Annotated in this window: 39 protein-coding genes and 6 tRNA genes (1 of these 45 only partly in view); 26 read left to right on the top strand and 19 right to left on the bottom strand. The window is 35.3% G+C overall.

Features of this window, described 5'->3' with window-relative positions; genetic code table 11:
- The 5 genes from H510_RS0114570 to H510_RS0114550 all read left to right on the top strand — a co-directional run.
- Positions 1 to 1003, top strand: the 3' portion of a protein-coding gene (locus tag H510_RS0114570) for an SGNH/GDSL hydrolase family protein (RefSeq protein ID WP_026904983.1). Its footprint begins 71 nt before the window's first position; only the last 1003 of its 1074 coding nucleotides appear in the window; the start codon falls outside the window, past its left edge; the stop codon is at positions 1001 to 1003.
- A 215-nt stretch (positions 1004 to 1218) separates the two neighbouring features.
- Positions 1219 to 2241, top strand: coding sequence for a Holliday junction branch migration DNA helicase RuvB (gene ruvB, locus H510_RS0114565; protein ID WP_026904982.1), 1023 nt, complete (start codon positions 1219 to 1221; stop codon positions 2239 to 2241).
- 23 nt (positions 2242 to 2264) lie between these two features.
- The gene (locus H510_RS0114560) at positions 2265 to 2894 is read left to right on the top strand and encodes a hypothetical protein (RefSeq protein WP_026904981.1); all 630 of its coding nucleotides are present in this window, start codon (positions 2265 to 2267) and stop codon (positions 2892 to 2894) included.
- Positions 2895 to 3114: 220 nt separating this feature from the next.
- Positions 3115 to 5124 (top strand): HD family phosphohydrolase, encoded by a 2010-nt coding sequence (locus tag H510_RS0114555; protein ID WP_081659293.1) that lies wholly within the window; start codon positions 3115 to 3117, stop codon positions 5122 to 5124.
- A gap of 60 nt (positions 5125 to 5184) precedes the next feature.
- Positions 5185 to 5271, top strand: a tRNA-Ser gene (locus H510_RS0114550).
- Between the two features lie 245 nt (positions 5272 to 5516).
- Here the strand turns inward: H510_RS0114550 and H510_RS0114545 are convergent.
- The 5 genes from H510_RS0114545 to H510_RS0114525 form a co-directional block, all read right to left on the bottom strand.
- Positions 5517 to 5602: transfer RNA gene (locus tag H510_RS0114545), tRNA-Leu, on the bottom strand.
- 48 nt (positions 5603 to 5650) lie between these two features.
- Positions 5651 to 5726, bottom strand: a tRNA-Gly gene (locus tag H510_RS0114540).
- 60 nt (positions 5727 to 5786) lie between these two features.
- Positions 5787 to 5872: transfer RNA gene (locus H510_RS0114535), tRNA-Leu, on the bottom strand.
- A 35-nt stretch (positions 5873 to 5907) separates the two neighbouring features.
- A tRNA-Gly gene (locus H510_RS0114530) sits at positions 5908 to 5980 on the bottom strand.
- A 99-nt stretch (positions 5981 to 6079) separates the two neighbouring features.
- Positions 6080 to 6568 carry a regulatory protein RecX gene (locus H510_RS0114525; protein ID WP_026904979.1) on the bottom strand — a complete coding sequence of 163 codons (489 nt, stop codon included), beginning with the start codon at positions 6566 to 6568 and terminating at the stop codon, positions 6080 to 6082.
- A gap of 52 nt (positions 6569 to 6620) precedes the next feature.
- Between H510_RS0114525 and H510_RS0114520 the strand changes: the two genes are divergently transcribed.
- Positions 6621 to 9077 (top strand): bifunctional UDP-N-acetylmuramoyl-tripeptide:D-alanyl-D-alanine ligase/alanine racemase, encoded by a 2457-nt coding sequence (locus H510_RS0114520; RefSeq protein WP_026904978.1) that lies wholly within the window; start codon positions 6621 to 6623, stop codon positions 9075 to 9077.
- Between the two features lie 3 nt (positions 9078 to 9080).
- Positions 9081 to 9677: a DUF502 domain-containing protein gene (locus H510_RS0114515; RefSeq protein WP_026904977.1), complete on the top strand. Its 597-nt coding sequence runs from the start codon at positions 9081 to 9083 to the stop codon at positions 9675 to 9677.
- Here the strand turns inward: H510_RS0114515 and H510_RS0114510 are convergent.
- The 6 genes from H510_RS0114510 to H510_RS0114485 all read right to left on the bottom strand — a co-directional run bounded on the left by H510_RS0114510 (position 9674) and on the right by H510_RS0114485 (position 15082).
- Positions 9674 to 10096 carry a type II toxin-antitoxin system VapC family toxin gene (locus tag H510_RS0114510; RefSeq protein ID WP_026904976.1) on the bottom strand — a complete coding sequence of 141 codons (423 nt, stop codon included), beginning with the start codon at positions 10094 to 10096 and terminating at the stop codon, positions 9674 to 9676. The two genes, H510_RS0114515 and H510_RS0114510, sit on opposite strands and share 4 nt — an antisense overlap.
- The gene (locus H510_RS0114505; protein ID WP_026904975.1) at positions 10093 to 10350 is read right to left on the bottom strand and encodes a DUF6364 family protein; all 258 of its coding nucleotides are present in this window, start codon (positions 10348 to 10350) and stop codon (positions 10093 to 10095) included. The genes H510_RS0114510 and H510_RS0114505 overlap by 4 nt, the downstream gene beginning before the upstream one ends.
- 73 nt (positions 10351 to 10423) lie before the next feature.
- The gene (locus H510_RS0114500) at positions 10424 to 11302 is read right to left on the bottom strand and encodes a bifunctional 5,10-methylenetetrahydrofolate dehydrogenase/5,10-methenyltetrahydrofolate cyclohydrolase (RefSeq protein WP_026904974.1); all 879 of its coding nucleotides are present in this window, start codon (positions 11300 to 11302) and stop codon (positions 10424 to 10426) included.
- Between the two features lie 66 nt (positions 11303 to 11368).
- Positions 11369 to 13153, bottom strand: coding sequence for a translation elongation factor 4 (lepA, locus tag H510_RS0114495; protein WP_026904973.1), 1785 nt, complete (start codon positions 13151 to 13153; stop codon positions 11369 to 11371).
- Positions 13154 to 13219: 66 nt separating this feature from the next.
- Entirely contained in the window at positions 13220 to 14437 is a 1218-nt protein-coding gene (locus H510_RS19040; protein WP_051291261.1) for a DUF6807 domain-containing protein, read from the bottom strand.
- Positions 14438 to 14548: 111 nt separating this feature from the next.
- On the bottom strand, positions 14549 to 15082 hold the full coding sequence (locus tag H510_RS0114485; RefSeq protein WP_026904972.1) for a DUF3575 domain-containing protein: 534 nt from the start codon (positions 15080 to 15082) through the stop codon (positions 14549 to 14551).
- A gap of 222 nt (positions 15083 to 15304) precedes the next feature.
- On the opposite strand from H510_RS0114485, the gene H510_RS0114480 reads away from it, so the two are divergent.
- From H510_RS0114480 to H510_RS0114395, 18 genes are all read left to right on the top strand, one after another.
- Complete coding sequence (locus H510_RS0114480; RefSeq protein WP_026904971.1) at positions 15305 to 18067, top strand: alpha-L-rhamnosidase; 2763 nt, start codon at positions 15305 to 15307, stop codon at positions 18065 to 18067.
- Entirely contained in the window at positions 18064 to 19167 is a 1104-nt protein-coding gene (locus H510_RS0114475; protein WP_026904970.1) for a glycoside hydrolase family protein, read from the top strand. The genes H510_RS0114480 and H510_RS0114475 overlap by 4 nt, the downstream gene beginning before the upstream one ends.
- Positions 19168 to 19176: 9 nt before the next feature.
- Entirely contained in the window at positions 19177 to 21582 is a 2406-nt protein-coding gene (locus H510_RS0114470; protein WP_026904969.1) for a glycoside hydrolase family 2 TIM barrel-domain containing protein, read from the top strand.
- A gap of 1 nt (position 21583) precedes the next feature.
- Positions 21584 to 23509 carry a right-handed parallel beta-helix repeat-containing protein gene (locus H510_RS19035; RefSeq protein ID WP_051291259.1) on the top strand — a complete coding sequence of 642 codons (1926 nt, stop codon included), beginning with the start codon at positions 21584 to 21586 and terminating at the stop codon, positions 23507 to 23509.
- A gap of 37 nt (positions 23510 to 23546) precedes the next feature.
- A complete protein-coding gene (locus H510_RS19030) occupies positions 23547 to 24188 on the top strand; it encodes an L-rhamnose mutarotase (RefSeq protein WP_245584842.1) in 642 nt (213 codons plus the stop codon).
- Positions 24189 to 24290: 102 nt separating this feature from the next.
- The gene (locus tag H510_RS0114460) at positions 24291 to 25355 is read left to right on the top strand and encodes a Gfo/Idh/MocA family protein (protein ID WP_026904968.1); all 1065 of its coding nucleotides are present in this window, start codon (positions 24291 to 24293) and stop codon (positions 25353 to 25355) included.
- Between the two features lie 68 nt (positions 25356 to 25423).
- Positions 25424 to 27031, top strand: a complete 1608-nt coding sequence (locus tag H510_RS0114455) for a sodium:solute symporter family transporter (RefSeq protein ID WP_425413806.1) — start codon at positions 25424 to 25426, stop codon at positions 27029 to 27031.
- Positions 27032 to 27293: 262 nt separating this feature from the next.
- A complete protein-coding gene (locus H510_RS0114450; protein WP_026904966.1) occupies positions 27294 to 30722 on the top strand; it encodes a polysaccharide lyase family 8 super-sandwich domain-containing protein in 3429 nt (1142 codons plus the stop codon).
- A gap of 18 nt (positions 30723 to 30740) precedes the next feature.
- Positions 30741 to 32159 carry a T9SS type A sorting domain-containing protein gene (locus tag H510_RS19675; RefSeq protein ID WP_026904965.1) on the top strand — a complete coding sequence of 473 codons (1419 nt, stop codon included), beginning with the start codon at positions 30741 to 30743 and terminating at the stop codon, positions 32157 to 32159.
- Positions 32160 to 32379: 220 nt separating this feature from the next.
- On the top strand, positions 32380 to 35517 hold the full coding sequence (locus H510_RS0114435) for a SusC/RagA family TonB-linked outer membrane protein (protein ID WP_245584841.1): 3138 nt from the start codon (positions 32380 to 32382) through the stop codon (positions 35515 to 35517).
- 10 nt (positions 35518 to 35527) lie between these two features.
- A complete protein-coding gene (locus H510_RS0114430) occupies positions 35528 to 37168 on the top strand; it encodes a RagB/SusD family nutrient uptake outer membrane protein (protein WP_081659297.1) in 1641 nt (546 codons plus the stop codon).
- Between the two features lie 19 nt (positions 37169 to 37187).
- The gene (locus H510_RS0114425) at positions 37188 to 38117 is read left to right on the top strand and encodes a DUF5017 domain-containing protein (protein ID WP_245584840.1); all 930 of its coding nucleotides are present in this window, start codon (positions 37188 to 37190) and stop codon (positions 38115 to 38117) included.
- A gap of 121 nt (positions 38118 to 38238) precedes the next feature.
- Entirely contained in the window at positions 38239 to 39501 is a 1263-nt protein-coding gene (locus H510_RS0114420; protein ID WP_051291255.1) for a glycoside hydrolase family 88 protein, read from the top strand.
- Between the two features lie 55 nt (positions 39502 to 39556).
- Positions 39557 to 41938, top strand: coding sequence for a glycoside hydrolase family 3 N-terminal domain-containing protein (locus H510_RS0114415; protein WP_026904960.1), 2382 nt, complete (start codon positions 39557 to 39559; stop codon positions 41936 to 41938).
- 12 nt (positions 41939 to 41950) lie between these two features.
- Positions 41951 to 43606, top strand: coding sequence for a beta-N-acetylhexosaminidase (locus H510_RS19020; RefSeq protein WP_081659291.1), 1656 nt, complete (start codon positions 41951 to 41953; stop codon positions 43604 to 43606).
- Entirely contained in the window at positions 43606 to 44250 is a 645-nt protein-coding gene (locus tag H510_RS19015) for a carbohydrate-binding family 9-like protein (RefSeq protein ID WP_051291253.1), read from the top strand. Before H510_RS19020 ends, H510_RS19015 begins: the two co-directional genes overlap by 1 nt.
- A 176-nt stretch (positions 44251 to 44426) precedes the next feature.
- Positions 44427 to 45092 (top strand): LuxR C-terminal-related transcriptional regulator, encoded by a 666-nt coding sequence (locus H510_RS0114400; protein WP_026904959.1) that lies wholly within the window; start codon positions 44427 to 44429, stop codon positions 45090 to 45092.
- Positions 45093 to 45205: 113 nt separating this feature from the next.
- Positions 45206 to 45553, top strand: coding sequence for an MmcQ/YjbR family DNA-binding protein (locus tag H510_RS0114395; protein WP_026904958.1), 348 nt, complete (start codon positions 45206 to 45208; stop codon positions 45551 to 45553).
- A gap of 439 nt (positions 45554 to 45992) precedes the next feature.
- On the opposite strand, the gene H510_RS0114390 is transcribed toward H510_RS0114395, so the two are convergent.
- From H510_RS0114390 to H510_RS0114355, 8 genes are all read right to left on the bottom strand, one after another.
- The gene (locus tag H510_RS0114390; protein ID WP_026904957.1) at positions 45993 to 51782 is read right to left on the bottom strand and encodes a T9SS type A sorting domain-containing protein; all 5790 of its coding nucleotides are present in this window, start codon (positions 51780 to 51782) and stop codon (positions 45993 to 45995) included.
- Between the two features lie 304 nt (positions 51783 to 52086).
- Positions 52087 to 52171: transfer RNA gene (locus H510_RS0114385), tRNA-Ser, on the bottom strand.
- Positions 52172 to 52291: 120 nt separating this feature from the next.
- Positions 52292 to 52633, bottom strand: a complete 342-nt coding sequence (locus H510_RS0114380; RefSeq protein WP_026904956.1) for a cupin domain-containing protein — start codon at positions 52631 to 52633, stop codon at positions 52292 to 52294.
- 1 nt (position 52634) lies between these two features.
- Positions 52635 to 53621 carry a YihY/virulence factor BrkB family protein gene (locus tag H510_RS0114375; protein WP_026904955.1) on the bottom strand — a complete coding sequence of 329 codons (987 nt, stop codon included), beginning with the start codon at positions 53619 to 53621 and terminating at the stop codon, positions 52635 to 52637.
- A gap of 9 nt (positions 53622 to 53630) precedes the next feature.
- Complete coding sequence (locus H510_RS0114370) at positions 53631 to 54038, bottom strand: acyl-CoA thioesterase (protein WP_026904954.1); 408 nt, start codon at positions 54036 to 54038, stop codon at positions 53631 to 53633.
- 3 nt (positions 54039 to 54041) lie between these two features.
- Positions 54042 to 55091, bottom strand: coding sequence for an endolytic transglycosylase MltG (mltG, locus tag H510_RS0114365; protein ID WP_026904953.1), 1050 nt, complete (start codon positions 55089 to 55091; stop codon positions 54042 to 54044).
- A gap of 18 nt (positions 55092 to 55109) precedes the next feature.
- On the bottom strand, positions 55110 to 55418 hold the full coding sequence (locus H510_RS0114360; RefSeq protein WP_026904952.1) for a rhodanese-like domain-containing protein: 309 nt from the start codon (positions 55416 to 55418) through the stop codon (positions 55110 to 55112).
- Between the two features lie 8 nt (positions 55419 to 55426).
- A complete protein-coding gene (locus H510_RS0114355) occupies positions 55427 to 56191 on the bottom strand; it encodes a PASTA domain-containing protein (RefSeq protein WP_026904951.1) in 765 nt (254 codons plus the stop codon).
- A gap of 117 nt (positions 56192 to 56308) precedes the next feature.
- Here H510_RS0114355 and H510_RS0114350 point away from each other — a divergent pair, with 117 nt between their 5' ends.
- On the top strand, positions 56309 to 57301 hold the full coding sequence (locus H510_RS0114350; RefSeq protein ID WP_342662632.1) for a D-alanine--D-alanine ligase: 993 nt from the start codon (positions 56309 to 56311) through the stop codon (positions 57299 to 57301).
- Positions 57302 to 57671 lie beyond the last annotated feature (370 nt).

Genomic DNA, 57671 nt, shown 5'->3' with positions numbered 1-57671 from the left:
TCCACAGCATAAAGCTATTGCATATCAAGGGAGAATTAAAAAAGATAAAGCTATGGCAGAGTTGTATTGGTCGGCCACAAGTGTGAAGCTTAATTTCCAAGGAAGCGCTATTTCTGCAACCTTTCAAGACGAAACTGGGAAAAATTATTATAACATCATTATAGATGGTGATAGTAGCTATATTTTTAGACCAGAAAAAGTAAAGAAAACTTATATACTTGCCCAAAACTTAAAGCCTGGTAAACATCAAATAGAAGTTTTTAAAAGAACAGAATGGACAAGAGGTAAAACCTTGTTTTACGGGTTTGATTTACCGAAGAATGCTAAAGTTTTACCTGTTGATAAACCTAAAGCAAGAAAAATAGAGTTTTATGGAAATTCTATTACAGCAGGTTATGCGGTTGAAGATTTTTCTGGTAAAGATTCTCCTGATAGTACTTTTACCAATGCTTATTTGAGTTATGCTCATTTAACGGCAAAGCATTTTAATGCGCAATATCATAGCATTTGTAGAAGTGGCATAGGTATCATGATTAGCTGGTTCCCTTTGATTATGCCACAGATGTATGATCGTTTAGATCCTAACGATGCCTCAAGTAAATGGGATTTTAAGCAGTATACACCAGATGTAGTAGTTGTTAATTTATTCCAGAATGATTCTTGGTTGGTAAAGAGAACCAATACAGAGGGCTTTAAAGCTGCTTTTGGTAGCCAAGCACCAACAGAAGATTTTATCATTAAATCTTATCAGAATTTTGTGCAGTCTATCAGAAGTAAATATCCTAAAGCTAAGATAGTTTGTATTTTGGGTAATATGGATATCACCAGAGAAGGCTCGCCTTGGCCTGCTTATGTTAAAAAAGCGGTAGCCGGTTTAAAAGACGAAAAGATTTATACACATTTTATTCCTTACAAGAATTCGGGAGGACATCCTAGTATCAAAGAGCAGCAAGATTTAGCAAACAGCTTGATTGAATTTTTAGCGGAAAAGATGAACTGGTAAATATTTATGAAGAATTATTGAAAATAAAACTTTGATATTTCTACAGGCTTTGCCACCCTAAACCTGATATAAGCGGATACCGGCCTCGAGCTTAATGCCTTGTAGGCGTATGAGCGTTTAGCAGGACTAGCGGTAAATAACTGCATTTCATTTGCTTTCTAAAAAATCTTCTGCACTTATTCTAAACCAGAAGTGTTTTTATTAACTTCATCCCCATGAATGAAAATCTTGATCCCAATAAAGATCGATTAAATCCTACAGATAAAGAGGTTGAGAAAGTGTTACGTCCGCAGGAGTTTGAAGATTTTGCCGGACAAGATAAAATTCTAGAAAACCTTAAAATCTTCGTGAAGGCTGCTCGCTTAAGAGGCGAAGCTTTAGATCATGTTTTATTACATGGTCCTCCAGGATTGGGTAAAACTACACTTTCTCATATCATCGCTAATGAAATGGGTGTGGGCATTAAAATTACCAGTGGGCCCGTATTAGATAAACCTGGCGATTTAGCTGGTTTGCTGACCAATTTAGATACAGGTGATATTTTGTTTATTGATGAGATACATCGTTTAAGTCCACTAGTAGAAGAGTATTTATACTCGGCCATGGAGGATTTTAAGATAGATATTATGCTAGAAACTGGGCCCAATGCTCGGTCGGTACAAATATCTTTAAATCCTTTTACCTTGGTTGGCGCCACCACTAGGTCTGGCTTGTTAACATCGCCTTTAAGGGCAAGATTTGGTATAAACTCGAGACTGCAATATTACGATGCTAAATTATTAACTTCTATCGTAATGCGCTCTGCAGATATTTTAAAAACACCTATTACAGAAGAAGGTGCTTATGAAATTGCGAGAAGGAGTAGAGGTACGCCACGTATAGCCAATGCTTTGTTAAGACGTACTCGAGATTTTGCCCAGATAAAAGGAAATGGAGAAATTGAAACCGAAATAGCTCGTTATGCGTTAAACGCACTTAACGTGGATGAACATGGTTTAGATGAGATGGATAATAAAATCTTATCAACCATTATAGATAAGTTTAAGGGTGGGCCGGTAGGTTTAAAAACAATAGCAACTGCGGTAGGCGAAGATGAAGGTACGATAGAAGAGGTTTACGAGCCTTTTTTAATACAAGAGGGCTATTTAATGCGTACTGCAAGAGGAAGAGAAGCTACAGAAGCTGCTTATCATCATTTAGGTAAATTAAAATCCGGCAGCACCGGGACACTTTTTTAATTCATAATTATTATATTCGAGGCATGCAGCAACATAATTTTGACGTTGATATCGTCATCCCTTCATCGAAACAGAAAGTAAAAATCAATAAAGAATTTATTGAGGTTAACCAAAGCACTATAGCTTGTGCTGATGTTTCGGCAATACGTTACGGCGTTTCTTTAATTGGCTCGGCAAAGAAGCCCGAAAGGAAAGAATACACCATTGATGTGCAGGCTAAGGATGGAAAAAACATTAGTATAAAGTTTAGTAGTAGTAAGGTTGAGGAACTTTTAGAAGAAGATCATACTTATTATTATATCATGTCTGGCTTGTGGCAGTATGTTAAAAAGTATTTGGTAAGCCATTTTATTGAGGTTTTAAACGCCGGAGAAACTTTTGATATCGGGACTACAACCGTAAGTAATCAAGGTTTTATGATGACTTATAAAACGTGGTTTTGGGGTAAAATTAAAACAGAGCTTGTTCATTGGAACGATATTAAATATTATCTGGATAAAGGTATTTTGCATGTGGATAGCATCAGCGATAAGCGAAAAAAAGTAAAATTAAGCCTACACCATGATTGGAATGCTGTAGTTTTAAACACTTTGATGCATTACCTATGGCAAGACCACAGGAAAGAGAAATTAGCAAAAGGAGAAAAAATATAACCAGAAGCCCGCAAATGCGGGTTTTTTTATGCTCAAGAAAAACAGGCTTGGCCTTTGTTAGCATTTATACATTAAAAATGCAGATATTCTTCTGGCATGTAAATCGGTATTTTATAATTAATATCCTATTTTTGAACAAATTATACAAGTGGCTACTATCAACAGAGATTCGCACAAGATTATTTACAGGAAATATGCCTATGCCCTTAAATATGTTTTAATGGTGCTTAGCATCCTGTTTATTACTGCAATTTTACCTAAACAAGCTAGATTCAAATATGAATTTGAAAAAGGTGTGGTTTGGATGCATGACGACTTAATATCTCCCTATAATTTTGCTATCAGAAAAACTACACAAGAGATAAAATCTGATAAGGATAATATCTTAAAGTCTATTTTGCCTGTTTACCGTTTGGATGATAAAGTTTTGGAAGTACAGTTGAATGAGTATCAGGCAGATTTTGAAGCTAAATGGCGTTCGGCAGGATTACCCGATGATGATTACAAAGAAAGAACTTTTGAGTTTGGTTTTGAGTTGCTTAAAAATATTTACCAAAAAGGTATTATAGGCTTAAATAAGAGCTATCAGAAAGAAAAAGATAATGCTAACTACTTAATCATGTTGTTGAAAAACAATGTGAAAACAGAAGTAAGTACAGCAACTTTATTAACTACAACTTCTGCCTTTTCTTTGGCTAGCGAGCGTGTGGTTGAGAATAAAAAAGTAAGAACTGATATTCTAGTAAATATTCTGAAAGATAGGATTACGCCAAATATTTTATTAGATGAGCGCTTTACAGAGAGCTTACAAAAGCAAGCTATAGAAAATGTATCCTCCACAAGAGGAATGGTGCAAAAAGGTGAGGTAATTATTGAAAATGGTTCTACCATTAATGATGAGGCTTACCAGAAACTAGAATCTTTACGTTTAGCTTATGAGGAAAATGCAAGAGTAACAGGTGATAGAAATTTAGTTCTTTTAGGTCAGTTTTTACTAGTTGCACTCATAGTGTCTTTACTGATGGTTTTTCTTTACCTGTTTAGAAAAGATATTTTTCAGGATAACAGACAAATCTCTTTAATCTTATTGGTTGTAACTGGGATGTTGTTATTCTTATCCTGGTCTATCAGAATGAAATTGCCAAGTTTGTATTACATACCCTATTGTATAGTTCCTATCATCATCAGGATATTATTTGATACCCGTTTAGCTATGAATATCCATTTATTAGTGGTATTGATAGCAAGCTTTTTTGTGCCAAATAGTTTCGAGTTTGCCTTCTTGCAAATTTCGGCAGGTATGGTTTCTATTTATAGTATTAAAAATCTGGTACGTAGAGAGCAGTTTCTAATTAGTGCTTTATTGATATTACTTACCTATTTTATTTCTTATTTAGGAATCTCCTTAATCAGAGAAGGAGCTTTGGCATCTGTAGAATGGTTAAAGTTTCTGCCATTTATTTTTAGTGTATTACTTTCCTTATTGGCTTATCCTTTAATTTATTTGTTCGAGAAGATGTTTGGCATCACCTCAGATATTACTTTAATGGAGTTAACCAATACCAATTCTACTTTATTAAGAGAGTTGGCTTATAAAGTACCAGGCACCTTTCAGCACTCTTTACAGGTGGCTAATTTAGCAGAATCGGCCATTTTTAAAATAGGAGGGAATGCGTTGCTAGTGAGAGCCGGAGCACTTTATCATGATATTGGAAAGATGGAAAATCCACAATTTTTTATCGAGAACCAGAATAAAGGTTTAAATCCGCATGATAAATTACCTTATGAAGAAAGTGCTCAAATCATTATCAGGCATGTGGTAAATGGTGTTGAACTTGCTCGTAGGCATAACCTGCCAGAAGTGATTATAGATTTCATCAGAACGCATCATGGGAATACCAGAGTAGATTATTTTTACCAGTCGTTTTTAAAGAATTTCCCAGAAAAGATTGTTGATGAAAATACATTCCGTTATCCTGGACCAATTCCTTTTAGCAAAGAAACTGCGGTATTAATGCTGGCAGATTCTGTCGAAGCAGCCTCTAGAAGCTTAAAAGAACCCGATGCAGAGAGCATCAATAACCTGGTTGAGCGTATTATTGATTATAAACTAGAGCAAAATCAATTAAATGATAGTAATATTACATTGAAAGAAATTGAGACTATCAAGCTGATTTTCAAAACGATGCTGATGGGTATCTACCATGTAAGGATAGATTACCGACAATAGAATTAAAATTTCTTTTTGTAGATATATTCGTATTGTTATATTTGCACACCCAATAGGGAAGGAGAGGTGCCTGAGAGGCCGAAAGGAACAGTTTGCTAAACTGTCGTACTGGAAACGGTACCGCGGGTTCGAATCCCGCTCTCTCCGCAAAAAAGTGATAAAAGCAGCTATAAAGGCTGCTTTTTTTGTTTACCATTAAATATAAAATGTTTAAAGATTGTATTACAATTGCTTAGGATTCATTTAATAGTTCTTTAGATTTAAGCCTTTAGAATAGTTGTAAGGTCTTTATAAACTGTTCATGCCTCAAAGATTCTTGATTTCTTTAAGTTCTGATTGCTTGATATGATTATAAAAACAAAAAAGCCCGATATTTTCATATCAGGCTTTCGTACTGAAGGCGGGAATCGAACCCGCACTCGCTTTAGGGCGAACAGGATTTTAAGTCCTGCGTGTCTACCAGTTCCACCACTTCAGCAGCTTTAGAAGCTGTAAAATAAAAACCTTCCTGATAGGGAAGGTTTTATGGAGCGAAAGACGAGATTCGAACTCGCGACCCCAACCTTGGCAAGGTTGTGCTCTACCAACTGAGCTACTTTCGCATAATTTATATTCTTTACTTGCTAAAGAACAACAATCAAAGCCTTTTGATTGATTTTTTGTACTGAAGGCGGGAATCGAACCCGCACTCGCTTTAGGGCGAACAGGATTTTAAGTCCTGCGTGTCTACCAGTTCCACCACTTCAGCTTGTGTTTCCACAAATCAGGATTTTTATCCCTTAGAGCGAAAGACGAGATTCGAACTCGCGACCCCAACCTTGGCAAGGTTGTGCTCTACCAACTGAGCTACTTTCGCATAATTTATTTATTTATTAAAGAACGTTTTCCGTTTGAACGGAGTGCAAATATAGGCAGAAAAAAAGAGTTTGCAAGTCCTCTTTGCAAAAATTTTCAATTATTGCTTTAAGCCATTCTTATTCAGTACAAAAAAAATTAAATCATACTCGAAGCCTCTGCTTAAAGCATATTTTATCAGCTTATTTTTGGTGTTATAATCATCTTTAAATTGATATTCTTTATGTTTTTTCACAAGAACATCCTCAAGTTTAGCTACATACTCTTCTTTATTTATTTTTTGTAAGGCAGATTTGATAATCGGCACAGAAACACCTTTAGCTACCAAGCCCTGTTTAATTTTATTTCTTCCCCAGCCTTTCATTCTTAGCTTTCCTTGTGAATAAGCTTGAGCAAAACGAGCTTCATTCAAAAAATTATTTTCTATCAAAGCCGTAATTACTTCTTCTAGTTCTTGAAACTTTAAGCCCAGATTTAAAAGTTTTGTTCTCACTTCGTATTGACTTCTTTCCTGATAAGCGCAATATGCTTCTGCCTTTTGTAAAGCTGTTTTTTTATCAATGAATTTGGATGGTTTTTCTTTTTCCATGATGAAGCATAAAATTAGTGTTATTCACATATAATCGCCAAATTTGCTGCAAATGAATTCAGAAATATATTCAATTCAGGAAATAGCTAGTTTGATAGGAGAAGGTGATAACCATTTAGCTCAACCTCATCAAATTATTCATCATATTTTAACAGATAGCAGAAAGGTAACAGATGCCTCTTCTTCTGTTTTTTTTGTTTTAAAAGGAAGTAAAGATGCTCATCAATTCATCCCAACTTTATATCAAGCTGGTGTAAAAGCCTTTATTTATTATCAGAAAGATTTTAATATTAACGATTTTCCTGAAGCAAATTTTATTTATGTAAACGATACCTTACATGCGTTACAACAATTAGCAGCTCATCATAGAAGCAAATTTAATTACCCTGTAATAGGTATTACCGGGAGTAACGGAAAAACCATTGTTAAGGAGTGGCTTTTTCAGCTATTAGCCCCAGATTATCATGTGGTTAGAAGTCCTAAAAGTTATAACTCGCAAATAGGTGTTCCATTGGCTGTTTGGCAAATGGATAAACAGTATGATTTTGCTGTTTTTGAAGCAGGCTTATCATTACCTCATGAAATGGCTAAACTTCAAAACATCATCAAGCCTGATATTGGTATACTAACCAATATTGGAAGTCCGCATGATGAAGGCTTTAAAAACAGGACCGAAAAAATAAAAGAAAAATTTGAGCTTTTTAAAGAAGTAAAATTGCTTATTTGTAATCAACAATATGTTTCTTTTAAAGCTTCTCAGGTAAATGTCTTTACATGGAGTTTTAGTGAACATGCTGATTTAAGGATCAAACATCAAACTATCATTGATCAACATACATGCTTAAATTGTACTTATCAGCAAGAAGATTTTGACATTCAAATTCCATTTACAGACAAAGCATCTATAGAGAACGCTATTACTTGTTTGGCAACTTTATTGGCTTTAAAAGTATCAATACCTGTTATTTCTACAAGATTAGCGAGGCTGCATCAAGTTAAGATGAGGCTAGAGCTTAAAAGCGGTATTAACCAAACTTCTATTATTGATGACAGTTACAACTCTGATGTTTCTTCTTTAGAGATAGCTTTAGATTTTCTTAACCAGCAAAATCAGCATCCTGTAAAAACGCTTATTTTATCTGATATTCAACAATCGGGTTTAAAGAGTGAGGTGCTTTACAGTAAAGTTGCTAAGCTTTTAAAAGCTAAACATATAGATAAATTGATTGCTATTGGCCCTCAATTAACAAGTTTTAAAACACTTTTTAATACAAGTAGCCAATTTTTTTTAGATACCGATACCTTTATTGAACATTATAATCTGGATAGTTTTAACAATGAAACCATTTTATTAAAGGGAGCAAGGCAGTTTGAGTTTGAGAAGATTTCTAAGATTTTAACCCAAAAGGTTCATGAAACTATTTTAGAAATAAACCTCAACGCTCTGGAGCAGAACTTAAATTACTATAAATCTAAACTGCAGCAAGGTGTAAAACTAATGGCTATGGTTAAAGCTTTTGCTTATGGTAGCGGGAGTTATGAAATAGCCAATTTACTTCAATATAATAAAGTAGATTATTTAGCGGTTGCTTACGCTGATGAGGGTATAGCGCTTAGACAAGCCGGAATAACGTTACCAATTATGGTGATGAGCCCAGAAGTTTCTTCTTTTGAAGCCATAGTGAAATATAATCTGGAACCAGAGATTTTTAGTTTTACGGCTTTATCATCCTTACATCAATATCTTAAAACGCTTAATAAAATACAATACCCAATCCATCTGAAGCTAGACACAGGTATGCATCGTTTAGGTTTTGAGGAGAAAGATTTATCTGCTATTAAATCATTTTTATTAGACAACGATACTGTAAAAATTAAAACTGTTTTTTCTCATTTAGCAGCTAGCGAAGCACCACAGCATGATGATTATACAAAGTCTCAAATTCATAAATTTGATAGTTTTTGTAAAAACCTGGAAGCAGAAATTGGTTATACCTTTATCAAACATATTTGCAACACATCAGCCATAAGAAGATGGCCGAAAGCACAATTTGATATGGTACGTTTGGGAATTGGTTTATATGGAATTGATAATTTATCTAAAGACGATGCAAGTTTACATCAGGTAGCAACCTTAAAAACTACCGTATCACAAATAAAGGAATTAAAAAAAGGCGATACTATTGGTTACGGCAGAGTAGGTGTGATGCAGCAAGACGGTAAAATAGCTACTGTTAAAATTGGTTATGCCGATGGTTACCAGAGAGCTTTGGGTAAAGGTTTTGGTAGTATGTTTATCAATAACCAAGAAGTATTTACCATAGGAAATATTTGTATGGATATGTGTATGCTCGATATTACAGATAAAGATGTAAAAGAAGGAGATGAGGTTATTATTTTTGATTCGCAGCCACAGCTCTACAAAATGGCAGAACAGTTACATACCATTCCTTATGAAGTGCTTACCAATATATCACAAAGGGTTAAACGTGTTTATTATTACGAATAAGTTATGAAAAGATTAATTAATGCTTTACTGAGATATTTTATTAAAGGTTTATTGCTGATTTTACCTATGGGGGCTGCAATTTTAATCTTATTCTGGGCTTTTACCTCTTTAGATTCTATTTTAAATTTTAGTGATAGCTTTATAACCCACCCTAATACAGGTAAGCCACTTTACATACCAGGTCTGGGTATACTATCTGTCATCATCATTATTCTATTTTTTGGAATTATAGCTACTTATCTCATTACAGAGCCTATTTATAATTGGTTTGGGAAATGGCTTAACAAAATACCTGTTTTTAAATTCTTATACTCATCTGTAAAAGATATTACAGAAGCAATAGTTGGTGATGAAAAAAAATTAAATGAACCTGTTTTGGTAGAAGTTGCAGACGGGACAAAAAGAATTGGCTTTTTAACACAAAAGGATTTAAAGGTTTTAGGTTTAACCGATGAAGTAGCTGTTTATTTTCCGTGGTCTTATTCTTTTGCCGGCGAATTGGTTATTGTAAAAGCAGAAAAAGTTAAGCCATTACCTATATCGTCTTCACAAGCAATGAAATTTATAGTTTCTGGTGGGGTAAGCGCTTTACATGATTAATTTTTGAGCATATATTGATCAAAAAACTCTTTAGAAGATAAAACTTCTATCTCAGAAAAATAGAAATCTTCTTTATTTTCTGTAATGATGCATGAGCATTTTTTTTCTAAAGCTGCATAATATTCTAAGCCGTCTTCAAAATCATGTGATGCTTTGTTGATAAGTGCTTTCTGTACTGCTTCTGAAGTATTATCTGCAATTAAAATATACTCGCATAAAGTAGCTATCTTTTGTTTGGCTAAAGCAGATTTAGATTTTTTTTCAGCAAAGTAAAATGCTATTGCTAAGCAAACTGGAGATGTGTAAAGTTTGTATCTAGGCAGATTAGCCAAACTTAGAATCCGAGAAGAATAGGTAAATAAAGGATATTCTTTATTCAATACAGAAACTAGAATATTAGCATCAAGAAATATATTCATTTTCTTGATGCAAAAAAATCATCTTTAAGTTTTTTTGTGGAAGCTTTTTTTGTTTGATAGATAGCCTCACCTTCTGCAACGGCAGAAACCCAATCTGCAATGGGATAATCCTCTAATGATTTGTATTCTTTAGTGGTAATTTTGGTAAGTAAAAACTCTATTAGTCTTGATAAACTGATGTTGTTTTCAGCAGCATAAGCTTTAGCTTTTTTGATGATTTCTTCATCAAAAGAGAGTGTTATTTTTGTATCCATAACTTAGTAGAATGATAAACTCCCACAAAAGTAATACTTTATACGTGAAATAAAAATATCCTATACGTAAAATTTAATAAATCTCTCTTTTAGCTGCCGCTAAAGTATTTTTTAGTAAGCTTACGATTGTCATTAAGCCTACACCACCAGGTACAGGTGTAATATAAGAGCTCTTTGGCGCAACTCCATCAAAATCAACATCGCCAAATAATTTATATCCCGATTTAGTGGTTTCAGAGCTTTCTCTGTTCATGCCTACATCAATAATTACAGCACCTTCTTTAACCATATCGGCAGTAATAAAATTCTTCTTACCTATTGCAGCAATCAGAATATCAGCTTTTAAAGTAAAATCTTTAAGATTTTGTGTTCTGCTATGAGTTAAGGTAACCGTACAATTTCCAGGTTTAGCGTTTCTAGCCATCAAGATACTCATGGGGCTGCCTACGATATTACTTCTGCCAACAACAACACAATGTTTTCCAGCGGTTTCTATACCGTAATATTCCAACATCAGCATAATACCGTATGGTGTTGCAGGTAAAAAGCAAGGTAAATTACGCTGCATTCTGCCTAGGTTAATCGGATGAAAGCCATCCACATCTTTACGGTAATCAATAGCTTCTGTAATCACATCTGGGTTAATGTGTTTTGGCAAAGGAAGTTGAACGATAAAACCGTCTACTTCTTTGTCTTGATTTAATTCCTGTATTTTATTGAGTAACTCGGCTTCTGTTACTGTATTATCGTATCGGATTAAAGATGATTTAAACCCAACTTTTTCGCAGTTACGCATTTTGCTGGCTACATAAGTTTCACTTCCTCCATCATTACCAACTAAAACAGCTACTAAATGCGGTTTACGACCAGTTTTTTCTAAAAGTTCTGCTGCTTCTACAGCTATTTGTTTTTTAAGTTCTTCAGAAACTAATTTTCCGTCTAATAATATCATTTTAGTATTGGGTATTGAGTATTGAGTATTGAGTTCATCGCAATACTCAATACGCAAATCTATGTACTAATCTAGTTTTAAAACCGCCATAAACGCCGATTGTGGGATTTCTACGTTTCCAACCTGGCGCATACGTTTTTTACCTTTCTTCTGCTTTTCTAATAATTTACGTTTACGAGAAATATCACCACCATAACATTTTGCGGTAACATCTTTTCTTAACGCTCTAACGTTCTCACGAGCTATAATTTTAGCACCTATAGATGCTTGTATAGCAATTTCAAACTGTTGTCTTGGGATAAGTTCTCTTAATTTTTCGCATATTTTTTTACCAAAATCATAAGAATTACTTCTATGAATTAATGAAGATAAAGCATCAACATGCTCTCCGTTAAGCATAATATCTAGCTTTACTAAATCAGATTGTTTGTAGCCAATCTGGTGATAATCAAAAGAAGCGTAACCTTTAGAAATTGTTTTTAATCTATCATAAAAATCAAATACAATTTCACCCATTGGCATTTCAAAAACTAACTCAACACGGTCGGAAGTTAAATAGTGCTGGTTAACAATAACACCTCTTTTTTGGATACAAAGAGACATAACCGGGCCAACAAATTCTGCTTTTGTTATGATATTGGCTTTAATGTAAGGTTCTTCAACAAAATCAAGTTTTGAAGGGTCCGGTAATTCTGAAGGGTTATTTACTACGATAGGATCTCCTTTGGTCGAGTGTGCTATGTAAGAAACGTTAGGTACAGTTGTAATAACCGTCATATCAAATTCTCGCTCTAAACGCTCTTGGATAATTTCCATGTGTAGCATTCCTAAAAATCCGCAACGGAAACCGAATCCTAAAGCCGCAGAAGATTCTGGCTCGAAAACCAAAGAGGCATCATTCAATTGCAACTTGTGCATTGCCTCTCTAAGCTCTTCAAACTCATCCGTATCAACAGGGTAAATACCAGCAAAAACCATGGGTTTTACTTCCTCAAAACCTTGTATACCTTCAACAGGTTTATCTTTTAAAACAATGGTATCACCAACTTTAACTTCTCTTGCTTCTTTAATTCCAGAAATGATGTAACCTACATCACCAGTTTTGACAACATCTTTAGCTTGCGGGGTTAGTTTTAAAATACCAACTTCATCAGCAATATATTCTTTGCCAGTAGCCACAAACTTTACTTTATCGTTTTTCTTAATTTCGCCGTTTACAACTTTAAAATAAGCTATAATACCACGGAATGAATTAAAAACAGAATCGAAAATAAGCGCTTGAAGTGGTGCTTGAGGATCGCCTACAGGAGCAGGAACACGATTAATAACTGCTTCTAAAATAGCTTCGATACCTAATCCGGTTTTACCAGATGCAGGAATAATCTCATCTCTATCACAACCTATTAAATCAACAATCTGATCTTTTACTTCTTCTGGCATAGCACCAGGCAAATCCATCTTGTTTAAGATAGGGATGATATGTAAGTCTTGCTCTAAAGCTAAATAAAGGTTAGAAATGGTTTGTGCTTGAATACCTTGTGAGGCATCAACAATTAATAAAGCGCCTTCACAAGCAGCAATAGAACGGGAAACCTCGTAAGAAAAATCTACGTGACCTGGTGTATCAATCAGGTTTAAGATGTATTCTTGACCACCATACAAATAATTCATTTGTATAGCATGACTTTTAATGGTTATCCCACGTTCTCTTTCTAAATCCATATCATCTAGCAATTGGGCTTGCGCTTCACGCTGTGTAATGGTTTTAGTATATTCTAATAGTCTATCGGCCAGAGTACTCTTGCCATGATCTATATGTGCAATAATGCAAAAATTACGTATATGCTTCATATTGGAGAGCAAAGATAGATTTTTAGCTTCAAATAAATTATACAATTATGTTTAATAATCAATTAACTATTCTTGAGCTGTAAACTTTACAACCACGGGTAACTCAATATCTATATTTAAGCTTTCAATATGTTTTTCCTGAGGCAAATCATCATAACTTAAATACCTGTATTGTGAAATAAAAACTTCTTTAGGTTTTATAGTAAAGGCAGCATTTACCATGGGCGAGAAGCTAAAATAAGGCATGGTAGGGTGTAATCTAATAGGTTGCGGGTAAGCTAAATTCTGTGGAAAGCCAAACACCGTTAAACCAGCAGTTTTTCCATTCAATAATCCAAACGCCGATACATATTTAGCCGCTTTAGCATTAGCTGTAGCAACATCATCGCCGTTATTGGTTTTAATTTGCCACTTGTTTTGGTAATGCAGACTATCATCTATATTCCAGTGTTTAGACGCCCTGTAAGCCATTCCGCCGTAATGATATTTATTAACAAATAGCGTGTCTTTAGTTATGTTTTCTAATTCAGATACGATATCAAATAAGAACTTATTTTGAAAAGAATATATTCTAACGGTCCAAATTTCATCTAAAACAGCTCCATATTTTAAGCTATAATGTTGATGTTTTACTTTAAAACTGCTAAAAACCGGGCCTTCTTCAATAGCCAAAACTTCCGTATGTTTTACATTAGCCAATTTGCTGTGTTGATTCCAAAAATCATGTTTTTCACCTTTAAAAGTGGTATTGGTTAAAGCCATCATAATACCATGTTGGTGCATATGTCCTTTAGGAAAATCATCAGTTAAAACACTTCCATTAGGGCTGTAAAGCGGGTGAATAAAACCGCTTCTAGCATAATAATCAGGAAAGCCTTTAGGCGGATAAACCGTTTGTATATGATAATCAAAAAGTGTTTTATTAGCTATCTTAACTTGTACTTTTTTGGTGTCTTTTAAAATAGTAACAGTATTTTTAGCCTTAAGCTGATTTTTTATTACACTTATTTTATACGTCGCACTAGTTTGCGATTGCAATTCATCAGGTAAGATAAAAGTATAAGTATGATTTTCTTTTTGCTGTAAAATAGCTTTTTTACCTGTTTTTATATTTTCTAAATGATAAAGTTTTTGATTGTAAGATTTAGGTAATTCTAAGGTAATAATGCTTTGTTTTCTTGGGTACGAACCAGCATCAATTTTTATTTGTGATTCTTGAGCAAATACAGATGATGTAAAAAAGATAACTCCTAAAAACCCAAATAGCTTATTTTCAATTTTCATGATGATTTTTGTTAATCATCAAATTAAGTAGAAATTCTTGTAAAAAAAGAAAATGGATAGATAAGTCTGATCAAGGTCAGCTTAAATATCCATTTCTTATGCTTAGGGTACTTAAAAACCAAATCCTATAGCAATACCAGCTCTTAAACCAAAACCATCTATTGCACCATTAACTTCTGGTTCTCCGCTACCGTCATCTGCCTTAATTTTACCAGCATTGTAACTGGGGCCAAAGAATAAATCTAAAGTAAAACCACTTTTGTAAACCCACTGGCGACCCAAAACTGCTCCTCCGCCAAACGAAGTGTAAGAACCTTCGTTTATATCATCTTTAACTGTATAGTTTTGATAACGTAAAAAAGGACCAAAATACAGACCATTTAAAGCATTTGCTTTAGGATAATACCTAAGTTCGGGCGTAGTAGAAAAACCGGAAAATTTGGTTTCATCTAACTTTAAGCCTGTATAAGCAACACCCAATTGAAGCGATAAATTATCACTCATTTTGCGCTCATAAAATACAGATCCAATCCTGAAAAGAGCACTTAAAGGATTAATTTTAACAGTGTTGTTTACTTCCTGTGCAGAAAGTTTAGATGTTAGCATTCCGGTAAATACCAGTGCAACTAGTAAAGTTTTTTTCATTGTATAATTATTGATTCCTGTTAAGACGAAGTAACATCCTGAAACGTTACAAAAGAAATCAATTAAAGGCTATGTAGTTTTTCATATAAACAATTATACAGGCTAATATCCTACAAAAGCTGGAGAACTTGATACAAATAAGTGTGTCTTTTCGATTTTATTTTTGTACAAACCTGAAGCTTGTTTTTCTAGGCATTTAAGATATAAACCAAGTTCTGTAGTATGGGTAAATTACTAAGCCTTATCTTCGTATTCATAAGTTTAGAGATAGGTGCACAACCTTTATTACAAATTTATGGACTCAATGTTAATGATGCTAAACAGCCAGCAGGTATAAATCCTAAATATCTATTTTTTAGCTGGAAATTATTAGCTCAACAAAGAAATACCATTCAAACATCCTATCATATTTTAATTGCCGATGATTTGGCTCTTATAAATGAAAATAAAGCTAATGTTTGGGATTCTGGCGAGCAGTTAAGTTCAACATCTATCCAAATAAAATATAAAGGCAAAGCTTTACAAGCGGCAACAACTTATTACTGGAAAGTTTTAGTAAAAGATAATCATGGGAATATTGCAACAAGCAAAACCGCAAGTTTTCATACCGGATTATCCAATATAGAAGATTGGAAGGGTGCCAAATGGATTGCTTACGAACGTTTAACTGATTCTTTAGTAGATGTTTTACCCTTAGATAATAAAAAGGATAAGCATTTTGGAAGTAATGTTTTGCCTTTACTGAGGAAAGATTTTAAGGTTAAAAAGCAACTAGCGTCGGCGATGCTTTATATCAGCGGTTTAGGGCATTTTGAAGCAAGTATTAATGGTAACAAACAAGGCAATCATTTTTTAGATGCTGGTTGGGTAAAATACAATGAGGAAGCACTATACGTTACTTTTGATGTTAGCAAAGCCCTAAAAACTGGTAAAAATACCCTTGGTGTGATGTTGGGTAATGGTTTTTACTATGTACCACCAGTTAAAGGCCGATTTAGAAAGCTTAAAACAGCCTTCGGATACCCTAAAATGATGTGTCGTTTGGTACTAAAATATCAAGATGGTACAGAAGAAAATATTATTAGCGATGAAAAATGGCAAACCAGCCTAGGTCCAATCACTTTTTCAAGTATTTATGGTGGCGAAGATTATGATGCCCGTTTAGAACAAAAAGGCTGGGACAGTCCGCAGTTTAAAACTGATAAAAAGTGGAAAAATGTTTTAATTGTAGATGGCCCTCCGCAAGTAAAACCTCAGTTGGCAGAACCTTTACGTGTTTTTGAGAATTTTGATGCCAAACTCCTTCATCAATTAAACAATAAAGAATGGGTGTATGATTTAGGTCAGAATGCCTCAGGTATCATCAATATAAAAGTTCAAGGTAAGAGAGGTGATACGGTTAGAATTTACGCTTCAGAATTATTAAAAGATTTAAAAGCTAATCAAAAACCAACTGGCAGTCCTTTTTATTTCGAGTATGTCTTAAAAGGTGATGGTGTGGAAGAATGGCAACCTCGTTTTACCTATTACGGTTTTAGATATTTACAAGTTAAAGGTGCTGCACCCAAAGGTACTTACACAGCTTTACCTCAATTATTAGCATTAAAAGGTCTACATATTAGAAATTCGGCAGCTAGGGTCGGAAATTTTACATCATCAAATACTTTGTTTAATCAAACTAATACATTAATAGATTGGGCTATAAAGAGCAATATGATGAGCGTTTTTACTGATTGCCCACACCGCGAAAAATTAGGCTGGTTAGAGCAATCTCACCTCATGATTTCTTCTGTTATGTACAATTTTGATGTTGCTACTTTAGCCTCAAAAGTGGTTGATGATATCATTTCATCACAATTAGATGATGGTTTAATCCCAGAAATAGCTCCAGAATATGTGAAATTTACTTGGGGTGGCGATATGTTTAGAGACTCGCCAGAGTGGGGTAGTACAGGCATTATTTTACCGTGGTATTTATATAAATGGTACGGCAATAAACAAGTTTTAGAAAAGGCTTATCCAAGCATGCAACGTTACATTACTTACCTAAAAAGTAAAGCAGATGGTCATATTTTAAAGCAAGGTTTAGGAGATTGGTATGATATAGGTCCAGAGCGACCAGGCGTATCGCAGCAAACCCCAAAAGGCCTAACTGGTACAGCTATTTACTATTACGATTTAAATATCTTACAACAAATAGCCCTTTTATTGGGTAAACCCGATGATGCAAAGCAATATCAAGAGCTAGCTAAAGAAGTAAAAACAGCATTTAACAAAACCTTCTTTAATCCAGAAAATAAGCAGTATGCTACAGGTAGTCAGGCAGCAAATGCTATGGCTTTATACATGAATTTGGTAGATGAGTCCAACCGAGCAGCAGTTTTAGAAAATTTAATTCAGGATATCCGTAAAAGGCATAATGCTTTAACAGCCGGAGATATTGGCTACCGCTATGTCTTAAGAGTGCTTGAAGAAGCTGGCCGTTCTGATGTTATTTTTGATATGAACAGCCGTTCTGATGTGCCGGGTTATGGTTACCAGATAGCAAAGGGAGCTACAGCTTTAACAGAAAGCTGGCAAGCTTTGCCAGATGTTTCTAACAATCATTTTATGCTTGGCCATTTAATGGAATGGTTTTATAGTGGTTTGGCAGGCATAAGGCAAGAAGAAGAATCTGTTGCTTTTAATAAGATAAAGATTTATCCCGTTGTAGTTGGCGATGTCACATCAGCGGAAGCTGTGTATGAGTCTTCTTATGGTTTAATCAAATCATCGTGGAAAAAGAATTCTCAAAATTTCCAATTGCATATAGAAATTCCTGTAAATACAACAGCCCTCATTTATCTGCCGAAAGGCAAAACAAATAAAATTTTTGAAGCTAGAAAGGATATTTCAACCGATATAAATATTATTAATCAAGGTGTTGAGGGTGATCGTGTGGTTTTAAAAGTAGGTTCAGGAAGCTATCAATTTACTATCGAATGAGAAGAATAAGTCTGTTTATCACCACCATAATTTTTGCTATCAATGCGCTTAAAGCACAAGATAAAAGTGTTTCAAAGGCAGAAATGCAAGCCATTTATGAAGCAGTAAAAACCCCATACAAATATGGTTTGGTGCTTACTACGGCGTCTAAAGAGAAAAAAATAGATTGCCCAACCATTTACCGTAAAGCAGGTAAGTGGTACATAACTTATTTGGTTTTTGATGGTATAGGTTACGAAACTTGGTTGGCTAGCAGCACCAATCTTTTGCAGTGGGAAACTTTGGGTAAGCAGCTTTCTTTTAGTGATGATAACCGTTGGGATGCACACCAGAAAGCGGGTTATAATGCTTTAGTTGATACCAAATGGGGTGGTAATTATAAACTACACCGTTTCAAGGGTAAATATTGGATGTCTTATTTCGGAGGAAACAGCAAAGGCTACGAGCCTGAGCCTTTGTCTATCGGGATGGCTTATACTTCTAAAAACCCAAGCAAAGCACATGAATGGGAAAGATTAGCAAAGCCAGTTTTAAGCTCATCTGATGCCGATGTACGCTGGTGGGAAAACCGTAATAAGTTATTTAAAAGCTCTGTTATAGAAGATAAAAAGCGTTTAACCGGACATCGTTTTGTGATGTATTACAACGCAGTTGGAGATTCTTTAGTAAATAACAAGAAAACCCGTTGGTATGAGCGTATTGGGATGGCTGTTTCTGACGATATGGTAAGTTGGAAGCGTTTTCAGAAAAATCCAGTTGTTCATCATCCGGTAGGAATTACCGGAGATGGTGTTATTCAAAAAATGGGAGATACTTACGTGATGTTCTATTTCGGGGCATTTTGGCAAGATAGAAACGGTGCTTTTAACCGTTTTGCAGCCTCTAAAGATTTAGTGAACTGGACAGATTGGGAAGGCGAAAATCTCATACAATCATCAGAACCTTACGACGAATTATATGCTCATAAATCTTGGGTTTTAAAGTATAAAGGCATTGTTTATCATTTCTATTGTGCTGTTAATAAAGCTGGTGATAGGGGTATAGCTGTGGCCACATCCAAAGATTTAGGGAAAAGTAATATCAATTTTAAAGCCGATTAATCCATCATCATGAAGAAACTCTGGAGCCTTATTTTTATTCTTAGTTTATACACTCAGGTTTTTGCACAGCCTCGTACACAAATAAATTTCAATTACGATTGGAAGTTTAAGCTAGACGATGAGCCAGAAGCAAAAAATATAGCTTTTAATGATGATGCTTGGCGTAAATTAAATTTGCCTCATGATTGGAGCATCGAGGCTGATTTTGCTGAAGAGCACCCCGCAACCAATCAAGGCGGTGCTTTACCGGGCGGTATTGCTTGGTATCGTAAAACGTTTAAAACACCAGCTAATACCCAGAATAAAACAGTTTCTATACAATTTGATGGTGTTTATCAGCATAGCGAAGTTTGGATAAATGGCGTGTTTTTAGGAAAAAGACCAAACGGCTATATCTCTTTTCAATATGATATTACGCCGCATTTAAAACCAGCAAATCAAGAAAATATCATCGCCGTAAGGGTAAACAATAGCCAGCAGCCAAACTCTAGATGGTACAGTGGCTCGGGCATTTACAGAAATGTAAAATTGCTGATTACTAACCCAATAGCTATTGCGCAACATGGTGTTTTTGTAACCACACCACAAGTTTCTGCCAATGAAGCTACGCTAAAACATCAGCTACAGCTAGAAAATATCAGTACTTTAAAATCACCGCTAGAAGTAGAAGTAAAAGTTTTAAATGCAAAAGGCAAACTGGTTGCTCGTAACATTCAAACGGTACCGGTTAATCAATTAAGCGGAATCATCACACAAAATCTAAATGTTAAAAATCCTGCTTTATGGTCGCCACAAGAGCCTAATTTGTATCAGGTCATCACCAAAGTATATCAAAACAAAGTATTGGTAGACGAGCTAAAGACGACCACCGGAATTAGAAGTTTTAGGTTTGATGTTAAGAACGGTTTTTACTTAAATGATATGCCTACAAAAATTCTAGGAGTTTGTCTGCATCATGATTTAGGTGCTATAGGCGCTACTGTAAATGTTAGAGCTATGGAAAGGCAATTAGAAATACTGAAAGCCATGGGGACAAATGCTATAAGAACAGCGCACAACCCACCAGCACCAGAGTTTTTAGATTTATGCGATAAAATGGGCTTCTTGGTAATGGATGAAGCTTTTGATATGTGGAAGAAACGCAAAAATAAGTTTGATTATCACCGAGATTTTGAAGAGTGGCATGAACGTGATTTAGCCGATTTAGTAAAAAGAGACCGCAACCATCCATCGGTTTTTATGTGGAGCATTGGTAACGAGATTAGAGAACAATTTGATAGTACCGGAACTAAAATAGCAGCCAACTTGAGCAAAATTGTAAAACTGCATGACAATACCCGGCCAGTTACCACCGCTTTAACAGAGACAGAGCCTGCAAAAAACTTCATCTGGAAAAGCAATGCTTTAGATGTTTTAGGCTTCAACTATAAATATTTTGATTATGATAGCTTACCAAAACGTTTTGGCGATATTCCTTTAATTGCTGCAGAAACAACATCGGCATTACAAACCCGTGGGGTTTATGATTTAGCCGATACCTTACGTTTATGGCCAGCAAGCTCTAAAGATAAATTTGTGGTAAATGGCAACCCAGATTATACCGTAACCGCTTATGATAATGTTGCCGCTTATTGGGGTACCAGTCATGAAAAAGCTTGGAAAGCGGTAAAAGACAGAAATTTCATGTCGGGCATTTTTGTGTGGACAGGTTTTGATTATTTGGGCGAACCCGTTCCTTATGATTTCCCCGCCAGAAGCTCTTATTATGGCATTATAGATCTAGCAGGTTTTCCTAAAGATGTATATTACATGTACCAAAGCGAGTGGACAAACCAGCCTGTTTTACATCTTTTACCGCATTGGAATTGGCAAGCTGGAAAAGTGGTAGATGTTTGGGCTTATTATAACCAGGCTGATGAAGTTGAACTATTTTTGAATGGTAAATCTTTAGGTAAAAAAGCTAAAACTACTGATGAATTGCATGTTTCGTGGAAAGTTCCTTTTGAGGCAGGTACATTAAAAGCCATTTCTTATCTAAATGGTAAAGTTGTTTTAGAGAAAGAGATTCGTACTGCTGGCGCTCCACACCATATTGTTTTAAATGTAGATAGAAATAAGCTTAACGCTGATGGAAACGACTTGGCTTTTGTTACCGCAACATTGGTAGACGAGGCAGGTACAATCATCCCATATGCAGATAATCTTATCAAATTTACCCTTAGTGGAGCAGGGCAAATTGCAGGAACAGATAACGGTTATCAGGCCGATTTAAGCTCACTAAGTAAACCTAATCGTAAACTTTGGAAAGGTAAAGCTTTAGCCGTTGTAAAAGCTAGTCAGCATGCCGGTAAAATAGTTTTAACCGCTGAGGCGGATGGCTTTAAACCGGTAAGTATAAACATCAAAACTAAATAAGATGATCAAAACGAAATTTATAGCAGCTTTTGCGGTATTCATCCTTCATCATCATTTTATTGCTGCTACAGAAATTTTTGTATCCCCGAAAGGGAATAACCAAAATAAAGGAACAAAAGAGCAGCCTTTAGCTAGTTTAGATGCTGCTTTAAGACAAGCAAGAGAATTAAGACGATTAAAAAATCCGGCTATAAAAGATGGTATTACCATTTACCTAGAAGGTGGAGTTTACCAGTTAGAGCAGCCTGTTTTTATCAGACCAGAAGATTCTGGAACGGCACAATCGCCAACCATTATCAAATCTTTAGGTAAACAACAAGCTATTTTAAGTGGCGGTATCAACATCCAAAACTGGAAAAAAGTAACAAGTAAAATAGCAGGCTTGCCAGCAATAGCGCAAGGAAATGTTTATGTGGCTGATGTGCCTGTCATCGCTGATAATGCGATAGATTTTAGGCAGTTATGGGTAGGGGGCGAGAAAGCTACCAGGGCAAAAAGTACCCCAGATGTTAAAATGGATAGAATTTTAGCTTGGAATAAAGCCACAGAAAGCTGTACCATAGAAATTCCAAAATCGGGTTTAAAATATGCTCCTGGCATGGAAATGTTTATCCACCAATGGTGGGCAATAGCTGTTCTTAGAATTAAAAGTATACAAACAAAAGGCAATCAAGCCGAGTTGTTTTTTTACCAACCAGAAAGTAAAATACAATCAGAACACCCTTGGCCAGCCCCTTGGATTTCTAAAGAAACCGGAAACTCGGCTTATTACCTCAGTAATGCTTTAGCGTTTTTAGATGAACCCGGCGAATGGTTTTTAGATAAAGCCAACAGAAAAATTTATTACTGGCCAAAAGCAAATCAGCAGCTTAATAAAACCGAAGTTATAGCACCTGTTCTAGAAAATTTAGTGCAAATAAAAGGTACAGCTGAGCAGCCTGTAAGTCATGTAAAGTTTGATAATATTGCTTTCCAATACAGCAATTGGTTACGTCCGTCGCAGCAAGGGCATGTGCCTTTGCAAGCTGGCTTGTTTCTTTTGGATGCCTATAAATTAAAAATCCCTGGAACGCCAGATAAAGCAGGTCTAGAAAACCAAGCTTGGGTAGGCCGACCAAAAGCGGCTGTAGAAGCAGCTTATACAACAGCTACCAGCTTTCAAAATTGCCGTTTTCAATACCTTTCTTCTATCGGTTTAGACTACCAAAGAGGCAATTTGCAAGATACTATCAATGGCAATTTATTTAAAGATATTGGTGGCTCGGCCATTTTAGCCGGTGTTTTTTCTGATGAAGCTATGGAAGCCCATTTGCCTTATCAGCCTAAAGATGAAAGAGAGCTAACCCAAAATTTACAAATTACCAATAACCTCATTACCAATGTAACTCACGAGGATTGGGGTTGTGTAGGTATTGGAGCTGGTTTTGTGAAAGGAATTAACATCGCTTACAATGAAATTAATGAGGTTTCTTATACTGGAATCTCCGTAGGTTGGGGTTGGACAAAAACCATCAACACCATGAGCAATAATCGCATACATGCTAATAAAATACATCATTATGCTAAACATTTGTATGATGTTGCTGGGTTTTATACTTTATCGGCCCAGCCAGGTTCTAGCATCACAGAAAATGTGGTTGATAGTATTTACAAAGCACCTTATGCCCATTTACCAGAGCATTGGTTTTATTTCTATACCGATGAAGGAACGAGTTATTTTACCGTAAAAGACAATTGGTGTCCGGCAGAGAAATTCCTGCAAAACGCCAACGGTCCTAATAACATATGGATAAATAATGGCCCTATGGTTAAAACAGAAATTAAGCAGGCGGCTGGCTTACAAAAATCATATCAACACCTTTTAAAAGAGCAAGTTGCAGCAGATAAACGTTGGGAAATTAATTTTTATAATGATGCTAAAAAGTAGTTTTTTAAAGTACATAAGCCTTGTTTTTTCCTTTTGGATGATGGTACAGGTTTACGCTTGCCAATTTCCAAAGCAAAAGCCTGATATGCAAAAGCCAGCTATCATAGAAATGCTTTATCAGGATACTAGCGAGGCGACCATCAATCAGCTAAAAGCTTTATTGAAAGAAGATGAGCAGCTTTTTAGATGGAAAACGCATTTTGTAGTTTATGGAAAAGGCCTTAATTCCGCTTTAGGCGATAGCTTAAAAATGAGATTTCCCGAAGCAGAACTTAAACAACATGATGATTTGTTTTATGAGTTTAACCGTTCTTATTGTACCGATACGACTACAGCTAAGGATTGGGAACACATTCTGTTAACAGCCAATTTAGTAGCCGATACTAATTTGCAAAACGAATATTTAAAATATCATGCCACACAGTTTAAAGAGTGGCCAGAGGTTTCAAAAGGCTTTTGTAATGCCAGTTTCCAACAATTGCTTTTGTTTAAAAACGGCAGACAATTGATGTTGGTTATCAGCATCCCGAAAGGAAAAACTTTAGACGAGTTAAACCCAAAAACAACAGAAAATAACCCTAGGGTAAACGAGTGGAATAAAATTATGAGTAAATATCAAGAAGGAATAGCCGGAACCACCAAAGGAGAAACATGGGTGTTTTTTAATAGTATAAAGTAGAAAGTATAAAGTAAAAAGACCCTAAAATCCAATCAATAAATTAACCACCTAACTCCCGATAGCTATCGGGACTAACAAACTAACCAACCAACCAACTACACCATGTTAAAATTAGGAATATTAGGTTTAGGAGAAGGTAGAAGTACCATTGCGGCTGCCTTAAATAGCTCAAAAATTGAGTTAAAGATGATGTGCGATTTAAGCGAAGAGGCTTGCAAGCAAAGAGCTAAAGAGTTTGATTTTCATCATTACACTACCAGTTATCAGGAAATGTTAAATGATGCGGAGATAGATGCTATTGCTATTTATACGCCTGATAAATTACATGCAGAACATGTGAAAATGGCACTTAAGCATGGTAAGCATGTCATCTGTACCAAACCATTTATTGACGATTTGGCTGATGCTAAAGAGCTTTTAGAATTAAGTAAGCAAAGCGGCAAGAAAGTATTTGTTGGACAAAGTTCTCGTTTTTTCGAGCCTGCTAAAAGACAAAGAAAAGATTTTGAAGCAGGTTTAATTGGAGATTTAATTACCATAGAAGCGCAATACCATGCAGACCATAGGTGGTTTTTAGAAAAGCCTTGGGCTTTAGAATCATCTTTTAAATGGTTGTACGGAGGTTTAAGTCACCCGGTAGATTTTATACGTTGGTATTTACCCAACATAGAAGAAGTGATGGGTTATGGCATGTTAAGCGAAAACGGTAAAAAAGGTGGCTTAAAAAATGAAGACACCATGCACTTCATCTTTAAGGCTAGCGATGGCAGAATTGCCAGAGTAAGTGGTGCTTATACCGGCCCCACGCAACCTGCACAAAGAGATAGCGGTATGAGTACCATTTTAAGAGGGACAGAAGGTGCCAGCCAAGCAGATTACCACGAATTGCGTTATGCCGTAACCGATAAAACAGGAGAAGAAAAAATCATCATTTGGGGCGATAGCACCTTAAAATATTATTTCCGTTTTGAAGGGCAAAGTCACCATGCGGGCGAGTATCAAAACTATTTAGAATACTTTGCCGATAGCATTGAACAGAATTTTACCGCTTACCCCGATATGCAAGAGGGGATAGGAACCGTAGCTTTATTACAAGCCATGGATAAATCTTTAAAAACAGGTATGCCGGTAAAAATTAAAAATATTCTTAACAATTACGGATTGTAATTAAACAATAGAAACCAAATTATAAAATAAAATAATCAACCAACTCTCTCATCAAGAGGGATTTCGGGATGAAGCCCATAAAAGTTATGAAAGATATCCATCAATACCTTAATTTTCTGGATTACACTGTTATCATTGTTTATCTACTTAGTTTATTGGCTTTAGGCTATTGGGTAAGTTTTGTCAAAAAAAAGCCAGAAGGGGAGAACTTATTTCTTGCTGGAAACTCTTTAAAATGGTACAGTATAGGTTTGAACATGTGGGGAACAAACGTGGGTCCTTCTATGCTTATTGCATCGGCTAGTATAGGTTATACCACCGGTTTGGTAGCAGGTAATTTTGCATGGTATGCTTTTGTATTCATATTTTTATTAGCAGTTGTATTTGCACCACGTTATCTGAAAGCGCAAGTTTTAACTCTACCAGAATATATGGGAAAACGTTTTGGAAACTCAACTAGAAATATCCTAGCTTGGTATACACTCATCACAATTCTTATTTCATGGTTGGCATTAACACTATTTGCAGGTGGTATACTTATTAGACAACTGCTAGGTTTTCCTATGTGGGCGTCCGTTATTACTATGGTGATATTAGCTGCATTTTTCTCCATTGCCGGGGGCTTAAAAGCCATTGCCTATACCAATGTTTTCCAAATGTTGTTACTGATAGCTGTTTCTTTATTATTGGTGATCATAGGTTTTAATAAAGCTGGAGGTATGATGGCTGTTTATGAGCAAACACCTGCCTCATACTGGAACTTATTATTACCAGCTGATGATAAAAATTATCCTTGGTTGGCTATCGTTTTAGGTTATCCCATTATGGGAGTATGGTTTTGGTGTACAGATCAATCTATGGTACAGTCTGTTTTAGGAGCAAAAAACTTGGAAGAGGGGCAAAGAGGAGTAAATCTCATCGGTTGGTTAAAAATTTTAGATGTGCCGCTATTCATCATTCCAGGTATATTATGTTATGTATTATATCCAGATTTGAACAATCCAGATGAAGCATACATGACTATGGTAACACGTTTATTTCCTCCAGGTTTAACCGGGTTAATCATTGTTGTATTGATAGCTGCATTGGTGAGTACTATTGGATCGGCACTAAATTCTTTAAGTACCGTTTACACGATGGATATCTATGTCAAGAAATATTATCCAAACGCTACACAAAAGCAAATTGTTAAAACGGGCAGGTTGGTAAATGTAATAGGCGCTATCATAGCTATCTTTTTAACTTTAGCTATAGATAGTATTAAAGGCTTAAACTTGTTTGATGTATTTCAGTCTATTTTAGGTTTTATAGCTCCACCAATGTCAGTAGTGTTTCTATTTGGTGTATTATGGAAAAAGACCACTACAAAAGCAGCAAATTTTACTTTAATAGGAGGTACAATTATCAGTTTAGGTATAGGTGTTTTATACTTATGGATTTATCCGGTAGCAAAATTTGATTTTTGGCCACATTTTCTCTTACTCTCTTTTTATATTTTTATATTGCTATCGGCATTAGCTTTTATCATTACTTTGGCAGATAAAAAAGGTATAACCCATAGCAACAATACTTTAGATAGCCGTAATTTAGCTAAACCCTCTCAAACGGTTTGGTTACTATGGGCTTTACTCATAGCTGTAATGATTATTCTATACACCGTATTTAATGGACATTAAGGTCTGATAATTTTATCAGCTTTTTTATTCTTGTATTTGAAAATTAGTCAATGTTATGTTTAATTTTTAAACTGGCAGTGTCTCTTTTATAAATATTACCTTTCTCGTAAAAAACATCAGATAAATAAAAATACGCTTCAAACACGTTTTAAACTAATATTTACCCCTTAACAAACTAATTAATATCCCTTTTAAGAAGTAAAAGTTCTCCAAATTCGGTTAATGCTAACCAAGCATATTAAAACCAATAAATGAATTTTTTATGAGGATACTTTTACTGATTATTCTTACGGGTATACAAACAGTTTCATGGGCGCAACAACGCTTTGTTGATTTCAATTCTAGTATACCTAATAATTGGTCTACCAACAGTGGGCAAATTATATTGAGTGATGAGCATGTAAAAGGAGGGGCTAAATCTTTAAAGTGGTTACCTCAAAGTGGTTCAGTTTTAACTGCAAATAACCTTAATATTCCTTCCTCTGAAATAGGGAATTTTTCATCAAGCTGTGCACAGTTTTTGGTTTACAGCTCTAGAAATAGTACAGATACTTTATTATTTAGATTTTATGATACTGGTGGTGTTTTAAGAAGACAAGGCCGTATGTTACTAAATTATACCGGTTGGAGAGAGTATCATAGAAGTTATAGGTATGATTATAACAATGGTAACGAGTCTTTTTCTTTTACCTTAAACAGGATGGAAGTGGTGTATCGTCCGTCTTCTACTAGTCTAAATACACTTTACCTAGATGAAATGCTTTTTGTAGGAAATACAGAACAACGTATTCCGGGGCCACATTTAAGATTAGATGTGCAACATTTTGTTGTTACTTCGCCATATACTTCGGGTTTAGTAAATTGGTTAAACCAACCGCAGCAAAATATACCTAGTGCTACACAAGCAGAAATTTCTGCCATTCAAACCATCAGAAATACTTATAACAGAACACTTACTACACCCAATACAACAGTATTACAAGCGGCTAAAGATTATGTAAATAGTTTAGACATTACCACTAATCCTGATGGTTCTTTAAAAGGTGTAGGTGTAAACGTATTTGATGAAGCTACGCTACTAACTATTTCTATCCATTGTGGTGCTTTAGCCAGAGCGCATGCTGTAAATAATGATGCTACAGCCTATAATCTGCTACAAAAATTATTAGCTTATCTTGTTTTAGAGCAGGGTTTGGCAGAAGGAGCCAGAAATGTAATGCCTTATAATGATTACACTGCATCGCGTAATTTTCCAATAGGTTTCTTAGAAGCATACCCTTATATACAAGATGCGGCACTTCAAGCAGAAGTGTTAAAAATGTTGAAATGGTCTCATGAGTTTAATAAAATTTATGCAATAAATCCAACGCCAGGACAAAATACAGACTTCATACACGTAAAGTCTAATTTTTTGATAGAATTAGCTTTACTAGGAGCTAATCATGATGAAATAGCTCGAGATTTAAGAGAATTTTCTGCTTTTTTAGAATATGCGGTAGAGATAAGTCAAGGTGCACTGGATGGTATAAAACCAGATGGTACTTTTTTTCATCATAACTCGCAACATATTAGTTATGCTTATGCCTACGCTACTTGGATAACCAGAGCTTTCGAACTCAGAGGAACACCTTTTAGAATTACCCAAACAGCCTATGAAAAGATGTGTTTCTTTATGAAAAGTCTTTTCTTAGAAACCTCTAAAGGAGCAATTTATCCACATGCAGCATCAGGTAGAGGCCCTTTCCCATCTGGCGTTCCGGTTAATGTAACTGCTTTTGAAAGATTAATTACCGTTGGCGGAGATTTGCTTGGAAGCAGTTTTGAGCCAGAAATGGCAAAGTTTTATAATTACATTTTTCAAACCAATAGGTATAACGTTGCCAATATCAATCTAGATGGTTTCCATCAGTTTAATTACGGGCAAACTGGTATCATGCGGAAAGGCAGATGGATGGCAGCTATGCGAGGTTTTACTGATTATATGTTTGGAGCCGAAATTTATAGCGAAGCAAATAGATACGGACGTTACCAAAGCTATGGTTCTTTAGAAATATTGTACGACGGTAGTTTAGCATCATCTGGTTATATAGCAAATGGTGCCGGCTGGGATTGGAATATGATGCCAGGCACAACCAGTTTACGTTTAGCGTATGATAATTTAAAACCTTTAATTGCGGGTACTGCATCAGAATATCAGGCAGATAATTTTGTTGGAGCCTTAGCAGATGGTAATTATGGCGTATTTGGGATGAATTTTATAGAAGACGCAGGCTCTAAATACACCGCTAATAACTTAAAATTTAAAAAATCTGTATTTACTTTTGATTCTTTATTGGTTTGCTTAGGTAGTAATATTAGTGCTACCAATAACTCAAATCAAGTTATCACAACTCTTTTTCAGGGTGTTAATGCCAGTTCTAATCCGGCTATTTATTTAAACTCTTCAACACCAACAAGTACTACATATAGCGGCGAGATTTCTACAACAACTAATCCGGTATGGTTGGTAAACGCACAAACTACTGGTTATTATATCCCGGTAGGAAATGGAAACATACAAGTATTTAGAGGGCAGCAGTCTACCCCACAACATACTACTAATAATACCAGCACTACATCAACAGCAAATGCAAGTAAAGCTTGGTTATTACACGGTACCAGACCAACTTCGGCAAAATACCATTATACGGTGGTACCAAATATTTCTCCACAAAATATGAATGCATTAGCGCAGCGTATAACAAACGGAGAAATTTATCAAGTATTAAAACAAACAGATTCTGTACATGCTGTACGCTATATTCCGGCAAATATCATATCCTACACTTGCTTTTTACCACAACCCAATATCAATGTAGGTTACCTTAAAGGAATATCTGGACGAGCTTTGTTAACCTTGAGAGAGGCCGGAGATACTTTAATTGTTAAAATTGCTAATCCTGATTTAAATGCCGTAACCAACGCAACTAGTGGTTGGGTTTCATCTGCTAGCTTAATCACTGTAAACTTAACAGGTAAGTGGCGAGTGGTAAATAATACTAATAATGCAGCTTTAGCGCAAATCACCAATGGTTTAAATGCAAGTTTCACTTTAAAGGATGGTTTTTCTGCAAGTTTAGTACTGGTTAAGGATACAACCTTGCCCGTTGAGATGAATAGTTTTGAAGGGACTGTTAAACCAGAAGGTATAGCTTTAAAATGGCAAAGTATTACAGAGCGTAATACCAATTTTTACACCTTGTTCAGAAGTGTAAACGGTATTGATTTTGAACCTATCTACACTATTGATGCAGCAAAAAACACCAATGCTGTAACTGATTATACTTTTACTGATAAAAATTACCCTAGCTATTATCCTCAGTTGTATTATAAACTCCTTTTAACAGATCAAGATGGTACTATTAGTTATGAGTCAACTATTAGTGTAAAATTATTAACAGCAGGATCAGAATTGATCCTGTATCCTAACCCTAGCGACAAAGAAATTTTCTTACAGTATCCTGATGAATTTAGGAAACAAATACGAGTACGTATCCATGATACGCTTGGCAGAGAAGTATTTGATAAAACTTACAGCGTACAGGAACAAAAACTTATACAACTAGATATTTCTACTCTTAGTGCGGGTATGTATATGATAAGTGCATCAGAAAATCAAACCCTTATTACAAAAAAAATCATTAAAAAATAAAACCAAATAATTAAAATTATGAAAAGAAAACTACTTCTTGGCTTAGGCTTACTGTTAAGTTCTGGTATAGCAAAAGCACAATTTTTACCTTTTAACAAAATTATAAATGTTAATTTAAACAGAGGGGCCTCGCCAGCTAATGACACAACTGCAGCGGGTGTAAATAATAAATATTTTGAATCTCCTCTGCCAAGTTCTTTAACAAGTATTCAAGGAAGATTTTTTCCAAATATTACAGATGGTGCTTACAGATTAAGAGCACTATGCTATGGAACAAACGGAGAGTTTAAATTAGAAGGAGATGTTTTATCTATTAAAAACTCTACTACGAGCATAGCTAAAGCTGCTGTTTTTAATATTGCTAATGCTAACCCTTTAGTTAAATTTAAGTTTACATTAGATATGCCTGCTTTTGCAACTGCAAATAGTGCCTTAGTTATTGCATTTGGTAATACAGTTGGCGGCTCAGCTTTAATTAGCTCCAGTAGTCCTTTCAGTAGTGCAGGGGATATTTTTGGTACTTTTAGAGTTATTAGAAGCGGAAGCTTTATAACACAATATAGACCGCTTGATGGTTCTCCTGCTAATCAAGTTAATACAGCAACTCCCTACTTAATCAAAGCCAGTTTATCTCAAGTTGTTGAAATTTTTGCGAATAGCAATTCTACATCTTCAACTTATAGCTATGGTACAAATCCTTCTGTAAATATTCCAGCTAATACTTATCATGTTTATGTTGATGGTGTAAAATATGCCGAGGATTTTCCTAAAGCTTCATCAGCCTATACACAAACAAATATAAATGCAATTTCATTTACTCTTTCTTCAAATGCTACCCAAGAAACTGTTAAAATTTCTAATATTTCTGTAACCTATCCAGCAAGTACAGTACCAGTATCATTTACCTCTTTTACAGGAGAAAATACAGCTAGCGGTATTCTTTTAAACTGGAAAACAGCTTCAGAAAAAAGTAATTCTCATTTCGAAATTTTTAGAGCAGGAGAGGACAAAGACTTTAAATTTGTTTCACGCATAAATGGTAAAGGCAACTCAGACGCTATACAAAATTATAGCTATACGGATAATAATCCTTTAAATGGCAATAACTATTACCAATTGAAGCAAGTTGATTTTGATGGTACCGAAACTATTTATAACCAATTGGTGGCGGTTAAATCATCTTTAAGCAACCAAAACTTTAAAGTATATGTTAATGAAGAAGGTCTTTTAAATGCCTACATTAATGCTTCTTCTTCTACAGTAGCTAAAATTACCGTTTATGATATTAGTGGTAAAAAAGTTTTTGAAAGTAGCCAAAACCTACAAGCAGGTGATAATGCAATTAAGATAGCAATCCCTACCATTCAAGCAGGTGTTTACGTTGCCAGAATAACAGCTAATGGCTTAAACGCACAAACAAAATTTGTAAAAAAATAAAATGATAATCATCATTCATCATGATGAACCAATTGATGAAAATTTTTATATTAGAAATAGCTTTAATCATAAGCTATTTCTAATATTTAAAGAATTTGCACCCCTATTCACACTAAATTTTACCCCTTTTTTAATGTAATCAATACCCAAATTTGGATAAGCTTTTACATCAACCATATACATGGTGTAAAAAATTAAAACCACTATAAACTAAAAATATATGATTAGGAAGATTTCAATATTAATCTTATTCATGCTTCCGCTAGTAAGTTTACAAGCACAGCAAACAAGGCAAATAACGGGTAAGGTTACCGATGCTGCTCTAGGAGACCCCTTAATTGGTGTAAGTGTAGCTGTTAAAGGAAGTACACTAGGCGCTGTTACAGATATCAATGGTAAGTATACCATCAAAGTGCCTACAGCCGCCACCACTATTTTACAGTTTCGTTATCTAGGTTTTACCACACAAGAGGTTGTAATTGGTAATAAAACCACCATAGATGTAGCACTAAGATCTGATAATAAGGCTTTAAGTGAAGTCGTTGTTATTGGTTACGGTGAAGTGCAACGTAGAGATTTAACAGGTTCTGTAGGCTCTGTAAACATGGAAGAGTTACAAAAAGCCCCAGTTGGTTCTGCTATAGAAGCATTGGCAGGTAGAATAGCCGGTGTACAAGTAAGCTCAGAAAGTGGTAAACCAGGTTCTGGTGTTAACATTGTGGTTAGAGGGGCAAACTCTTTAACACAAGATAACTCACCATTATATGTTATTGATGGTTTTCCTACTGAGGATGCAAATGCTGGAGTATTAAATCCGGCAGAAATAGAGTCTATAGAAGTATTAAAAGATGCTTCTGCAACAGCTATTTATGGCGCAAGAGGAGCAAATGGTGTAATCCTAATTACCACAAAAAAAGGTAAAGAAGGTCCGCCGGTAATCAATTACCAAGGTTACGTAGGTGTTCAACAAATCATCAATACTATCGATGTTATGGGACCCTATGAGTTTGTAAAACTACAAGCAGAGCGTGATCCGGTTGGCATACAGCTTAATTATTTTAGAGATGGTAAAACATTAGAAGATTACAGAAATGCAGAAGGTACAGATTGGCAAGATAGATTATTCCAAAGCTCGCCTATGCAAGACCATTCTCTATCTATAAGAGGAGGTACAAAAAACACCAAATATTCATTATCTGGAAATATATTCGATCAAAAAGGAATCATCATAAACTCTGGTTTTAACCGTAAACAGGGTAGGTTTACTTTAGACCAGACTTTTAATGATAAACTTAAAGTAGGTACCAATGTATTGTACTCTGGTACCAAAACATTCGGATCTAATCCAGCCACACCAGACCAAAATTTCTCGGCTATGAATTATCTAATGTATAGCGTTTGGGGATATCGTCCGGTTACGGCCACAGGGGTAGAGCTAGACGATTTATTGTTAGATCCTGAAATTGATAACCCGTTAAACGATTATCGTATAAATCCTATTTTATCTGCAAGAAATGAGCTTAGAGAAACATTTACCAACCGTTTAGTAGCTAACGGGTTTTTAGAATATGCGCTTGCAAAAGATTTAAAAATTAAAATATCCGGAGGGGTTAATAATACTTCTACCAGACAAGATGTTTTCAATAACTCACAAACCAGATATGGCTACTTTGGTAGTACTGATAAAGTAAATGGTGCTGTTACCTATACTGATAACAATACATGGTTAAACGAAAACATCATTACTTACAATAAAAAAATAAATAAAGACCATACTATTAACCTAGTGGGTGGTGTTACATTTCAGGAAAATACTTTTAAAAGATATGGTTTAAGAGCAACACAATTGCCTAATGAAATATTGGGTTTAGCAGGCTTAAGCCAAGGTATACAACAACCAGTAACCTCTTTAAATACAGATTGGTCTTTGATGTCTTACCTTTCAAGAATTAACTATAATTACAAAAGCAAATATTTAATAACAGCATCATTTAGGGCTGATGGTTCTTCAAAATTTAGACAAAATAACCAATGGAGTTATTTCCCTTCTGCAGCATTTGCATGGCGAGTGATTAATGAAGATTTTATGAAAAACCAAAACATATTTTCTGATGCTAAATTTAGGTTAGGATATGGTGTTACAGGTAATAACCGTGTAAATGATTATCCCACTTTTGCCGAAATAAATTTTGATAACACTGGCCCAACAAGCAATGGTTTCTATTCTTTCAATAATAACTTAGTACAAGGTATGTATTTAAGTTCTATTGCAAATCCAGATTTGAAGTGGGAATCTACAGCCCAAACCAATATTGGATTTGATTTAGGCTTTTTAAAACAACGTATTACTTTTACTGCTGATTATTACAAAAAAGTAACATCAGATTTATTACTTAACGCTTTACTTCCTTACTCAACTGGATACAGTTCTGCATTTAAGAATATAGGTAAAACATCAAACGAAGGTTTAGAATTAAGTGTTATCAGTCAGAATATTGATACTAAAAACTTCTCATGGAGTACTTCTATCAATATCGCTTTTAATAAAAATAAAGTACTAGAGCTTAGCCAAAATCAAGAAAGCTTAATACGTACAGTGCCTTGGGATCAAAATTTCAGAGAAATACCAGCATATATTACCAAACTGGGTCAGCCTTTAGGTCAAATGTATGGTTACATCTGGGAAGGCGTATACAATTATGATGATTTTGATTTATTACCAAGTGGAGCTTATCAGTTAAAAGATAACGTTGCTACCAATGGTAATACAAGAGCATTAATAAAACCCGGTGATATCAAATACAGAGATTTAAATGCCGATGGTGTTGTAAACGATTTAGATAGAACGGTAATAGGAAGAGGTTACCCGATACATCAAGGAGGTTTTAGCAATAATTTCAGATATAAAAATTTTGATTTAAACCTGTTTTTCCAATGGTCTTATGGTAATGATATTTTAAATGCAAACAGACTTTTGTTTGAAGCAGGTAACAGACCAGGCTTAAACCAATATGCAACTTTTTCAAACAGATGGACTCCAGAAAACACCAATACCACTATGTTTAGAGTAAACGGGCAAGGTCCAAACGCTTACTCAAGTCGTATTGTAGAAGATGGTTCTTATTTAAGATTAAAAACCGTTGCTTTAGGTTATAACATTCCTCCAGCCGTATTAAAACGCTTAAAAGTTAAATCGGTAAAAGTTTATGCCTCGGCACAAAATTTATTAACCTTTACCAACTACACTGGTTTTGATCCTGAAGTTGCCGTTTACTACTCGGCCTTAACACCAGGGTTTGATTATTCTGCATATCCTCGCCCTAAAACAATTGTGTTTGGATTTAATGTTTCTTTATAAACTGATTGATATGAAAACTCAACATAAAAATTTTAAAATAAAAACTAAGTCTTTTTTCAGTCTACATCATCCGGTAGCTGCATTTAAGAAAACAGCCTTAATAAGCTTTAGTGCCATTTTATTGTTAACCCAAAGTGGCTGCGAAAAATTCTTAGATAAAGAACCCAAATTTATTGTTAAAGAGAACTATTATAACAATGAAACCGACGTTAATATAGGTCTTGCTGGTGTTTACGAAATATTAGGTAAAGAAGAGGTTTATGGTGGTGCTTTACTATTAGATTTAAATGTTGCCGATGACGGTTTTTACTCTAGAAGTGCTTTTACTATAGGTACTGCCGTTTACAATTTCGACGCATCAACCAATACAGTAACCAACTTATGGAGGTATTTATACGAAGGCATAGAAAGAGCCAATGTTTTTTTAAGTAGGATAGACCAAGTACAAATGTCTGAGGAGAATAAAGCAGTAGCCAAAGGTGAAGCTAAGTTTCTAAGAGCATATTACCACTTTTTATTGGTAAGTAATTGGGGTGATGTTCCTTTAAAAATACAACCTACTGCCTCAGTAAATGATGTAAATATTAAAAGAACGCCACAAAGAGAAGTTTACAACTTTATTGTAAGCGAAATGGAAGAAGCCGAAGGCTTAGTAAGAACAGCAACACAAGTAGGTGCCGGTGGTAGAATTTCAAAATCTGCCGTTAGAGGCATTTTAGCTAGGGTTTACTTGAAAATGGCAGGTGCACCTTTAAATGATGTTAGTAAGTATGCAGAAGCTTTAAAATGGGCCAGAAAAATTGTTTATCCAGATAATGGTCCTAAAGAACACCGTTTAAATCCAGATTTTAAACAAATATTTATCAATTACGCTGCTGATAGATATGATATTGGCGAGTCTATTTGGGAGGTAGAATTCTTTGGAAACAGAGGTGGCGATTTTGAATCTGGTCGTGTAGGCAATACTTTAGGCTTACAATGTAATGATGAAGTATTTGGTTATGGCTATGGTTTTATAAATGCTACTCCAAAATTATATAACCGCTATGGTGCTACAGATAGCAGAAGAGACTGGACAATTGCTCCGTATCAATACGTTTATAATAACGTAAATAACCTTCAGGTGGTTAGAGATTCTACCTTTTGGACAAGCGCACAACTTTATAATAGAAACTGCGGTAAATACAGAAGGGTTTATGAGGTTGTAAAACCAAAGAATAAAAACTATACCCCTATGAATTATCCTTTATTACGCTATGCCGATGTATTGTTGATGTTAGCAGAAGCAGAAAATGAGGTTAATGGTCCAACAAGTATTGCAACCACAGCACTTAAAGAAGTAAGAGATAGAGCCGGTGCTACAGATGTTACTGCCTTAGCTACCAGTAAAGAAGAGTTACGTAGATTAATTAGAGAAGAACGTTTTCTTGAATTAGCCTTTGAAGGTTTAAGGAAGTTTGATTTGATAAGATGGGATATTTTTACATCAGAAATGAACCAACTTGCCAGTGATATACAAAGTACAGCACCTACTAATTTTAGGTTTGCTGCACTAGCTGGTAGTAATGTTACGCCTAGACATAACTTATTGCCTATTCCAATCTTAGAACTCTCTCTAAACGGTGGAATGACACAAAATACAGGATGGTAAAATTTAAATTTAAAACGTCATGATAAGAAAAATATATATCATACCTCTTTTAATCATGTTGTTCTCAGCATGTAACAAAAAAGAAGTTACCGAGCTTAGTTTCTCTGTTAAAACAGAAAAAAATAGCTACAAAGTAGGAGATACCGTTAAATTTTTAATCTCTGGAAATCCAGAACAACTTATATTTTATTCTGGATTAGAAGGCAGCAGATACATTTATAAAGACAGAACAGTAGCAGAAAGCGATAATATTACAGTAGAATTTGCCACCAATAGAAGATACGGTTCTGATGTTCAGCAACCTCGATCTTTCAGGGTTTTTGCTTCGCAAAAATTTAATGGACAATATACAGAAGCTAATATCAATGAATCTGCAGATTGGACAGATATCACAACAGCATTTACCTTATCCGGATTGCAATCAAACGATAATACTTATGTATCCTCTGGTGTGGTTAATTTATTAAGTCTTAGTAGTTTGGGTTTAACATTAGATAAAAGTAAGCCTGTTTACTTCGCATTTAAATATAATGGTGTTACTGGCTCTACCCAGCCACGTTGGTGGGTAAATAAGTTTGATATAAAAATGACTACCACAGACGGACAATTATTAACAGTTGCAGATATTGGAACTGCAGGTTGGACATCAGTTAGATTTGGAACTTCTCCTGTATCGTGGCTATTTGGCACCGATAGAATTTTAAAATTTGCAGGTGGGGCAGCTAATGTTTTAAGCAATCAAGTATGGGCGGTGTCTAACGCTTTAAATCTTACTAAAGTTAAGCCTGATAGCGGCGTAGCACTTAAAAATATGAGTACCCGTTTAGATGAATATACATTTATTTACAACCGAGCAGGTACCTACACCGTTACATTTGTAGGTTCTAACGTTAATATTTACGGAGAAACTAAGACTGTTAAAGAGCTAGAACTTACCATCAACCCTTAAAAAACAATCATAAGCACAAAAAATTAAAGATTAGTTTGGTTTGATAATGAGCATAGGTTAGCCATGTAAAAATGGCTAGCCCTGCTATACAACACGCAAAAAATAACATCAATATATAATCATGATAAAGATATCAGCCTCTGGCGCAAAGCGCATTTTTTTATTAGCAAGTTTAACATTTACAATGGCATCTTGCAGCACTCAAAAAGTTATCGAAAAAGACTTTGAGGTAGCTCAAAAGCAATACACTGTTTTGTTAAACAATTCTAAGGATTTAACTGCTTTTCCACGGTCTATCTATCCTGATGGCACTATGAAAACAACTGATGTTTGGGATTGGACAGGCGGCTTTTTCCCAGGAGGTTTATGGTATATCTACGAGTATACCCAAAAGCCAGAATGGAAAGCGGCAGCAAAACAGTGGACAGAAGCATTAGAGGCAGGTAAATTTTTAACGCAACATCATGATGTAGGCTTTGTGATGTATTGTTCTTACGGCAATGCTATACGTTTTGAAAAAGATCCCCAAAAAATTAAAGAATATCAGGATATATTAATACAATCAGCAGAATCAGCCTTAACCCGTTACGATGAGAAAGTAGGGCTTATCAAATCGTGGAATCCAAAGATGTCTTGGGATAAGAAAACTTTATGGCAGTACCCTGTGATTATCGATAATATGATGAATTTAGAATTGTTATTCTATGTTTCCAAATTAACAGGTAATCCAAAATATAAAAATGCAGCTATCAGTCATGCAACCAAAACCATGCAAAATCATTTTAGAGCTGATTATAGTACTTACCACGTGGTAGATTATGATGAGAAAACTGGTAAAGTTTTACATCAACAAACCAACCAAGGTTATGCCGATAATTCTACATGGTCTAGAGGACAGGGATGGGCAATTTACGGCTTTACATTAATGTATCGTGAAACACAAAACCCAGAATTTTTAGCTGCTGCAGAAAAAGCTGCTGATTTCTTTATAAATCATCCAAACTTACCAAAAGATAAAATTCCGTATTGGGATTTTAACGCTAACCAAGAAGGCTACACACCAGAATGGATATATCCAGAGTACAAAAAGCTAGACTATATTCCAAGAGACGCTTCTGCAGGTGCTTTGGTAACCTCTGCTTTGCTTGAGTTAAGTACTTTTAGTAAATCAAAAGGAGAAACTTATTTTAAAGTAGCCGAAGAAATGCTACAATCTTTATCTAACAAACCTTATTTGGCAGAAGAAGGTACAAACTTAGGTTTTATTCTTAAACACTCTGTAGGTAGTATCCCTCATAAATCAGAAATTGATGTACCACTTATTTATGCTGATTACTATTTCTTAGAAGCACTTTTACGCTATCAAAAATTAAAAGAACAATAAAATTATTCTTTTTAAAATATTTAATAAGTTTGGGGAAATATCCATACACTTTTCAATGATGAATAGAAAGCCTTTTTTAGCATTATTTGCCGTAACAACCATTTTAGTATCCTTTACCAATCCTATTAAAATTTATAAAAAAGATTGGATAGACCTTAATAAAAACGGTAAAAAAGACATCTACGAAGATAAAACACGCTCTATTGATGAACGTGTAGATAATTTGCTTTCGCAGATGAACCTGAACGAGAAAACCAATCAGATGGCTACTTTATACGGCTGGAAAAGAATACTAAAAGACTCTTTACCTACCGCTAATTGGAAAAACGAGATTTGGAAAGATGGTATTGCCAATATTGATGAGCATTTAAACGGCTTTTTAAACTGGAATAGTGTAGAAACCAAACTTGATTTAGTTACCGATATTAAACGCCATGTATGGGCTATGAATGAGACACAGCGCTTTTTTATAGAGCAAACTCGTTTAGGTATCCCGGTAGATTTTACTAATGAAGGCATCCGTGGTATAGAGGCTTATGAAGCTACAGGTTTTCCTACGCAATTAAATATGGGCATGACTTGGAATCCATCTTTGGTACACCAAATGGGGGTTATTACAGGTAAAGAAGCCAGAGCTTTAGGTTATACCAATGTTTATGCACCAATTTTAGATGTTGCCCGCGATCAACGCTGGGGTCGTTTAGAAGAAGTTTATGGCGAGGACCCATATTTAACCGCTCGCTTAGGTGTAGAGATGGCAAATGGTATACAATCTGCCGGTGCAGCATCAACCCCAAAACATTTTGCTGTTTATAGCGCTAACAAGGGGGCTAGGGAGGGTTTAGCCCGTACAGACCCACAGGTTTCTCCTCGCGAAGTAGAAGATATTTTGCTTTATCCTTTCAGAAAGGTAATTAAAGAAGCCAATATTATGGGGGTTATGAGTTCTTATAATGATTATAATGGCATCCCAGTTTCTGGTAGCAAATATTGGTTAATAGATAGGTTAAGAACCGATATGGGTTTTACCGGTTATGTAGTGAGTGATAGCGATGCTTTAGAATATCTTTATAACAAACACCATGTTGCAGCTAATTTAAAAGAAGCTGTTTACCAGGCTTTTATGGCTGGTATGAATGTAAGAACAACTTTTAGAGCTCCGGATAGTATTATTTATGCTTTAAGAGAATTGGTGCAAGAGGGCAGGATTCCGATGGATACCATTAACAGCCGTGTAAAAGATGTTTTAAGAGTAAAATTTAAATTAGGTTTGTTTGATGAGCCTTACGTTAAAAATGCCGAAGAAAGTGCAAAATTGGTAAACAACCTAAACCACCAAAATGTAGCTTTACAAGCATCCAAAGAAAGTTTAGTGCTTTTAAAAAATAGCAATAATGCTTTACCAATTTCAAAGAAATTAAGTTCGGTAGCAGTTATTGGTCCAAACGCAAAAGATAATGATTATGCACATACCCATTACGGGCCGCTAAAATCGGCTAGTGTTACCATTTTAGAAGGTATCCAAAATAAAATCGGCAAAGCCAAAGTTTTATATGCCGAGGGTAGTGCTTTAATTGATCAAAACTGGCCAGAGAGCGAAATTTTCCCAGAAGCACCAAATGCCGAAGAGCAAGCGGCTATAGATTTTGCCGTTAAACAAGCTCAAAAAGCAGAGTTAACCATTTTAGTATTAGGCGGAAATACCAAAACTGCTGGCGAAAATAAAAGTCGTACTTCTTTAGATTTGCCTGGCCATCAAATGGCTTTAGCCAAAGCTATTCATGCTACTGGTAAACCTTATGTGGTGGTTTTAACAGGTTCGCAACCCATGACTATCAATTGGTTAGACCGCTATGCGCCAGCTATTGTGTATGCAGGTTATCCAGGTGTAAAAGGTGGTTTGGCTGTTGCCGATGTTTTATTTGGAGATTATAATCCTGGAGGGAAATTAACTTTAACTTTTCCAAAATCGGTAGGGCAGTTGCCACTTAATTTCCCAACCAAACCAAATGCACAAACAGATGAAGGCGAGTCTGCCAGAGTTAAAGGTTTGTTGTATCCTTTTGGCTATGGTTTAAGTTACACTACTTTTAAATATAGCAACATTAAAATTGATAACCAATTAGCTACTAAAGATGAAGTTATGGTAAGTGTTGATATAACCAATACAGGCACATTAGCTGGAGACGAGGTTGTACAATTATACACCCGAGATTTATTAAGTACAGTTACTACATACGAGAAAAACCTAAGAGGCTTTCAACGTGTAACTCTTAATCCCGGTGAGACTAAAAAACTCGTTTTTAAACTCGTTTCTGATGATTTAATGCTTTGGAATAGAGATATGAAACGTGTTGTAGAACCCGGAGATTTTAAAGTCATGTTGGGGTCTTCATCAGAAGATATTAGACAAAGTGCAGTTTTTACGGTTAAATAAAATCTAGACGTCATGCATCAACTTGTTAAACAGTTTATCTTCATTTTATTCTTCAGTTTTAGCTTAGCCAGTCAAGCTCAGAATCATGATTTGGCTATCATTCCAAAACCTTTTTCTTATGAAAAGGTAGCTTCTTCTTTTTTAGTTCATCAGGCCACAGCCATACAAACTGATGAGAAAAGTAATGCACAAGCAGCTTATTACTTTCAAAATGAGGTTTTAAAAGCTACAGGATTAAGTTTAGGAACAAAGAAATCTGCACTTAGCAATGTCATCAGCTTTAAGCTAGTTCCACTAAAAAGTAAAGAAAGCCATCTCTATCAAATAAGAATGGCCGCCCAAAAGGTAGAAGTTATTGCGGCAACAGAAGAAGGATTATTTAGAGGAGCCTCTAGCTTATTACAAGTATTAAAGCAATCTAAAAACGCTAAGGGCAATTACGCACTTTCTTGTTGGAATATAACGGATAAAGCTTTTTTCGAGTGGAGAGGTTTGATGCTAGATGAATCAAGGCATTTTTTCGGTAAAGAAAAGGTGAAACAAATTTTAGATTGGATGGCTTTTTACAAGCTCAATAAGTTTCACTGGCATTTAACAGACCAACCAGGCTGGCGTATAGAGATTAAGAAATATCCACGTTTAACAACCGTTGGTGGCGTAGGTAATTATAGCAACCCCAATGCTAAAGCTCAATATTATAGTCAAGAAGATATTAAAGAAATTATAGCTTATGCAGCCAATAGGTTTATAGAGGTTATTCCAGAAATAGATATGCCGGGCCATGCTACAGCGGCTAATTTAGCTTATCCGCAGTTTAGTGGTGGTGGTTCGCCAAAATATCCAGAGTTTACTTTTAATCCTGCTAAAGAAGGCACTTACCAATATCTTACAGATATTTTAAAAGAAGTAAATGTGTTGTTTCCATCGCAAAAATTACATATCGGTGCAGATGAAGTGCATTTTGGAAATCAACATTGGAATGTGGATGCTGATGTTCAAAAATTAATGAAGGCAAAGAATTTTACCTCATTAAAAGAAGTAGAACATCATTTTTTATATAGGATGGGAGATAGCATCTTAAAAATGGATAATGAGATTTTAGCTTGGGATGAGGTGGTAGATTCTAAATTGCCTACAGCGCAAACAACAATTTTTTGGTGGCGACATGATAAGCCAGAAATCCTGAAACAAGCCTTATCTAAAGGATTTAAGACAGTTTTATGTCCGCGTTTACCTTTATATTTTGATTTTGTACAGGATGAAAAACACCAGATAGGGCGTAAATGGGATGGTAAATTTGTAACTATAGAGCAGGTTTATCAGTTCCCTAGTCAAGATATTTTAGGTTTAGATGGTGCTGCAAAATTGGTGCAAGGTATACAAGCTAATATCTGGACAGAGTCTATCTCTACAGAAAATCACTTAGATTATATGCTTTTCCCAAGAATTACTGCTTTGGCAGAATCTGCATGGGTTAAGCCTGATGCTAAAGATTTCACGCTATTTAAACAGCGTTTAAACCTTCACTTAAAATACTTTGCAGAAGATAGCTTGTACTATTTTTATCCATTCTTACCAGAGAAATTTCAAGAATTTCAAGGGCCAGTACAACGTAAAAAGCAAAGTGCCAGTACTGATGATTTAACCAAACAAGAAAAAGGCTTATAATGTCTAAAAAGATTAACATTTCAGAAGTTCAGCATATCAATTTTTTAAGCGATATAAGCTTGGTTTCATCAGTTTTAAATCAACAAAAAAAGCACAAAATAAATGAGACTTTTTGGCCAAACGTAGCATATAAAGGCACATGTGATGTTTCTGTTTTGTATACTGCCGATATGCTTGCACTAAGATTTGAAGTACAAGAGAATGACTTTTTAGCTCGTTATATAAATCCAAACGAGCCTGTTTATGAAGATAGTTGTGTGGAGTTTTTTTTAGCTTTTGACGATAGTGGTTATTATAATTTCGAATTTAACAGTAACAGAGCTTGTTTAGCCCAGTTTGGTACAAATAAACATGATAGAAGATTTATACTAGCTGCTGATCTTCGTAAAATAAAAATTCAGAAAAGCTTTAGGCAAAATCAAAATAGCGAACTTCCGTACAGTTGGGAGCTTACCATAATGTTACCGCTAACCGTTTTTACTCATCATCAATTAAAAACTTTAAAAGGGAAATGCTGCAAAGCAAATTTCTATAAATGTGGAGATGATTTAAAGCATCCTCATTTTCTTTGTTGGAATAAAGTAGAAAATCATGAACCTAATTTTCATTTACCGGCCTATTTTGGCGAGCTGATTTTTGAATAGCAAATAGACCCTATATAAAGCTACACATAACCAGTAACCTAAAAATTGTATATGTATTTATGTAGATGATGATGGCTTAAATATCTGTTTTAAAATTAATAGGTATACATATTGCTGTAGATGAGTTATAAAAAAAGCTGAATAAAGCTTGTTTCAGATTTGAACTCATCCCAACTATGATAAATATTATACTTGCAGAAAATCACCATACTGTTAGGAATACTTTAAAAAATTTATTGGAAAAAGATGCTGATTTAAAAATTGTAGCAGATACAGCATGTGGAAATGAATTGCTTAACCTGCTTAAAACCGGGTGTATAGCTGATATATTATTAGTAAACATCAATAAACTTGATATTGAAGGGTTGAGTTTAATAAAATTAATTAAGCAACAATATCCTCATCTTTCTATCATTATGCTTTCTGTTATAGATAATGAAGAATTTATAATAGCATTTTTTAAAGAAGGTATATCAGCCTATTTATTCAAAAATATAGAGCCATTAGAATTAAAATTTGCTATAAAACATGTTCATAGCGGTCAAAGGTACATCTGCTCAGAGTTTTCATTAAGTTTATTAGATAAGCTCACACGTTTATCTAAGCAAGAGAAAGACAAAAACTTAAAACATAATTTTTCTTCCAGAGAAATCGAAATCTTACATCTTATTGCAGATGGTTTTACCAATCAAGAAATTTCTAATAAGCTTTTCATCAGCAAAAGAACAATAGAGGGTTATAGGCAAAACCTTATTCAAAAAATCAAAGTAAAAAATACAGCAGCCCTTGTTAAATACGCCTTTTTAAACGGAATTTTAAATGAACAGAGGTCTTCTCTCTAAATTGAATACTATTTTTATCATCGCAGTTTGAAATTTTAGAGCTATTATTTTTTAATTTGGTGAGGTATTGATGTGCCAAAAAAATTATAATATTATTCTAGAAATGTAAGTAAATGGTGAATTTTGAAGTTTTTAAGAATCTAGCTCTTGCACTACCCGAGGTAAAAGAAGCCCCACATCATGATAAAACAGCTTTCAAGGTTAAGGGAAAGATATTTGCCACTTTTAATCATCAGGTTAACCGTTGTTGCTTAAAATTTAATTTAATTGATCAAGATGTTTTTAGTAAATTATTTCCTCATGTTATTTATCCTGTTCCTAATAAATTTGGTACCCATGGATGGACACTTGTGCAAAGCAGTCAACTACAAGAAGAAGTTTTAAAAGATATACTTGGTATAGCTTACTGTCAGGTTGCACCATCTAAATTAGTTGCCTTGGTAAACATAGAAAAGGAATAGACACTATAAAATTATGTAAATTAAACTCTATGATATATGAATGGTTAACAGACAGACTTGTAGCTGAAATTAAATATCTGGAAGTATTGTAAACCTTAATTGGAAAAGAGACTTTAATTTTTAATAATAAAATAAAAAGAGCCTTAAAATCACAGGATTTTAAGGCTCTTTTATGCTTGGGCAGGGAAGGAGGGAATCTAATAGAATATTTAGAGGGTATATTAGCTTTTATCAAAAAAATCTTAGACAATAATACAAAGAGGTAATGAATACACACTTTATGGGATACTGTCTATTTAATATTTTAGTTAGTTTACGAATCATCGACAAGCTTAACTTTCTTTTCCCCGATAAAATTTCAGACTTTCTTGAACGTTTACCTAATATGTTGCTTAACTCATTCTCGAGGACTTACCTATTTTTAAATTCTATATTAATTTTACTTTTTCACAATCAATATTCTGGTTATTGTTTCTTGATTGCCTACTAATTTGATTAAATAGCTTGATGATGGTAAATCTTTTACTTCTAATGTGGTCTCCAAGGCTTTTGATAATACTTCCTTTTTCTGTATTAATCTACCGTTTAAGTCTATTAGTTCTATGCTGATAAACTTTCCTGCCTCAAATACTATATTCACTAAATCTGTACTTGGATTTGGATAGATTGTTACTTTTGAATCATTTGCTAATGCTACTTTCGCACTTCTTATCCCTAACTCTTCTCTAGCTCCATCTAAATCTACCTGTACCAATTTGTAATAATTATCTCCACTTTTTGGTGTTCTGTCTGTATAGTTATATAAGCTGCGTCGAGTGGTTGTTTCATTTCCTTTTATTGTACTTAACAATACAAAGTTTTCTCCGTCTGTTGATTTTGATATTTCGAAATAATCATTGCTTTGTTCTGCAAAGGTATCCCACGTTAACAATACTGTTCCGTTTGTTTGTAATTTAGCTGAGTATTGGTTTAAAGTTACTGGTAATGTTGCTCCAACTACAATATTAAAAATAGCAGTAATTGTTCCTCCACTTCCATCGTTTGCAATTACATCTATAATAATTGTACCAATATTCGTATTTAATGGTGTGCCAGAGAATGTTCTTGTTGCCCCATCAAAACTCAACCACGTTGGTAATGCTCCTCCTCCATTTAACTGTGAAGTATAAGTTAAAGTTGTTCCTGCATCTACATCTGCAAAAGTATTTGCTGCAAATGTGAAGTTGAATAACTGGTCTTCCGTTGCGTTTTGATTCGGGATGGCATTTGCTATCGTTGGAGATTCATTCACATTATTCACCGTAATGGTAAATGCTTGTTCTCTGGTTAAACCTCCTTGGTCTGTAGTTCTTATCCTAACCGAAAAACTTGGCGTAGTTTCAAAGTTTGGACTGTTATTAATTCTTAATTCGTCTCCACTGACACTGAAACTTGCATTGTTGTCACCTCCAGTTCCTGCTACTAAAGTATAAGTAAAAGTGTTACCCACGTCCGGGTCGGTACTTGTCAAAGAACCTACTATAGAGTTTGCAGGCACATTTTCATTAATGCTTGTTGGAGTTAAAGCTATGTCTGTTGGAGCATTGTTAACTGCCCTAGTAATAATTACTGTATAGATTTTTGTAGTTCCGTTTTGCGCTGTTACTAACGTCGTTATAGTATTGCTACCTACATTTAAAGTTATCGCTCCTGATGCGTTTCCGCTGGTTACTGATATTCCATTTACAGTAACTGTTGCATTAGCATCTGCTACTGTTGGGGTGACTGTAATACTTGTTATTAAATTACTTACGCTTGCTGTATAAGCTGTCGTACTAGCTACAAAAGCTGGAGATAATGTACCTGAGCTTAGGGTTAAAGCTGATAAATCAGGGGTGTTTGACGCATTACGGATTATGGAAATATTACTTAATCCAATATTAGCAGTTACTAAATCGGGTTTACTATCACCGTCTAAATCCCCTATTGCTACAGAACGGGGACTAAATGCTGTTGTGAAATCTATTTTAGGTGCAAATGAGCCTGAAGTTATACTACCGCTAGTGCTAGTATTACGAAATACTGAAACGCTAGTTGAGCCAGCATTAGCGTTAGCAACAGCAAAATCAGGTTTATTATCGCCATCTAAGTCCCCTATTGCAACTGAAGTAGCTGTACCTGTGGTTGTAAAATCTACATTAGCAGCAAATGAATTTGCATCTATTATACCATTACTACTTGTATTACGGAATACTGAAACGCTAGATGTACCATTAGCTACCAACAAATCAGATTTACCATCCCTATCTAAATCACCAATAGCTAATAAAGTTGGAACAGCACCATACGAAATATCAAAAGCATTTGCAAATGATCCTATGTCTATACTTCCAATAACACTAGTATTACGAAATATGGAAACTGAACTTGGTGATTCATTTGTAACAGCTAAGTCTGATTTACCATCGCCATCTAAATCTCCTATAGCTATTGAATTTGGAAAACCGGATGTTGTAAAATCTACTTTTGCAGCAAATGAACTTTCTGTTATACTTCCAGAGTTACCAATATTGCGCAATATTGAAACACTATTCGAAGAATAATTAGCAACCCCAATATCTGTTCTACCATCACCATCCAAATCTCCAAGTGCTAATGAAGTTGGGGTAGATCCTGTTGTAAAATCTACCTTTGCAGCAAAAGAACCAGCCGTTATACTTCCAATTGTACTCGTATTTCGAAAGATTGAGACAGTAGTTGATGACCGATTAGCCACAGCTAAATCGGGTTTACCATCACCATCTAAATCTCCTATTGCTACAAAATATGGACTAGAACCTGTAGCAATATCAACTTTTCCACTAAATGAACCTAGAGTTAGACTTCCATTAGTACTAGTATTTCTGAATATGGAAATTGTACTTGAGTTTTCGTTAGCCACCACCAAATCAGCTTTACCATCGCCATCTAAATCCCCTATAGCTACTGATAATGGAGAAACACCTGTTTCAAGATCTACTTTAGGTATGAAATCATTAGCCGTTATTGCGGTTTTTACTGGGGAATAAATTGGGTTAAAGGATTGCATACTATAAGCAACTAATTGAGATGTTGTATTTAGAACAGTAATAGGTGCAAAAGTAGCTCCTGTTGGGACAGTTACTGTTATACTGGTTGCTGTTGCTGCTGTTACAGTGGCTTTTGTTGCACCAAAAAACACTATATTACTTGCGGTGTTAGTGTTAAAACCTGTACCTGTTATAGTTACAATATCGCCAGGTTTGGCGCTCAATGGGGTAAAGCTTGTTATGGTTGGTGGTGGTGCAACATAATTATAAACCCATACTGCACCTCTATTTACATTATCACTATTACCGCTTACTAGGGTGGTATTACCGTCCGCACTAATGCTAACTGACCATCCTTGTCTTGCTGCTCCTGTTGCGCCTGTGCCTAAAAGTTTATTTCCTAGTTGAGTCCAAGTACTTCCGTTACGAGTAAACAACCATGCTGCACCCGCATTACTTTCATCTGTATCTCCTCCAACAATTGCTGTATTGCCATCTCCACTAATGCTAACTGATCTTCCTTGTCGGGCAGCTCCAGTTGATCCTGAACCTACCAATTTATTGCCTTGTTGTGTCCATGTTCCTCCACTTCGGGTATATACCCATGCTGCACCTGTAAAATTATTATCTTCATTGCCACCAACTATGGCCGTACTGCCATCTGCACTGATGCTTACTGATCTTCCTTGTCTAGCAGCACCAATTGAACCCGTACCCACTAATTTATTACCTTGCTGAGTCCATGTAGTTCCATTGCGGGTATATATCCATACTGCACCTGCATTACTGTTATCAGCAACACCTCCAACAATAGCATTATTGCCATCTGAACTGATGCTGACAGAAAATCCTTGCTGGGCAGCTCCCGTTGCACCTGTGCCCACTAGTTTATTGCCTTGTTGAGTCCAGATACCCCCGTTACGTGTATATATCCAAGCTGCGCCTGCATTACTGTTATCACCAATACCCCCGACTATTGCGGTGTTGCCGTCCGCACTTATGCTAACAGAATATCCTTGTTGCGAAGCTCCAATCGCATCTGAACTTACTAATTTATTGCCTTGCTGAGTCCAAGTACTCCCAGTACGGGTATATACCCAAGCAGCACCTATACTGCTGTTATCTGTATAACCTCCTACTATAGCAGTATTACCATCTGCACTGATGCTAACTGACCACCCTTGTCTAGCAACTCCAGTTGCACCGGTACCAACTAGTTTACCCCCTTGTTGTGTCCAGATGTTCCCGTTACGGGTATATATCCAAGCAGCACCTAAAGCCCCATTATCATTGTAACCACCGACTATGGCAGTATTGCCATCTGCGCTAACGCTTACTGAATTTCCTTGTACAGCCGATCCGACTGCACCTGTGCCTACCAGTTTATTACCTTGTTGGGTATTGGGCGCTTGCGTAGGAGTAATTGTAAAATTGCTTATTCCATTAGCTGTTCCGCCATCGGTTGTTATGCTGATTCCTCCAGTTGTAGCGCCGGGCATTACCAAAGCCACTAAGGTGGTTCCATTATTACTAATGGGTATTGCTGACGCTCCTCCAATAGTCACAGCGGTTGTGTTATTTAAATCAGTACCATTTATGCTTACCAAAGTACCTACTGAGCCCATTGTTGGTGTGAAATTGGTGATAATAGGAGGTTGTGGAACATAATTATAAATCCACGCTGCGCCGGTAAAAATATTATCAACATTTCCACCAACTATGGCATTATTACCATCTGCACTAATGCTTACTGAATTTCCTTGTTGAGCACCAAATACTGCCCCAGTACCTACCAACTTATTTCCTTTTTGTGTCCATACGCCTCCACTGCGTGTATACACCCATGCTGCACCACCACTACCATCACCTAGACCACCAACTATGGCAGTATTACCGTCAGCACTGATGCTTACTGAAGATCCTTGTGAAGCAGCTCCAGTTGCACCTGTGCCTACCAATTTATTGCCTTGCTGGGTCCATAAATTTCCACTACGAGTGTATATCCAAGCTGCACCAACACCTTCATCATCTAGATCACCACCAACTATAGCAGTATTACCATCCGCACTGATGCTTACTGAAGATCCTTGTGAAGCCGATGATCCAGAAACACCTGTACCTACTAATTTATTGCCTTGTTGTGTCCAAGTGCTTCCATTACGGGTATAAACCCATGCTGCACCTATAATAAAAAAATCATCAGCAGGACCTCCAACTATAGCTGTATTTCCATCTGCGCTTATGCTTACTGAAGATCCTTGTTGCGCAAGTCCATTTGCACCTGTGCCTACTAGTTTATTGCCTTGTTGAGTCCATATCCCTCCACTTCGGGTGTATATCCATGCTGCGCCTACACTACTGTTATCATTTCTTCCCCCAACTATGGCGGTATTACCGTCTGCACTGATGCTTACTGAAAATCCTTGTTGAGCAGCACCTACTGCCCCAGTACCTACCAATTTACTACCTTGTTGGGACCAAGTGCTTCCACTTCGTGTATATATCCATGCAGCACCTACATTACTGTTATCGTTACGTCCCCCAACTATGGCGGTATTACCATCTGCACTGATGCTTACTGAAAATCCTTGTTGAGCAGCACCTACTGCCCCAGTACCTACTAATTTATTGCCTTGTTGGGACCAAGTGCTTCCACTTCGTGTATATACCCATGCTGCACCTACATTACTGTTATCTCTAAATCCTCCAACGATAGCGGTATTACCGTCTGCGCTGATACTTACTGAAAATCCTTGTTCAGCACTACCAATTGTCCCTGTGCCTACTAGTTTATTGCCTTGCTGGGTATTGGGTGCTTGTGTGGGCGTTACTGTAAAATTCCCTGTTCCATTTCCTGTACCGGCTGATGTGGCTATACTCAATGCTCCTGTTGTTGCACCAGGCATTACCATGGTTACTAAAGTGGTTCCATCATTACTAATGGGGATCGCCGCTACCCCGCCAATGGTGATAGCTGTTGGGTTACTTAAATTGGTGCCTGTTATTCTTACCAATGTTCCTACTGAGCCTGTGGTTGGTGTAAAATTCGTAATGGTTGGGGCTTGTGCTAATGCTCTTGTTGATTGGAATGTCAATGAAATAAAAAAGAATACACAAGTTAAATGTTTTACACGCTTTAAATTAACAATAAGTAAATTTTGAAGAGGGTAAAGATGTTGCATGCTTTGATGAATTTATTAGTAGATAGATTTTTAGTTTGTAAATAAGCTTCGAATTTAGAAACTTATTTTCTTTTTATCAAACCTTATTCTTATTTTAATAATTGATTAATAATGAGTTAACTAAAATTCAAAAAAAATAGGCTCTCAATTGTCTAGAGAACCTATTTATTGCTTATGGTTATTGTGCGCTTGTATGATTACCGCTTTACAACCATTTTTTTAGCTAAAAAAGTGTAATTTTTGATAGTTTTAATTAAACAAAAAAGCCTTAAAATCATTAGATTTTAAGGCTTTTTATACTGGGCGGAGAGTGAGGGATTCGAACCCCCGGACCTGTTACAGTCAACAGTTTTCAAGACTGCCGCAATCGACCACTCTGCCAACTCTCCGCCGCAAAAGTACAAACTCAAAGCAAATCTCCAAAGTAGAAAATGTTATTTTTCTCTTTTTTGGCTTAACTTTTTATTTATCAATACATTAAAATTATCTGAGTGGTGTATATGGTAGGTTTAAGAGATGAAATCTTCTCTTAAAGGGTTAAATACATCCACTAAAATGCCATCCTCTAAGCATTTTACGCCGTGTATAGTATCAGGTTTTATATAAAATCCATCACCTTTTCTTAGTATTTGGGTTTCATCACCAATATAAACTTCAAAGCTTCCTTCTGCCACATAGCTCACTTGTACGTGAGGGTGGGCGTGTAAATCGCCAATAACATCTTTCTTGAAAAATACTTTAACCATCATCACTTTGTCATCATAACCAAAAATTTGTCTACTTAATCCTTCTTTAATTTGTTCTTCGGCAATTAAACTAGAAACTTGGTAAGGAGCTTGTTTTGTGGTCATATTAAGGTGTTTTGATTTTATTTTGAGGTTCTGATTTGAAAGAGTTGAATCTTGGCTTTACAATTTTGATACTTCTTTTTGATAAATCTAAACTGGCATTTAGCTCGAAGCCAATTAAGAGAATAAGCGAGTTGATATAAAGCCAAATCATCACCACTAGTAAAGTACCAATGGAGCCATATAATTTGTTGTAAGCCCCAAAATTATTGATGTAGTACGAAAAACCTATGGTACTAATAATGGCAAGCAAGGTAGCTAGCCAAGAACCAGCACTAAATAACTTCCATTTTTTAGAGTTAGCAGGGCCGTATCTATAAAGTAAAGAAGTGGTGATAAAATATACAGCTATGATGATCATCCAGCGGGTAATGGTGATGAGGAAGATCCAAAAGCCATTACTGTCTAAGTTTAAGCCCGTTCTAAATGTAGTAATAACAAACTCGCCAACAATAAGAACAGTTATACCTATGATTATAGAAAAGGCAATTAAAACAGTAAGGTTAAAAGCAACTATTCTTTGCTTTAGCCATCCTCTGGTTTCTATAATTAAGGATGATTTATTAAAAGCCTGCATTAAGGTATGGATACCATTGGTAGCAAAAAATAAGGCTAATATAAAACCCAAGGATAATAATTTACCATTTTGATTTTTAACAATATCTTCAATGGTTGATTCTAAAGCTAAATAAGCATTCTCTGGCAATACCAAGGCTATAACTGTCATTAATTGGTCTTGGAAATTATCTATAGGGATATAAGGGATAAGCGTAAAAAGAAAAATGATGGATGGGAAGATAGCCATCATAAAATTGTAAGCAAGTGAAGATGCTTTATTTACTAAAGAGTCTTTCTTGATTTCCTGAAAGAAAAAAACAGCTACGGTATAAAAAGGTAGCGGACTAAAGCCCGGTAAAATCAAAACCTTTGTCCATTCTATAATATGCTGATAAAATCTAAACCTATATAAAAAGTTATGTAGCCACTGCATTTAACGAAGTTAATCAAAAAATACGCTAATTTTTTTCATGAAGTTGCTTGGCGGTAGGCATGGCCTGTTTTTCTCCATATCTACAAACACTAAAGTTGTTTCGCCAGTATTCAAGTGTTCTTGTTTTTCATTAAACATGTCGTAATAAAAAACAATTCTTACTCCTGGTTTTTCTTTGATGGTTACTTTAACAGTGATGTTTTCATCGTATTTGGCTGGTTTAAAATATTTAGTTCGCATTTCTAATACGGGCATCATCACACCATCTTGTTCCATAGACTTGTATGTCATGCCTAAACTTCTCAGCATTTCTGTACGAGCAACCTCATAAAAAGCTGCATAATTACCGTAATAAACATAACCCATTTGGTCTGTTTCGGCATATCTTACTCTGATATTGGTTTCGTAGCTAAACATGCCTTATTTTTTGATATTTCTTTGATTTAATGCTTGTTGAAATTTACGAGCATTTGCTAAATGGTCTGCTAAATTATCAGCAAAATTATGGTAGCCAGAAAAATCTTCTTTAGCACACATATAGATGTAATTGTGCTTTTCGTAATTTAAAACAGCATCAATAGCATTGATAGAAGGCATCATGATGGGCCCCGGAGGCAAACCAGTTACACGATAAGTATTGTATGGAGATGCTTTGGTTAAATGTTTATTTAATACTCTTCTAATCGTGAAGTCTTGATTAGCGAAAATCACGGTAGGATCTGCTTCTAATTTAATACCTCTTTTTAGTCTGTTTAAATATAAACCTGCAATGGTAGGCATTTCTTTATCCATTAAAGCTTCGGCATCAACAATAGAGGCTAAAATAGATACTTCTTGCTGACTTAAATTTAAAGCTTCTGCTTTTTGTTTACGCTCTGCATTCCAAAAGCTGCTGTATTCTTTATGCATCCTGATAAAGAAATCTTCGGCAGAAACATTCCAGTACATTTCATAAGAATTGGGTATGAAAAGTGTGTACACATTATCTTTATTAAAGCCATATTGCTCTATAAAAGCTGTAGAATCTAGCAATTGCATAAATTGTGTGGAATCAAACTCTAGTTTTTTTGAAATGGCAGCAGCTAAATTTTCTTTAAGTCTTAAATTCCTAAAAGATACTTGAACCGGTTCTTGGTTACCTGAAATTAGCATGTTAATAATTGCTCTGTTATTCATACCGGGTTTTAAGGCATATTTACCAGGTTTAAATTTCTTTTCTAATTCTCGTTCTTTTGCTAAATCGTAAAAATACTCTGGACGCTTAAATTGTGCTTTAGCATCTAAGGAATCTTTAACCTGCTTGAAATCTGCATCAGAAGGAATGTATAAATAAGTTTTTTCGCTAATGTTTACATTGTCTGCGATGAACTTGAAGTAAATTTTAGGTAAAATAAAAGCACTAGCAGCAAATACAATGATGAATAATGCAATGGCAATTTTTCTTAAATTGAATGTTTTTTCTTGAGCCATATTGGGTAAAAGAGTAATTTATATCTGTCTTAATTTTAATAATCCACCGGTAAGATTTCTAACGTTTTTAAAACCGTTTTGGTTTAAGATGCTTTTAGCTGTTTTACTTCTTAATCCTCTTTGACAAATCACAATGATGGCTTGTTCTGTATCAAAGTCAATCTCCTCTTCATTAATAAGGTTTTGTAATTTCCCTAGCGGGATATTGATGCCTCCTACATTATGGGTATGAAATTCTAAAGGTTCTCTTACATCTAAAAGTAAATAGCTTTCCAAAGCTCCTGATTGTTGTAGTACAAGAAATTCTTCAGCTAGAATATCATCCATAAATAAAACTATTGGTTAGATAAGACCAAATTGATACGTGTACCGATACTAACTTTTATAACAGAATCTTGTACAGATGGTGTTTGTGATATCACAATAGCATTAGCCGTATCACTAACATTGCCCTCATATAAAATATCTCCTAAAGTTAAGGATGAGCCTTTTAAAGAGAATCTGGCTTCGCTTAAGGTAAGTCCGCGTAAATCTGGCACTTCAATTTCGCTGGCGCCCATACCATCTCCTAAAACCAAATCAATTTTAGAACCTTTTGGTATTTTTTGGTCAACACGTAAAGGTTGTCCTGCATAAGAATAAGCTAGAACAGCATCTCGGGCTATATCTGCTTTATAGGTAGTATCGCCAAGTTTTAAACCGTAATTGGATAGTATAGAAATCACTTCTACCAAAGTTTTATGGTCTATATCAGGGAAACTTACATCGGGTGTTTGTGAGCTTACTATGGTTAAATAAATGATACGATTGGTTTTAACATTGGTTTCAGGGTCTGGGTCTTGCTCTAAAACTAATCCAGGCTTTTTATCCATCACAAAAACAGAATCTATTTGATACCTAAATCCATCAGCTTCAAGTAATTTAATAGCGCTCTCTACATCTAAACCTTTAAGGTTTGGAACTGGTAAACCTTCGCCGTGTCGGGTATAATATCTTAAACTTAAGAATACACTAAATAATAAAATTACAATGGCAGCAAAAGCTATGATTAACTGTTTACGAAACTCGGGAGTTGCCAGGTACTTGAAAAATTTATTCATTTAGTAAAATTGAATCAAAAATAATACCTCAAACTTAGCCAAAATTCAGGAAATAGAATCAATTTTTTTTAGTTCTCTTGGCGTTATAATGTTATCATTTAAAATTATATTTGGCGCATGATGAAAAAGAATGTTGCCCTAGTTGCCGGAGGTTTTACTGGCGAAGCTGTAGTATCTTTAAAAAGTGCAGCGCAGGTAGAAGAAAGTTTATCTAAAGCACCTTATCAGGTTTATAAAATTATATTAGAAAAAGATAAATGGTACTACCAAGCAGCAGATGGTACTGTAACTTTTGTTGATAAAAATGATTTCAGCATACATGTAAATGGCGAGAAAATAACATTTGATTGTGCTTTTATTATTATACATGGTGAGCCTGGTGAAGACGGTAAACTACAAGGTTATTTTGATTTAATAGGTTTACCTTATACCAGTTGCGATACTACCACTTCTGCTATTACCATGAACAAGGCTTATTCTAAAGCTATTGTTAGGGATGTAGATGAATTATTTACAGCTCAGTCTATTCAATTATTTGGAATGGATGAATACAATCAAGATAAAATTAAAGCGAAACTAAAAATACCTTTATTTATAAAACCTAATAATGGCGGTAGTAGTATTGGTATGTCTAAAGTGAATGATTGGGCAGATTTAGATGAAGCTGTTAAAAAAGCCTTTGCTGAGGGGTCTGAGGTTTTAATAGAAGAATTTGTATCAGGAAGAGAATTTACCGTTGGTATTTATAAAGAAAAGGGTGAGATTAAGGTTTTACCTATTACTGAGATTAAGACTCAGAAAGAGTTTTTTGATTTTGAAGCAAAATACACTGATGGTATTACTGAAGAAATTACTCCTGCAGAAATTGATGTTAGCGTAAAGGATAGGGTAAGCAGAATAGTTTCTAAAGCATACCAAAAACTGAACTGCAAAGGTATGGTGAGGATAGATTTTATATTAGAATCTAAACAACAAGATTTTTATTTTATCGAGATTAATACCATTCCGGGGCAATCTGCTAATAGCATCATTCCGCAGCAGGTGAGAGCTACAGGCCAAAGCATGCAAGATTTTTATTCTTTATTGATAGAGGAGGCGTTGGGGAAGTAGTAAGTGGAGTCTGAAGACCGAGGAAGGCTGTATGAGGTTTAAAGTAATGAGTAAAAAGTATAAAGTAAAGAGTATAAAGTAAAAAGATATCTAAAAAGTGGATATTCAGGAAGTTCCTTTGAAAATTAAATTTTCCTTTCCAAAGAACGAGAGACGGCCTATGAAGATTTGGATTGAAGTCAAATAAATTTTTTGCAAAAACTTTCATAGAGAACTATCGGGAAACAATCCGACGGGTGTTGTAGAAACCTTCATCAAGTAAAACCATTCACACTACTCAGGATTGTGGATAAGGATTTATTTAGACGAAACGACAAATATTCATAAGCCTTGATTTTTTGTTTACTTTTTTATCAAGAAAAAAGTGAAT

The organism is Pedobacter glucosidilyticus DSM 23534, assembly GCF_000425145.1.
GTDB classification, from domain to species: Bacteria; Bacteroidota; Bacteroidia; order Sphingobacteriales; family Sphingobacteriaceae; genus Pseudopedobacter; species Pseudopedobacter glucosidilyticus.
Note: the sequence above shows the minus strand (reverse complement) of the source record. Positions and strands in the feature narration are given on the sequence as shown.

Bases quoted from the DNA above. Each gene is read 5' to 3' on its own strand.
- H510_RS0114350 (WP_342662632.1), top strand. From the start codon at position 56,309: ATGATGAAAAAGAATGTTGCCCTAGTTGCCGGAGGTTTTACTGGCGAA.
- H510_RS0114450 (WP_026904966.1), top strand. From the start codon at position 27,294: ATGAGGATACTTTTACTGATTATTCTTACGGGTATACAAACAGTTTCA.
- H510_RS0114485 (WP_026904972.1), bottom strand. From the start codon at position 15,082: ATGAAAAAAACTTTACTAGTTGCACTGGTATTTACCGGAATGCTAACA.
- H510_RS0114500 (WP_026904974.1), bottom strand. From the start codon at position 11,302: ATGATATTATTAGACGGAAAATTAGTTTCTGAAGAACTTAAAAAACAA.
- H510_RS0114525 (WP_026904979.1), bottom strand. From the start codon at position 6,568: ATGGAAAAAGAAAAACCATCCAAATTCATTGATAAAAAAACAGCTTTA.
- H510_RS0114375 (WP_026904955.1), bottom strand. From the start codon at position 53,621: ATGCAGTGGCTACATAACTTTTTATATAGGTTTAGATTTTATCAGCAT.
- H510_RS0114455 (WP_425413806.1), top strand. From the start codon at position 25,424: ATGAAGCCCATAAAAGTTATGAAAGATATCCATCAATACCTTAATTTT.
- H510_RS0114380 (WP_026904956.1), bottom strand. From the start codon at position 52,633: ATGACCACAAAACAAGCTCCTTACCAAGTTTCTAGTTTAATTGCCGAA.
- H510_RS0114555 (WP_081659293.1), top strand. From the start codon at position 3,115: ATGGTGCTTAGCATCCTGTTTATTACTGCAATTTTACCTAAACAAGCT.
- H510_RS0114420 (WP_051291255.1), top strand. From the start codon at position 38,239: ATGATAAAGATATCAGCCTCTGGCGCAAAGCGCATTTTTTTATTAGCA.
- H510_RS19040 (WP_051291261.1), bottom strand. From the start codon at position 14,437: ATGAAAATTGAAAATAAGCTATTTGGGTTTTTAGGAGTTATCTTTTTT.
- H510_RS0114505 (WP_026904975.1), bottom strand. From the start codon at position 10,350: ATGGATACAAAAATAACACTCTCTTTTGATGAAGAAATCATCAAAAAA.
- lepA (WP_026904973.1), bottom strand. From the start codon at position 13,153: ATGAAGCATATACGTAATTTTTGCATTATTGCACATATAGATCATGGC.
- H510_RS0114415 (WP_026904960.1), top strand. From the start codon at position 39,557: ATGATGAATAGAAAGCCTTTTTTAGCATTATTTGCCGTAACAACCATT.
- mltG (WP_026904953.1), bottom strand. From the start codon at position 55,091: ATGGCTCAAGAAAAAACATTCAATTTAAGAAAAATTGCCATTGCATTA.
- H510_RS0114515 (WP_026904977.1), top strand. From the start codon at position 9,081: ATGAAAAGATTAATTAATGCTTTACTGAGATATTTTATTAAAGGTTTA.
- H510_RS19020 (WP_081659291.1), top strand. From the start codon at position 41,951: ATGCATCAACTTGTTAAACAGTTTATCTTCATTTTATTCTTCAGTTTT.
- H510_RS0114430 (WP_081659297.1), top strand. From the start codon at position 35,528: ATGAAAACTCAACATAAAAATTTTAAAATAAAAACTAAGTCTTTTTTC.
- H510_RS0114475 (WP_026904970.1), top strand. From the start codon at position 18,064: ATGAGAAGAATAAGTCTGTTTATCACCACCATAATTTTTGCTATCAAT.
- H510_RS19015 (WP_051291253.1), top strand. From the start codon at position 43,606: ATGTCTAAAAAGATTAACATTTCAGAAGTTCAGCATATCAATTTTTTA.
- H510_RS0114425 (WP_245584840.1), top strand. From the start codon at position 37,188: ATGATAAGAAAAATATATATCATACCTCTTTTAATCATGTTGTTCTCA.
- H510_RS0114520 (WP_026904978.1), top strand. From the start codon at position 6,621: ATGAATTCAGAAATATATTCAATTCAGGAAATAGCTAGTTTGATAGGA.
- H510_RS0114560 (WP_026904981.1), top strand. From the start codon at position 2,265: ATGCAGCAACATAATTTTGACGTTGATATCGTCATCCCTTCATCGAAA.
- H510_RS0114470 (WP_026904969.1), top strand. From the start codon at position 19,177: ATGAAGAAACTCTGGAGCCTTATTTTTATTCTTAGTTTATACACTCAG.
- H510_RS0114510 (WP_026904976.1), bottom strand. From the start codon at position 10,096: ATGAATATATTTCTTGATGCTAATATTCTAGTTTCTGTATTGAATAAA.
- H510_RS19675 (WP_026904965.1), top strand. From the start codon at position 30,741: ATGAAAAGAAAACTACTTCTTGGCTTAGGCTTACTGTTAAGTTCTGGT.
- H510_RS0114460 (WP_026904968.1), top strand. From the start codon at position 24,291: ATGTTAAAATTAGGAATATTAGGTTTAGGAGAAGGTAGAAGTACCATT.
- H510_RS0114400 (WP_026904959.1), top strand. From the start codon at position 44,427: ATGATAAATATTATACTTGCAGAAAATCACCATACTGTTAGGAATACT.
- H510_RS0114370 (WP_026904954.1), bottom strand. From the start codon at position 54,038: ATGTTTAGCTACGAAACCAATATCAGAGTAAGATATGCCGAAACAGAC.
- H510_RS0114355 (WP_026904951.1), bottom strand. From the start codon at position 56,191: ATGAATAAATTTTTCAAGTACCTGGCAACTCCCGAGTTTCGTAAACAG.
- H510_RS0114360 (WP_026904952.1), bottom strand. From the start codon at position 55,418: ATGGATGATATTCTAGCTGAAGAATTTCTTGTACTACAACAATCAGGA.
- H510_RS0114480 (WP_026904971.1), top strand. From the start codon at position 15,305: ATGGGTAAATTACTAAGCCTTATCTTCGTATTCATAAGTTTAGAGATA.
- H510_RS0114435 (WP_245584841.1), top strand. From the start codon at position 32,380: ATGATTAGGAAGATTTCAATATTAATCTTATTCATGCTTCCGCTAGTA.
- H510_RS19030 (WP_245584842.1), top strand. From the start codon at position 23,547: ATGATGGTACAGGTTTACGCTTGCCAATTTCCAAAGCAAAAGCCTGAT.
- H510_RS0114390 (WP_026904957.1), bottom strand. From the start codon at position 51,782: ATGCAACATCTTTACCCTCTTCAAAATTTACTTATTGTTAATTTAAAG.
- H510_RS0114395 (WP_026904958.1), top strand. From the start codon at position 45,206: ATGGTGAATTTTGAAGTTTTTAAGAATCTAGCTCTTGCACTACCCGAG.
- ruvB (WP_026904982.1), top strand. From the start codon at position 1,219: ATGAATGAAAATCTTGATCCCAATAAAGATCGATTAAATCCTACAGAT.
- H510_RS19035 (WP_051291259.1), top strand. From the start codon at position 21,584: ATGATCAAAACGAAATTTATAGCAGCTTTTGCGGTATTCATCCTTCAT.